This is a genomic window from Rhodococcus sp. NPDC059179 (genome assembly GCF_042754885.1).
Taxonomy (GTDB): Bacteria; Actinomycetota; Actinomycetes; order Mycobacteriales; family Mycobacteriaceae; genus Rhodococcus_G.
Genome location: NZ_JBHZBV010000001.1, coordinates 996,529 through 1,051,808, shown reverse-complemented (window position 1 = coordinate 1,051,808; position 55,280 = coordinate 996,529). Strand labels below are relative to the sequence as shown.

Sequence of the window (55,280 nt, the reverse complement as noted above, 5' to 3'; positions counted from 1 at the left end):
CCGCGGATCGACTGATCGAGGCGCTGTGGGGCGACGAACCGCCTCCGAGCGCGCAGAGCACCCTGCAGACCAAGATCTCGTTGCTGCGCCGGGCATTCGAGCAGGCCGAGCCGGGCGGCAGGGAGCTCGTCGCGTTCGAGGCGTCCGGCTACCTGCTCAGGGTCGACGACGATGCGGTGGATGCGGTCCGATTCGAACGCTTGGCTGCCCAGGCGCGGACCGAGCCCGATCCGAGGTCGCGGATCGCGCTGATCGGGCGCGCTCTCGAACTCTGGCGCGGTCCGGCGTTCGCCGAGTATGCCGAGGAACCGTTCGCCCGAGCCGCCGCCACCCGGCTCGAGGAAGGGCGACTCACCACCCTGGAGGAGCAGGCCGAAACCCGCCTCGCGCTCGGCGAGGATGCGGCACTCGTTGCCGAGTTGGCCGGCCTGGTCGACCGGCATCCCCACCGAAACAGGCTGCGCGGCGCCCACATGCGTGCGCTCTATCGCGCAGGGAGGCAGGCAGAGGCGCTCGCGAGCTATGCGCGGCTGCGCGAGATCCTGGCCGAGGATTTCGGCCTCGACCCCGATCCGGAACTCGTCGCGCTGCACGGCGCGATCCTGCGCCGCGACTCCGCACTGGGACCGAGGAACACGACCGGGCCCACGGTGCACGGCAACCTGCCGACACCGGTGACCGACCTCATCGGGCGAGCGGAGGCGGTGGCGGGCATCCGCGACGCACTCGAAAACTCCCGATTGGTGACGCTCATCGGCCCCGGCGGCGTCGGCAAGACCCGACTCGCCGTGGAAACCGCACGGCAGCTGGCGGATTCGACCCCAGACGGCGCGTGGCTGGTGGAACTGGCCGCGCTGACAACAGCGGGCGAACCGGACACCGCGGCGATCGCCGATGCGGTGTTGACGGTCCTCGCCATCCGCGAGCACACCCCGACCCGCGCCGTTCCCGCACCGGGACCCACCGCTCCGCTTGCGCGCCTGACCGAGATCCTGCGGACCAAGAGCATCCTGCTGGTCATCGACAACTGCGAGCACCTGTCGGCCGCGGCGGGTCTGGTCGCCGGGCACCTGTTGGCCGCAGCGCCGGGACTGCGGATTCTCGCCACCAGCCAGTCGCCGCTGGCGATCGGAGGCGAAACCCTCTGGGCCGTAGTACCGTTGAGCCTTCCGAGTGAACCTGATTCGGTCGCCGATTCGAGCGCGGTGGAGCTGTTCGTGTCCCGAGTTGCGGCATCCGCCCCCGACTTCGAGCTGACGGCGGACAACGCCTCGACCGTGGCGGCGATCTGCAGACGGCTCGACGGCATCCCGCTCGCCCTGGAACTGGCCGCGCCGCGCGTCCGGGTACTCGGCGTCGTTCGCCTGCTCGAGCGCCTCGAGGACCGATTCGGCCTGCTGACGACCGGCTACCGGGACGCTCCCCCACGACAGCAGACCCTGCGCGCGATGATCGACTGGAGCAGTTCACTGCTCACCGCCGCCGAGCGCACCCTGCTTCGTCGCCTCGCCGTCTACGCGGACGGCTGCACACTCGAGTCCGCGGAAGCGGTGTGCTCGGGTGACGGCATCGATTCGGCCGGTGTTCTCGACCTGATCTCCGGCCTCGTCGACCGGTCGCTGGTGGTCGTGTCCGACTCGCCGGACGGGCCAAGGTACCGGCTCCTGGAATCGATTCTCGCCTATGCGGCCGAACACCTCGGCGAGGCAGGCGAACTCGGCGAGCTGCGCGAGCGGTACTGCCGGTACTTCACCGCGCTGGCCGAGACCGCCCGGCCACATCTGCATCGGGAGTCACAGCGGACCTGGCTGGCACGGCTCGACGCGGAGGGCGCCAATCTGCGGGGCGCGCTGTCCGCCGCCGTCCGCGACCACCCGGATCTCGGTCTGCGCCTGGCCGACGCCTTGACCTGGTACTGGGTGTTGCGCGGCCGATTCACCGAAGCCGACCGCTGGCTCGACGCGACGCGGCAGAACGCGGGTCACCCCGACCATCCGATCGCGATTCGAGCGGCCGACTGGCACAGTGGCATTCGACTGCTCCGTCACGCACCCCGCGAGTCCAGCGGCATGGACCCCGACCCCCGGCCGACGCCGGCCGGGGTCGAGTTCCCCGGCCGCGGCCGCGCCACCTGGTTCCTTGCGTACGCGAGGTACGGGGCGGTCGACATGGACGGCAGCCGGGAGCTGGTGGACCTGGCACTCACCCAGCTGCAGACCGAGGACGACCCGTGGGCGGTGGCCGCCGCCCTGTGCACGCGCGCCCAGCTACGCGCCGGGCCCGACGGGCTCGCCTCGGCCGCCCGCGACGGCGAGCGGAGCATGGCGATCTTCCGTGAACTCGGCGACCGCTGGGGGCAGGCGCAGGTCGCCTACCCGCTCGCCACCCTCGCCGAGATCGCCGGCGACTACGGGCGCGCACGGGACCTGCACGCCCACGGGCTCCGCGTCGCGGAGGAACTCGGTCTGTGGCGCGAGGCGACCGATCGATTGTGCGGCCTCGCTCGGATCTCGCTTCTGACAGGCGATCTCGCGCGGTCCCGAGAGCTCCACGCACGGTCACTGCAGATGGCACTGGAACACGGTTACCGCAACGGAGAAGTCTCGGCCGAGATCGGGCTGGGCCTGACGGACCGCCGGGCCGGCCGCCTGGAGGACGCGGAGCCCCGCCTTCTGTCGATGCTCGACTGGGGCAGGCGCACCGATTTCGGGCCGATCACCACGCTCATGCTGGCCGAGCTCGGGTTCATCGCGGAATTGCGCGGCGACGCCGACCGCGCACATGCCCTGCACTCGGATGGCCACGCCGAGGCTCTGCGCCAGGGCGACCCGCGCGCCACAGCCCTGGCGATGGAAGGCCTTGCCGGGGCCGAGGTGTTGGCCGGGCGCCCTGCGACGGCCGCCCGACTGCTCGGCGCCGCGTCGGCCGCCCGCGCGTCGGTCGGGGCGCCCCTGCCGTCCGGCGAGCGCGGCGACCTCGACCGGATCACGACCGCGGCGATGCGGGTGCTCGGCGCCGACGATTTCGGGCACGAGTTCGCAGCAGGCGCGGCGCAGGGCCTACCCGGCCCGCCGAGGAGCGACGATCACCGACCGGATGCGTGAGCGGGCAACTCGTCGAGGAACGCCTCCACCGCCGCGCGATACTCGACCGGCCGGTCGTCGTGCACCAGGTGACCCGCGCCCTCGACCAGGGCGTAGCGCGTCACCGAATCCCGCGCCGTGTCGGCCATCGCACGCATCTGCCCGGCAGGAGTGATGGTGAACTCGCCCTCCAGCAGCAGCGCGGGCGCGCGGACCGCGGACCACTGAGTCCAGAAGTCCCGGGTCCCCCACTCCTCCGAGATGTCCCGCCAGACCGGCACCTCACCGTGCAGGTGGAAGCCGTCGGTCCGCTCCTCGAAGGAGTCCATGAAGTATTGCGCCGCAACGGGTCCGAAGAAGTCGATCATGTGCTCGCGGTCGCGGAACGGCTGTGGCCAGGACCCGATCATCTCGGCCCAGTCGCGCGCGGTGCGACCCTGGAAGTCAGGCGCCATGTCCTCCACCACCAGCGCGCTGACGCGATCAGGATGCGCGGCGGCGAAGCACCACGCGTGCAGCCCGCCCATCGAATGTCCGATCACCACCATCGGTTCGGTGATCGGCGCCAACGCCGCGGTGAGGTCCTCGACGAACGCCTCGGTGGTCAGTTCGGCCGGGGCCGGCCTGCCGTGCCCGGCCGCGTCGAAGGTGTAGACGTGCCCGTGCTCGCGCAACCACGGCACGTGCCTGCGCCACGTCCTGGCGCTGCCCATGAGTCCATGGAGCAACAGGATCGGCCGGCCGGTTCCACCCTCGTCATGCAGCACGGCACCGAGGTTATCCCGGTGCCGTGCTGCCTCGAGGTCGGTGCCCGCCCGTCAGGCCCGGCCCGCCCCCGGCACCGACGTGTATCGACGGCCGCGGATCAGCGGCGAGACCGTGACCGCAAGCCCGACCAGCGCCACCCCGGCGACCAGGACCAGTCCGGGCCGGAACTGGTCGAATCCCGCGGTGCCCGCACCCGTGACCGCGTGCGAACCGGCGGTGACCAACGCGGTCGTCAGGGCCAGGACCAACGCCCCGCCGACCTGGGCGGAGGTCTGCACCAACCCCGACGCGAGACCCTGCTCGGAGTCGTCGACGCCCGAGGTGGCCTGGGCCATGATCGAGGTGAAGCCGAGCGCGAAGCCGAGTCCGAGCAGCACCGTGCTGGGCAGGATGGCGACCACGTAGGTCGGCTGGTCACTGCCGACGAACAGGAACCACAGGTAACCCAGGCTCAGCGAGGTGAGCGCGGCGATGATCATCCGCGGCGTGCCAAAGCGGTCGATCAGACGGCCGACGAACGGCGAACCCACCGCCACGATCAGTCCAGTCGGGAGCAACGCCAGCGCCATCTTCAGCGGCGACCAGCCGAGCACCGACTGCAGGAAGATCGTCACCATGAACTGGAAGCTCAGGTAGGACCCGAACAGGGCCATGATGCTGAGATTGGCCCGAACGATGGTGCCCACCTTCAGGATGCCCAGCCGCACGAGGGGATGCGCGACCCGCCTCTCCACCAGGAAGAACGAGGCCAGCAGCACCGCGGCGAGGGCAAACGAGCCCAACGTCAACGGATCGGTCCAGCCCCGGGCGGGCGCCGAGACGACGGTGTAGACGGTGAGCAGCATGCCCGCGACGAGGGTGACCGCGCCCGCGAGATCGTGCCCGCCGGTGTCCGCCGGACGGTCCTTCGGGATGAGCACGGCGGCGGCCACGAGCGCGGCGACCGCGAACGGCACCGGCATCAGGAATGTCCACCGCCATCCGGCGCTGGTGAGCAGCCCGCCGAGGATCAGGCCGGAGGAGTAGCCGCTGGCACCGAACACCGAGAAGATGGACAGCGCCCGGTTGCGGGCAGGCCCCTCCTTGAAGGTGGTGGTCAGGATCGACATCGCGGTCGGCGCGGTGAAGGCCGCGGCGAGGCCCTTCACGAAGCGGGTCGCGATGAGCAGGGTGCCGTTGTCGACGAGCCCACCGACCAGCGAGGCGATGGCGAAGACCGCCAGCGCGACCAGGAAGACGTTGCGGCGACCGAGCAGGTCGGCGGTGCGCCCGCCCAGCAGCAGCAGGCCGCCGAAGCCGAGCACGTAACCGTTGATGATCCACTGCAGCGAGGTGGTGTCGAGGCCGAGTTCGGTGCCGATGGACGGCAGCGCGACACCCACCATCGAGACGTCGAGCCCGTCGAGGAACATCACGACGCACAGCACCGCGAGGATCCCCCAGAGGCGGGCCGTCCATGCCTGCCCGGCGGCAGGAGCGGTCGAACCCGGCGAGGCGGTGAGGTTCGGAGTGGTTTCGGTGATAGTCACGTCGAGGACTGTATGTGCATGTGCAATCAATGCGCAAGCACTAATTTCGTTAACATTTAATTCGCTTGCATCAATCAATCGGCCGCGACTAGGATGCGGCCTTAACACTTCTCCTTTCCTGTTGGCAGGAGATTCCCAGCTCAGACCGCAACCGAACCACCCACCGGAAGGCGGTGATCCGATTGTCTGACGTCGTCAACGCGAGTGTGGCCGCGTTCTGCCACAGCCAGAATCACTCTGGCAGCGTTCCGGTCCCTGTCGTCGGTGTGACCGCAGGCATGGCATCGGAAGGTTCGTTGCGCGAGTCCGAGTCGCTGCTTGGCTCTCGCGAAGCAACTCGAACACGTCATGCTCGTGTAGGCGGGCTGCACCAACACCACCGTTCGGCCAGCCCGCGTGCCGCGCTCGATCAGCTCCCGCTTCGCCCCGCCGATAGCCGCGTCCGCAGCTTTGCGCGCCATCGTCGACTTCGCCAGGAATCTGGGCTTGAAGTCCTCCACCGCGATCAGGCCATGCCGGTCGACCACCCGTTTGGCCCACACCCGGCTGTCGTGTTGGGTCTGACGGGCGGCTTTCTTGCGCAGCTTCGCCGCTTCCCGTTTCGCACGGTCGTAGCCACGGGACCGTGGGCCACGCTTCCCGCTGTGGCGGCGGGCCATCTTTCGTTGCGCCTTGGCGAGTTCGCCGGCGCACCGCTTGCGGTGCCCGAGATACGGCAGATCAAACTCGGCGTCGGTGGTCGTGGCCGTCGCGCTCACACCCCAGTCGACACCGATCCCACCCTCGGCCTCGGGAGCGGGCGGAACTGCGCGGCGGACGACGAACGATGCATACCAGTACCCGAGCGAATCCTGATAGATCCGCACGCTGGACGGATCGGACGGCAACTCCCGCGACCACACCACCGGAACACTGACACCCTTCGGCAGGACCAACCGACCGTCACGGAGACTGAACCCCCGCCGCGTGTACTCCAACGACGGCAACGTCTTCTTCCTGGGTTTGAACGCCGGCCGCCCACGCCCCTTCACCGTGAACGACTGGTCGAGGGCGCGGGCGTAGCCACGCAACATCTGCTGCTGCGCGACCTGCGACCCGCCCCGCAACCACCCACTGCGCGAGCGAGCCGCGGTGAGCAATCTGCTCAACTTGCCGAATGTCGGCTTGGCACCCGACTTCTGCTGGTGGACAGCCTCGTTCCACAGGAACCGGCACCGATGCCACTCGGCAGTCAAAGCACGCTGCGCTACCGCACCCGGCCGCAGCCGATAGGTGAAGCGCACTACCTCGTCCACAGCAGACAACGTAGCTACAGCCACCGACAAACTTTCCCGACAAAACTGAGATAGGAGGATGGCGCTGCCTCTCCCCCATGAACGAAGGAGCCGCGCCAAACACGTAATGACGACAGAATCGGAGCTCCGTGGCACCTGGCGAGCGCTGCTGGACCGGTACAACGGGATCGCGTGCGACCTCGATCGCCAGATGCAGAGCGCGCACGGCCTGAGCATGAGCGACTTCGAGACCCTCGACCGCCTGATGAGCGTCACCTGCAAGCACCCGCGGATGCAGGAGCTCGCCGCGGACATGTACCTGAGCCCGAGCGCCCTCTCGCGGAGCGTGGCGCGTCTGGAGAAGGCGGGCCTGGTCACGCGGTCCCTGTGCGAGTCCGACCGTCGCGGCGTGTTCGTCGACGTCACCGACGCCGGCCGTGATGTCCACGCCGACGCCGGCAAGATCCAATTGGCCGTGCTGGCCGAACATCTCGCCGAGCCCGACAGCGCCGGCGCCTGACCCCGAGCGGAGTACGCTCGCCCGCATGGCAGTCGTGAAGATCAATGCAATCGAGGTCCCCGAGGGCGCAGGCCCCGAGCTGGAGAAGCGCTTCGCGAACCGCGCGCACGCGGTCGAGAACTCCCCCGGCTTCCTCGGCTTCCAGTTGCTCCGCCCCGTCAAGGGCGACGAGCGCTACTTCGTCGTGACGCAGTGGGAATCCGAGGAGGCCTTCAAGGCGTGGGCCGACGGCCCGGCCCGGGCCGCGCATTCGGGCGAGCGCGCGAAGCCGGTGGCGTCCGGCTCCTCCCTGCTCGAGTTCGAGGTCGTGCTCGACGTGGTCGCCGCCGCCAAGGACGCCTGAGCTTCAAACCGCCACCCGGACCTCGGCCCGGCGGATAGATTTGCCTGCATGACATCGGCGATCGACTCGGTGAAACGGCGCACCCTGCAGGCACTGCTGTCGATGCCCGCGGGCATCCTCCGGCGCGCGGCGGGCCGACCCGTGGTGGTCGACGGCAACACCCTCGACGCCGAGATGCAGCTGATCCTCAAGCTGCAGAAGGTCGAGGGCACGCCCATCGAGGAGCGCCCGATCCCGGGCGGTCGTCGCGCCCTTGTGAGCGGCTCCAAGGCCGTCGGCGGGGACCTGCCGATCGGCGCGGTCACCGATCTGGACATCGACGGCCCCGGCGGCCCGCTCCGGCTGCGGTTCTACACCCCTCGCGGCCTGACCACGGCGTCGCCCGCCCTGTTCTACGTCCACGGCGGCGGCTGGATCTACGGCGACCTCGACAGCCACGACGCGGTGTGCCGATTTCTCGCGGAACGGGCGGGCGTCCGTGTCGTCGCCGTCGACTACCGACTCGCCCCCGAGGCACCCTTCCCCGCCGCGGTCGACGACGTCGAGGCCGCGTACTCGTTCGTGACAGCCAACGCGGCCGCCCTTGGCATCGACCCGGACCGCATCGCCGTCGGCGGCGACAGCGCGGGCGGAAACCTCTCCGCGGTGCTGGCCCAGCGCGCGGCGCGCGGGGAGGTCGGGGTCCCGCCTGCATTCCAGCTGCTGGTCTATCCCGCGGTGGATTTCGCCGTGAAGCGGCCAAGCCGGTCGACCTTCGCGACGGGATTCATCCTCACCAAACGCTTCATGGACCTCGCCGAGAACAGCTACGTGCCCGCCGGGGCGGATCGGACGGACCCGCTGCTATCCCCGATCTACGGCGATCTTGCCGGTCTGCCACCGGCCTACGTGGTGACCGCAGGGTTCGACCCGTTGCGCGACGAGGGCGACGCCTACGCCGCGAAGCTCCGCGAGGCCGGGGTCGACGTGCAACACGTCCGCGAGCCCGGGCTGATCCACTCCTTCGCGAACATGGTGGGGGTCGGCCGTTCGGGTCCCGAGGCGATGGGCCGGGTCGCGGCCGCGCTGCGACGGGCCCTGACCACCCCCGCGGTCAGTTCCCCGCCAGCACCGACAGCATCCCGTCAACCGACGCCGACCAGCTGAACTGCTCGGCCCGCAGCCGCGCCGATTCGCGGCGGGCACCGGCCGACCCCCTCGCCGTGTGCCGCAAGGCCTCTCGCCTGGGTCCGTCTCCCGCGATCACCAGCCGGATGTCCTGACCCTGCGCCACGAGAGAGCGGACCGCGTCGATGCTGCGATCGACCTGCTTCTCCACCGACAACCGTCCGCAGTGCAGCAACAGCCGTTGTGACGGCCGCGCGTAGCGGAAGCGCCGCCAGCGTGATCCGCAGGACCCCGCTCGCCATCACCTCCTCCGCGTCACGCTCGCCGGGGACGACCAGGACCACCTCGTGCCCGCGGTCGCAGTAGCCGGCGCCCCAGTTGTGCAGCGCGGTCCGCAGCCCGCCCGATCGGGGACCGTAGAAGTTGGCCAGCTGCACTATTCGCACCGACCCATCGATCACTGTCGGCGCAACGGTCACGTCAACTCTCGCCGCCCGCCCGATGAAGTGCGCGCGAACGTCTCGGCCGGCCGGGACGCGCCGACGCATTGACACCACCGTCGTGTCAGTGCGACAGTGCGCTGGTAATAGCGATGGTTGACGGGAATCCGGTGAGAGTCCGGAGCGGTCGCGCCACTGTGTTCGAGGCACACCCTCGACAGCCAGATACCGGGGCCATCGCATGGGCTTTTAGGGGACGCGGAATCCCAGGAGGAACCAATGGCACTCGTACACACCCCCAGCACGGCGACCGATTCGGTCGGCATCGCGATGATCATCGCGGGCGTGGTCCTGCTCGCGATGCTGACCCTCTACCTGGTCGGTTTCGATCAGGGTGCGGTCTCGCGCACCGGCATGTACATGCACGAACTGATGCATGACGGTCGCCACCTGCTGGGCCTGCCGTGCCACTGACCGGAACCTTCAAGAACCTCCTCATCCGCGGCCTGCTGGCCGGCTTCGTCGCCGGCCTGCTCGCAGGAGCCGTCGCGTTCGTGATCGGTGAACCGCACATCGACGCGGCCATCGCGATCGAGGAGTCGGCGGCGGCCCCGACGGAGGCGCACGGGCACGACGCAGGCACGACCGAGGCCGCGACCGGCGGGCATTCGCACGGAGACTCCGAGGAACCGCTGGTCAGTCGCGACGGGCAGCGGTTCGGCCTGTTCCTCGCGACCACCCTCGCGGGCCTGGCCCTCGGTGCCCTGTTTGCCGCGGTCGCGTACTACGCACGGCGCGTCAGCGGCCTGTCCGGCCCGATCCTCGCCCTCGCGCTCGCCGGCCTCGGCTGGCTTGCTGTCGAGGCGGTGCCGTTCTTCAAATACCCGGCGAATCCACCCGCGGTCGGCGATCCGGAGACCATCAACAACCGCACCCTGCTCTGGCTCGCCACGGTGGTGCTCGGTCTCGCGGCGGTGGCGATCGCCGCGTACGTGGCGAAGGTCCTGGCGGCGAACGAGTTCCTGACCGTCCGGATCGCGGCGCCACTGCTCGCCTTCCTGGCGGTCGTCGGCATCGGATACCTGGCGCTCCCGGACATCGACGAGGTCGGCCCGGACTTCCCGGCCAGCCTGCTGTGGGACTTCCGGATCTCGTCGCTGACGATCCAAGCCACGCTGTGGCTGGCGCTCGGCCTCGGGTTCGCGTTCCTCACGGAGCGGTCGAACCGGCTGACCTCGCAGGCGGATTCACTCACGGCGCGCTAGAGGCCACAGCGCCGCTCGACCTCCCGAATGTCACATTGGTTCGACTGAGTTGAACCAATGTGACATTCGGGAGTATCGGCGGCGGGCTAATACCGTGGGGGGAGCCCGGATTCACGCCACGGGGTGATGCGCGACTCGGCGCCGGGGCGGCAGGCTCGCAGCCATGACCGCCGCCGAAGTCCGCACCCGCCCTCCCCGTCAGGTGGAACTCTCGTTCACCCTGCTCTGCGTCGCCTTGCTCGCCGGGGTCGTCGAGGCGATCGCCCAGGCGGCCCGCGTGTTGGAGGGCGCCGACGCGAGTCCCGCGGCCGTCGGAGCACAGGGCGCGATCCGGCTGGCGGTCTACGGCGCGGTGCTCGCGCTCGCCGTCGCGATGCGGCGCGGATCGAATCCCGCCCGGCTGACCCTGCTGATCGGCCTCGGGACGGTGGGGATCGGGTCGCTGGTCGTCGAACCGGCGGCCTGGCTGTTGTCGGCGAACGGATTCGACGCCGCAGACGTCACGGTCGCGGCGATCGTCATCGCTGCGGCCCGGACCGTCCACCTGATCGCGGTGGTCGCCGGGCTCGCGCTGCTGCTGGGAGCCGACGCCCGACGGCACTTCGGTCGTTAGACCGCGCAGGAGTCGTCGGCGCAGCTCGCGTTGTCGTCGCCGCCGAGCGAGACGATCGCGCCGGACTGCGCGTAGGCCTGCTCGAGCAGCTGGGTGAACACCTCGACGGGCTGCGCGCCCGAGACGCCGATCGCCCGGTTGGCGGCGAAGAACGGCACGCCGGTCACGCCGAGCAGACGCGCCTCCTCGATGTCAGCCCGCACCCGCTCTGCCGCGGCGTCCCCGTCGAGCTCCGCGCGGATCGCGGACGCGTCCAGCCCGGTCTCGGCGGCGATCGCGACGAGTTCCTCGCGGTCGTCCACCACCCGGCCGTCGGTGAAGTGGGCACGGAACAGGGCCTCCATGACCTCCTCGCCGCGCTCGCCTGCCAGGTGGACCAGCCGGTGCGCGTCGAAGGTGTTCGCGGCGATCACGGTGTCGAAGTCCATCGCGAGTCCGTCGGCGGACGCGGTGGACGCCACGTGCGCGAACATCTGCCTGATCTGATCGGTGGGCAGGCCCTTGTGTTCGGCCAGCGCCTCGAGCTCGCTGGCCCTTGCGCCGACCGGCGTCTCGGGGGCCAGCTGGTAGGAACGCCACACCACCTGCACCCGGTCGCGGTGCTCGAACTGCTCGAGCGCCGCCGCGAAGCGTCGCTTTCCGATGTAGCACCACGGGCAGGCGATGTCCGACCACACCTCCATCACCACGGCGGGCTCGGTGACGGATTCGGGCTGGGTGTTCGTTTCGAGGCTCACAGATAGTTGAAACGTCCACCTTCCCGTTTCTGTTCCTGGGTCCTAGGTGATCAGCGCGGCGTCGAGGGTGATCGGGACCCCGGTCAGGGCCTTGCTCACCGGGCAGGTCTCCTTCGCGGCCTTGGCCACCTTCGCGAACCCGTCCGCGTCGAGCCCGTCGACCTCGCCTCGAACGGTGAGCGTGATCCCGGTCAGCTTGAATCCGGGATCGTCGGGGCCGAGCGTGACGTCCGCGGTGATCTCCAGGCTCTGCGGGGTACCGCCCGCCTCTCCGATCAGCGCAGAGAGTTGCATGGCGTAGCAGGACGAGTGCGCCGCGGCGATCAACTCCTCCGGGCTCGTGGTCCCGTCTGCGTCCTCGGCGGCGCGCTTGGGGAACGAGACCTCGAACGTGCCCGCACCGGAACTGCTGAGTTCGACCTGGCCCGATCCGTCCTGCAGGGTTCCGTTCCAGGCGGTGCGGGAAGTGCGTGTGGGCATGGGGGTTCCTTCCGTCGGGCATGAGTTCGGCCAGGGACCAGTGTTCCCCGCGATCGCGGCCGGGACCACCCGAATCCGGGAGACCGGTCGCGGGCGGCTACTGCTCCGCCACGTTGTCCGTTTCGTGATAGCGCGCCAACAGGATTCGTTCCTCGTCGCGCTTCGGGAAGGCGAAGAAGACCAGCGCGGCCCCGACCAGCACGATGAGGATCGCCGCCGCGTACGCCTTGGTGTCGCCGTCGAGGAACGCCGCGCGCGCCGCGCTCATGATCGGCTCGGCGTACTGCGGGTACCGCTCCGCGATGTTCGCGGCACCGGCGAACGACTTCTCCAGCGCGGACTGCACCTCCGCGCTCACCTGGCTCGCCTGCTGCGACGCCGCGATCGCCGCCGTGAACGACGCCGTGTATCCGGCGGTGAGCAGCGCCCCGAGAACCGACTGCACGATGGCGCCGCCGAGGTCGCGCTGCAGATCCGCCGTGCCCGACGCCATCCCGGCCCGGGACACCGGCACCGAGCCCGTCAGCGACCGGGACGCCGGAGTGCCCGCGAGGCCGACCCCGATGCCGAGGAAGATGTAGCCGAGCGCGATCTTCCAGTACTGCGCGTCCTCCTTCCACAACAGCAGCGCCACCAGCAGGCCCAGCACGATGGACGCGTACCCGAGCAGCAGGGTGAACCGGGCTCCGTGGGACTCGACCAGCTTCGCGGACTGCGGCGCCACCAGCACCATCACCGCCGCGGCAGGCAGCCCAGCCGATCCCGCCGCGAGCGTCGAATAGCCCAGCACGTTCTGCATGAACTGCTGACCGATGTACATCGTGCCCATCAGCGTGCCGAACACCACGATGCCCGCCACTGCGGCCACCCAGAAGATCCGTCGTGCGGCGATCCGAAGGTCGAAAAGCGGGGCGGGCGCACGCAGTTGGCGCCAGACGAACACCACCCCCGCCGCGACCGCGATCGACAGCAACCCCACCGCGGTGGCGCCCATACCGTCCACGGGCGCGAAGTTGATGCCAAGCACGAGGGCGGCGACCAGGACGACGGACACCATGCCGCCGAGGTGATCGACGGGATCGGTCGACTCGTTGACGTGAGCAGGCACGAACGCGACGGCCGAGCCGAGGGCCAGCAAGGCCAGCGGCAGCGTCACGAGGAAGACCGAACCCCACTCGAAGCGCTGCAACAGCGCGCCAGAGGCGAGCGGCCCTAGCGCCGAGATGCCGCCGCCGATCGCGGACCACAGCGCGATCGCCCTGGTGCGCGCTGCCCCTGACCACAGCGCGGTGATCAGCGCCAGCGTGGTCGGGAACGCCAGGCCTGCACTGACGCCGCCGAACAATCGGGCCAGGAACAGCACCTCGAAATTGGGTGCGAAGCCGGCGATCAGGCTGGCGGGCACCGAGAGCGTCATGCCGAGGACCAGCATCGTCTTGCGCCCGTACCGGTCGCCGAGCGCGCCCAGGTACAGCACCGACGCCGCGAGCCCCACCGAGTAGCCGACCGCGATCAGGTTGAGCTGCGTCTGACTGGCGTCGAATGCCTTCCCGATGTCGGGCAGCGCGACGTTGGCCACCGCCAGGTTCAGGTTCGCGACGGCCGCGACGAGGATCAGCGACAGCAGGACGAGCCGGGACCGAGCGGGCTGCTCTCCGAGGGCTGTGGTTGCCACTCTCCCAGTCCACACCAACCGAGGTCCCGCGGGCGGGATTTGCGTGCCGAGCGCGGCCGGCATTCCACGGAAACCCGAAATCGGCCTCTGCCCGCGGTGTAATCTCGGGATGCCGCGACACTGCGGTCGGGGGATCACTCCCCGACCGCGAGAACACGCCGACCTTCGCATGGAACCACGGGATGTCCCGTTAACCAGGAGGAACCATGGCAGTAGTCCATTCACCAAGCGGGACAGCGGAATCGCTGGGCGCGATAGCTCTCACCATCGGAGTGATCCTGCTCGCGCTGCTCTCCCTCTACCTGGTCGGATTCGACCAGGGTGCGGTCTCCCGCACCGGCATGTACATGCACGAACTGATGCACGACGGCCGCCACCTGCTCGGCCTGCCCTGCCACTAGTTCGGACAACCCGGCCATCGACCCTGACGATGGCCAACGGCTCGACGAACGACGGAGATCTCGATGAGTTCACCGAAGAGTTTCGACGCGCTGCAGACGCGCGTCGCAGATATCGCACCCGTCTACCGCAATCCGTTGGACTCGCCCTACGAGATCTCCAACGAGATGTTTGCGGCGTTGCGGCATGTCCTCCACGACGTCGGCGGCCAACCCGACCTGCCGATCGAGTACAAGGAGAAGGACGAAGAACCCTGGGAGATGCGCACCTACGTCACCTGTGAATGCCTGGGCTGGCGCGGGGTGTGGAACTCCGAGGAACGACGGCGGGCGGAGAACGACCTCGGGGCGACGCTCTACTTCGGGCTCCCCTACTACGCGCGCTGGGCCACCGTCGCCGCCAAGACCCTCATCAACAAGGGCCTGATCACCCCCGACGAACTGTCCGCCAAGCTGGACGAGGTGCGGGCGCGGTCGGAGGCGACGTCATGACGAAGTTCCAGATCGGAGACCGCGTCACCGTCCGGGACGCGACGTCGATGTTCCACACCCGCACGCAGGCCTTCACCCGGGGCCGGACCGGCGTGGTGGTCGAGCACCGGCCGGAGTGGGTGATCCCCGAGGACGAGGCGTGGGGACGCGACGACGGCCGGAAGGAACCCTTCTACGTCGTGCGGTTCAGGCAGCGCGACCTCTGGCCGCAGTACACCGGATTTGATGTCGACACCCTCGAGACCGAGTGCTCGGAGCGGTGGCTGGAACCCGCCCAGGAGGAGCCGAAGTGAGCCAGACACACGATCACCACGCACCGATCCAGGAATCCGGTGAGATCAGCGAGTTCGAGATCCTCGAGACGGCCGTCCGGGAACTGGCGATCGAGAAGGGCCTGTTCTCCGCGGAGGATCACCGCCGCTTCTCGGAGTGGGCCGAATCCGTCGGGCCGGCAGGAGGATCGCGGCTGGTCGCCAAGGCCTGGACCGACCCCGACTTCAAGGCACGACTGCTCGCCGACGGCACCGAGACCTGCAAGGAGGTCGGCATCGACTGGCGGGACCCGACCGGATCCGGAACCCCGAGTGACTACACGTACTTCTACGTCCTGGAGAACACCCCGACGGTGCACAACGTGATCGTCTGCACCCTGTGCTCCTGCTACCCGAGGCCGGTGCTCGGGATGTCGCCGGACTGGTACCGCACGCCCAACTACCGGCGACGCCTCGTCCGCTGGCCGCGGGAGGTCCTCGCCGAGTTCGGATTACACATCCCGCCCGATGTCGAGGTGCGAGTGCACGACTCGAACCAGAAGTCGCGGTTCATGGTGATGCCGATGCGGCCGGCGGGCACCGACGGGTGGACCGAGGAGCAGCTCGCCGCCATCGTCACCCGCGACACCATGATCGGGGTGGCGCTGCCCCAGGTCGACTGGACCGCGTCCGACGCCCCGTCGAAGGTGGGTGCGTGATGAGCGACGGCTACGAGGTGCTGCTCGAGACGCTCGACCCCGAATCGCGGCGCGAGTCGAGCCTGCCCGAGCTGGACGGGAAGCCGGCGCCGTGGGAATCGAGCATGCAGGCCACCTGCGAATGTCTCTCCTGGCGTGGGTCGCTCGACAACCTCGAACGGCGCGAGGCCGAGGACGAACTCGGCGAGACCATCTACCTCCAATTCCCGGTCCGCGCGCGGTCCGCGGTGGTGACCGCACACGCGCTGATCGACCTGGGCATCATCGATCAGGAGGAACTGCGCGCGAAGATGAAGGCGGTGCGGGACCGGTTCGAGCGCGAATGAGACCGGCGGATCAGCCGACCTGATAAGTCCCGAGTCCCTTGGCCACCAGTTTGCCTCCGCTGGTGGTCACGATGTCCACCGCGCAGCTGCTCAACCGGCGGCCCTGCCGGACGCGGGTCCCGACGATGTCGACGTCCTCGGCGAATGCGGGTTCGAGGAACTCGACCGACATGGAAATGGTGACGCCACGCAGCTTTTCGGGGACCCGCGGCCCCGCCCATGCCGCGGCCATGATCCCGATGTCGATGCAGCCGGCGAGCGCGCCGCCGTGGACCATGTCTCCGACGGTGACCAGGTTCTCGCGGAACGGCATGCGCAGGCGTGCGTGGTCGTCGCCGATGTCGATGAGCTCGATACCGAGGTGTTGAACGAAGGGCGAATGCGGCAGGAACAGCCGCATCGCCTCGGACCCCGTGGTGGGCGCCTGGATTGTTGCTTCGGACATGACATTCACTCCTTAATCAGAGTTTGACTACGTTTCCGAAACTGTACTACGGTTTCTACCATGAGCCTAGACCCGCCAGCCGATCGTCGGCGTCGTCGCACACACACCGCGGTCCTCGACGCCGCGGACCTGCTGTTCACCCGCGACGGCTACCGGGCGACGAGTGTCGACGCCCTGGCGAACGAGGCAGACGTCGCGCTCAGCTCGATCTACGCGAACTTTCCCGGCGGAAAGGCCGACGTGTACGCGGCGCTCGCGTACCGCACGGCGACCGAGCACGCGCAGGGCATGCGCGAGGCACTGGTCGGCCCCACCGCCGAGGCCCGCCTGCTGGCGGCGTTCGACGCGTACGTCGCGTTTCACCGCGGCCGTCCGCTGGCCTTCCGGATCCTGGGGCTGACAGACGTCGACGACCGAGAATCCGAGGTCGTGACGGAGGCCCGAGCGCGGATCGACGAGACGCTGATCGGGCTCACCCGGGAGCTGGTGACGGCCATCGGCTTGCCCCGGGGGTCGACCGAACAGCTCGTGCTGCTGGCGTGGGCGACCGTGAACGGCGTGCTCAGCCTCGAACATCGCCGCACGATCTCCCGTGACAGTGCAGACTCGCTCATCGACATGGCCCGGGCGGACGGCGCCCGACGACTGGAGGAGCTGGCCGATGCTCAGAGGTGAACTCGGTCGGGCGGACCGGCTTCGGGTTGCGCTGCAGGCCGCTGCGATTCAGACCCGCGCGCTACCAAGCCAATTGGCGGGAGTGCCGATCACGGACCACGGCGCCCCGACACTGTTCGACCCGCCGGACTCCGCCCTGGCCAGGGACGCGCTCGAGCACGCGCGAGAGGTGCTCAGTCCCGGCATCCTGGCCCACAGCCTGCGATGTTGGCAGTGGGCCATGCGATTTCGCGCGGTAGACGGATCCGAACCCGACCCCGAGGCGCTGTTCGTCGCGTGCGCCCTGCACGACACGGCGCTGGGCGCACCCGCCGAAGCGCACGTCGGCTGCTTCGCGCTACTGGGCGCCGAGAACGCGAAGCGGTTCGTCGCCGATCGCGGTGCTCCCGCCACCGCCGAGACGGTGGCCACCGCGATCGCCCGCCACATGGACCCGCGCACACCCGCCGGGCACGGTCCCGAGGCCGCCCTGCTGCACGACGCTGCCCACCTCGACGTCGCGGGCTACCGGATCCGGGACATGCCTGCGGACTTCGTGCGCGCGGTCGTCGCGGCGCTCCCGCGCGACGGGCTTGGCACGGAGTTCGCCGAACTCGCCCGGCGCGAGAGCCGGGTCCGCCCCCGTTCGACGGTCGCAACGCTGTGGCACGCCGGGATGCGAATCCCCCTACGCCTCAACCCCCTTGACCGACTCGGAGAGCGCTGACCGCACCGGCGGCGGCATACCGTGTGTTCATGACCACCGACGACGACCCGACCAGCCGTGCGCTGACCGGCGGCGCCGCCAGCACCGCGGCGCTGGCGCGTGCCGCCCATGGGCGGCGGCGACGCAATCGCGGGCCGACCCTGATCGGCATCGACGGCCCGTCGGGCGGCGGGAAGTCGGCTCTGGCCGAGCTCGTCGGCGCGGCACTGGACAACGCGCCGATCGTGCGGATGGACGACCTGTATCCCGGCTGGGACGGCCTGTCCGGATCCGTTCCGCGTCTCGTCCGATGGGTCCTGCGGCCCGCCGCGCACGGCCGGACCCCGCGCTATCAACGCTACGACTGGAGTCGGGGACGATACGCGGAATGGCGCGAGATGCGCCGACATCGCTACCTGATCGTCGAGGGTGCCGGGTCGACCACCGGGCGGGCCAGGGGGTACTTCGCGGTCCGGGTGTTCGTGGATGCGGACCCGGACGAACGGATGCGACGCGCACTGCGGCGCGACGGCGAGATGTTCCGGCCGCATTGGGCACGCTGGGCCCGGCAGGAGGCGGCGCTGTTCGGGCCAGACCGGACCCGGCAGGCCGCACACCTCGAGGTCATCACGTAGCCCGATCACCGGATCCGTCGGCCGCACCCGCTGTTCGCCCTGACGACGACAGTTGGACATCCGGCGACCCTAGGTTCTGTCGTCATGCGCACTCACACAACCATGTTGGCCGCGGCGGTCGCCGCGGCCGTTGCCGCCGTCGTCACCGCTCCCGCCTCCGCGGCGCCCCCGGCGGCCCCGATCGTGAAGTCATCGGCGACGCTGCCCGCCACCCCGCTGTCCGATATCCAGCGGCAGATCGCCGACGACCGGGGCGTCACCCTCGGCGGCATCGGCAGCGGGCTCTTCCACGTCGGAGGTGATGAGTACTGGACCGTCACCGACCGCGGACCCAACGGCGAGGTGAAGGTGGGCGGCTCGGACCGCCGCACCTTCGTCGTCCCCGAGTTCACCCCCGCGCTCGTCAAGATCCGGGTGCAGGGCGACCGGATCACCGTGCTCGAGACGCTGCCGTTGACCACGCCCGCAGGCGTGCCCGTCACCGGCCTGTCGAACCTCCCCCGCGACGAGAAGCCGTTCGCCGCCGACGCCGCCACGCAGCTCGCCCTGAATCCGAACGGCCTCGACACCGAGGGCGTGGTCCGGACGCCGGACGGACACTTCTGGCTGGTCGACGAGTACGGCCCGTCCATCGTCGAGGCCGACGCGCAGGGCCGCGTCGTCGCCAGGCACGTGCCCGCAGGCCTCGAGGACGACTACGCCGCAGCCGGTGTGGCGTACCCGGTGACCGGCAGCCTGCCGGCGGGCCTGGCCGACCGGCGCAGCAACCGCGGCTTCGAGGACATCGCGCTGCTGCCGGACGGCCGCACGGTCGCCGTCGCGTTGCAGAGTTCGGTCGTGGTCAGCGGCGAGCGGGACCGCACCGTCACCGAGTTGCTCACCTTCGACACCGCGACCCGCGCCACCGTGCACGAGTTCGGGTACCAGTTCGACGACCCGTCCACCTTCGCTGCCGGCACCCGGGGCCGCGACCTGAAGATCTCCGCGCTGATCCCGCTGTCGCAGACCCGGGTCCTCGTCGAGGAGCGCACCGACACCGAGGCCCGCTTCCACGCCGTCGACCTGGACCCGAGCCGGGCGCTGATCACGAGCGCCGACAAGACGCCGTTCGCGAACCTCGCCGGGGTGGCGGGCGTGCCCGGCAAGATCGAGGGCGCCGCGCTGCGCGGCAACCGGCTGGTGCTGATCTCCGACAACGACTTCGGCTTCGACGGCACCCGCGCCTACCCGGCCGGCCAGGACGTCGCGGGCAGCGGCATCGAGACGGTACTGGTGGAGGTCAAGATCGGCAACGGGCCGTTCGGATCCGTCGACCTGCCGGGCGTCGACCTCGGCTCCTGAGCCCTGGCACCGCAGCCCGACCAGACACGACAACGCCCCGCGAGCCTTCGCTCGCGGGGCGTTGTCGTGCGTGAAACTATTCGGCCGAGCCGCCCTCGACGGGGGCCTCGCCTGCACCCGCAAGCGCCTCCGCGGGCGAATCCGGAACCTTGACCGGCTTCGGGCTACCGGCGAACGTGAACTTCGCGTCCTCGCCGGAGCTCTCGCCGTCCCAGCCCTCGACGTCGACGAGCACAATCTGGCCCGCACCCAGCTCGTTGAAGAGGATCTTCTCCGAGAGCTGGTCCTCGATCTCGCGCTGGATGGTGCGACGCAGCGGCCGCGCGCCCAGGACCGGGTCGAACCCGCGCTTGGCGAGCAGCGACTTCGCCTGCTCGGTCAGCTCGATGTCCATGTCCTTGTTCTTCAGCTGCTTCTCGACGCGACCGATCATCAGGTCCACCATCTGGATGATCTGATCCTTGGTCAGCTGGTGGAAGACGATGATGTCGTCGATGCGGTTGAGGAACTCGGGCCGGAAGTGCTTCTTGAGCTCGTCGTTGACCTTGAGCTTCATCCGCTCGTAGTTCGACTCGTTGCCGGTACCGGAGGTGAAGCCAAGCCCGACCGCCTTCGAGATGTCCGCGGTGCCCAGGTTCGAGGTGAAGATCAGCACGGTGTTCTTGAAGTCGACCGTGCGGCCCTGGCCGTCGGTCAGACGGCCGTCCTCGAGCACCTGCAGGAGGGTGTTGTAGATCTCCTGGTGCGCCTTCTCGATCTCGTCGAACAGCACCACCGAGAACGGCTTGCGACGGACCTTCTCCGTCAGCTGGCCGCCCTCCTCGTAGCCGACGTACCCGGGAGGGGCACCGAACAGCCGCGAGGCGGTGAAGCGGTCATGGAACTCGCCCATGTCGATCTGGATGAGCGCGTCGTCGTCGCCGAACAGGAAGTTCGCCAGCGCCTTGGACAGCTCGGTCTTACCGACACCGGACGGGCCGGCGAAGATGAACGAGCCGGACGGACGCTTCGGATCCTTCAGGCCGGCGCGGGTGCGGCGGATCGCCTTGGAGACCGCCTTGACGGCGTCCTCCTGGCCGATGATCCGCTTGTGCAGCTCGTCCTCCATGCGGAGCAGACGGGTGGTCTCCTCCTCGGTGAGCTTGAACACCGGGATGCCGGTCCAGTTGCCAAGGACCTCGGCGATCTGCTCGTCGTCGACCTCGGCGATGACGTCCAGGTCACCGGAACGCCACTGCTTCTCCCGCTCGGAGCGCTGGGCGACCAGGGTCTTTTCCTTGTCGCGCAGGTTCGCGGCCTTCTCGAAGTCCTGCGCGTCGATCGCGGACTCCTTCTCCCGGCGCGCATCGGCGATCTTGTCGTCGAACTCGCGCAGGTCCGGCGGTGCGGTCATCCGGCGGATGCGCATTCGGGCGCCCGCCTCGTCGATGAGGTCGATCGCCTTGTCCGGCAGGAAGCGGTCGTTGATGTACCGGTCGGCCAGGGTGGCCGCGGCCACCAGTGCGCCGTCGGTGATCGAGACGCGGTGATGCGCCTCGTAGCGGTCGCGCAGACCCTTGAGGATCTCGATGGTGTGCTCGACCGTCGGCTCGCCGACCTGCACCGGCTGGAACCGGCGCTCAAGGGCGGCGTCCTTCTCGATGTACTTGCGGTACTCGTCGAGGGTGGTCGCACCGATGGTCTGCAGCTCGCCGCGGGCCAGCTTGGGCTTGAGGATCGAGGCCGCGTCGATGGCACCCTCGGCCGCGCCCGCACCGACCAGCGTGTGCAGCTCGTCGATGAACAGGATGATGTCGCCGCGGGTGTTGATCTCCTTGAGCACCTTCTTCAGGCGCTCCTCGAAGTCACCGCGGTAGCGGCTGCCCGCGACCAGGGAACCCAGGTCGAGGGTGTAGAGCTGCTTGTCCTTGAGCGTCTCGGGGACCTCGCCGTTGACGATGGCCTGGGCCAGGCCCTCGACGACGGCGGTCTTGCCGACGCCGGGCTCACCGATCAGGACCGGATTGTTCTTGGTCCGGCGGCTGAGCACCTGCATGACCCGCTCGATTTCCTTCGAGCGGCCGATGACGGGGTCGAGCTTGCCCTCGAGGGCGGCCTGGGTCAGGTTCCGGCCGAACTGGTCGAGGACCAGCGACGTCGACGGGGTGCCCGCCTCGCCGCGGGTGCCGCCCGACTCGGAAGGCTCCTTGCCCTGGTAGCCGGACAGCAGCTGAATGACCTGCTGACGGACCCTGTTCAGGTCGGCGCCCAGCTTCACCAGCACCTGGGCTGCCACGCCCTCGCCCTCACGAATGAGGCCGAGCAGGATGTGCTCGGTGCCGATGTAGTTGTGGCCGAGCTGCAGCGCCTCGCGCAGGCTCAGCTCCAGCACCTTCTTGGCGCGCGGGGTGAAGGGGATGTGACCGGACGGGGCCTGCTGACCCTGGCCGATGATCTCTTCCACCTGGCTGCGCACGCCCTCAAGGGAGATACCCAACGACTCCAGCGACTTCGCAGCCACGCCCTCACCCTCGTGGATGAGGCCGAGCAGGATGTGCTCTGTGCCGATGTAGTTGTGGTTGAGCATCCGGGCCTCTTCTTGGGCCAGGACAACAACGCGCCGCGCGCGGTCGGTGAACCTCTCGAACATCGCTCTCCCTCACGTTCTTCTTGGGGTAGATCCCTACACGGAATCCACGAGCCGCACCTCTACTCTAGTGGCCAGTGGTACGGCCTGCGCCGCCTCCATCCCATTCACTGCGGGACAGTGTGCCTGCTTACCCGTCCTAACGCAGCAGCCAGGGGTTTCGTTTCCCTTCCGCTGTACGCCAGCAGCGAACAGGGGCAAACCGGGCGGTTTGATAGCCTCCCTTCCGATATCCGGGGGGAGAATTTCGTGCGCTGGGGGAAACTCGCGCTGCGGCTGGCGGTCGCGGTCGGAGCGATCTATGCGGTCGTGCTCGTGTCGAAGTTGGGCAATCCGGCGGCAGACGACGTACCAGATCAGCAGACGCTGCGGTCGGCGATGTTCCCGACGACGAGCGCGCCCGCCACACCCACAACGCAGCCGCCCCCGCTGCCTCCCGGGTTCCCGTCGATGCAGTTTCCGCCGCCGAAGATCGAGGTCGCGGAGGGGCAGCCGCAGCCGATCGCGACGAAGTTCGGGCTGACGTACGACATTCCAGCGGATTGGACGAACAGCGCCCGTTCGGTGGCCGGGTGGTCCGACGACCAGGGCTCCGTTACTTACGGCGCCATCGGTTCGTTCGGTGACGAGTACTGCTCCACAAAGAGGGCCAACTCACTCGCGATGTCGGGCGCGACCGGTAGAAACGGTGTGGACATCGAGACGGTCGCACGCGAGGAAGTCCGCAAGGCCGAACGCATCTTCGCCGATCCCCAATGGAACCTGCCCCGTGTCGCGTACTCCGAACCTGTGCTCTTTGAAGTCGCCGGTCGACCCGCAATGCGCATGACGGCTTCGGTCACCGACATTCCACGAGACGACGAGTGCGACCCACCCTCTGCTCGTTTCGACATCGTTACGACGGCTGGATACGCGACCGCCGAGGTCATGATCCTGATGGTGGAGGTTCACCAGGGACTTTCGGGCGCACCCGATCCACAGGTAGCTGACCGGATCATTTCGACCTTACGTAGGTCCTGACAGCAAGACGGGGGAACCATGGGGGAACTATTCAGGGGTGATGCCAGCGAAATCGCCGGTGCCGCGGTGCTCGCCAACGAAGTCGCCGACAAGGCCAGTGACGCGGCCCGATTCACTCGGGACAACGCCACTCCGGGCGGAAACTTCGGCGAAGGACTCCTGCAGACGCTGTTCTCGCCGCTCGAGTTGGCCGCCGATGCGGCGTGGAGCAGATTCGACGGCCACACCGCAATGTGCCGGGGAATCGGGACCGAGCTCAATCGAGCGGCGTGGATGTACAGCGATCAGGAACGCAAGAACTACGAGGCACTGAACGCGAATCTCCTGGTCTGCCTCGTGGACGAGTCCGCCTACGGGCCCGACGTCGCCGCGCCCGGTGCGGCGGGCGACTACCCGGACCCCGCCCGGTACGTCGCCCACGAGGACGTCAACCTCGATCCGCCGGTAACCGCAGCCGAAGACATCCGCACTCTCATCGCCGATCGCGCGGGCTGGCTGGGTGACATCGACACGGCAATCAAGGCTGTGACGGGTTGGAGCGCCCTCGAGGAGACCATCAAGCCGATCGGCGGAAACTGGAACGAGCTCAAGCGAATCGGCGAATCCCACAAGGTCGCCGGTGAGGCAATGGAGAACTGCGGCAAGAACCTCGAGTCCGGGGCCAAGCAGATCAGCGACCACTGGGCGGGCAAGGCAGAGGAGGCCTTCCAGGACTACACCGGCCGACAGGTCGAGGCAATGACCTGGGAGGGACCGGTCGGGCGCGCCATCAAGACCTTGCTTGAGGCAGCCGCCGACGAGATCAAACGAGTGTGCCTGGAGGTGGTTTCCAATCTCGCGGACCTTTTGGAGAAGGAAGTACAGATCGAGGATGTCACCGATCTGCTCAAGTTCGCGGTGAAGAAGATCCCCTTCCTGGGCACAGCGGTCCAGGTGGAAGCGATTATCCGCATCATATTCTCAGTCAAGGATCAGGTGACGGCACTGGTCGACAGCATTCGCGGCGTCGTCGACACCGTATCCGGGTTTCTGTCTGCGGTGGTATCGCCGAGCGGAACGCTCAATGAGTTGTCCGCCGAGACGCTTGCACCGATCACCGATCGGTTCGACGACAAGAAGAAGAAGCTCAAGCTGATCGAAGACCTAGCAGGTGTGGCCGACGCAGATGGACCGCTACACAAACCAACCGAATCGTTCTCGGTCGGGACCGACCCATGGGCGGACGCAGCATGATCGACGACATTCCACCGCACCTGCGACCCTCGTACGACCGGGCGATTGAGGCAATCGCGGATGCTGCCACGGCGCGGATTCGATCCGAGAAAAGCCGCAATGGCGACTGGGACACGCGCATCGAGGTGACCGACGAGTTGTGGGACAAGATTGCAGCACTTCCTACGAGCTCAGCGGAACTCCGTGTCTACGCCGAGCGAGTTGCGGCGGGCGAATGCCGTTGGGACGAAGTCGAGTACCAGGCGAGGCCCGTGCCACAGGAAGTGGCAGAGATCAAGAACTCGGGGCTCTACAGGTGGTTTTCGCACCCGACACCGCTGCGGGAACCAGAGGACGAGGAAGCTGGCCCCTACGAGATCAAGTGGGAATGAACCCCACCCTCCGGCCGACGCCACCACCCGAAACGAGGATCATGCCCATCACCCGCACAGTGTCCGTTGCCTGCGCAGCGCTGGCGCTCACGCCCCTGGCCGCGTGCGCATCCGGCGAATCCGAACCCACCGTCGCAACCTATTCCGCGGCCACGACCACGGTCGAATCGGTACCCCAAGACGCAGCATTCGAGGGCGCCAACCCCTGCGACCTCCTCACCTCGGACGAGACGGAGGCCGCCACAGGCATCCCCGGGCTGACCGGCGAGTGGCAGCCCAACGAGGACTCAACGATCATCGGCTGCAATTGGGGTGATGGCCCCGGCTCGATCAGCGCCGCGATGTCGGTCGGCGTCGACACTCGCTTCCTCACCATCGGGCGAACACTCGACACAATGGACGGGCACGAGATCAAGATCGAGCAAGCCGACGAGACCAGCTGTGGACTCGCCGTCACCTTCGGTGGAGACCGCCTCCTGCTCCTCGGCTTCGTCCCGACCGCTCGGCAAATCAAGTCCGAGAAGAATCCGACGGAGGAAATGTGGTGCGACCGCACCCTGACACTCGTCAAGGCCGCGCTCCCCCGGCTGGGTTGGCAATAATGCACCTCCGTTCGACAGTCGCCGCGATGGTGACGCTCGCCCTGCCCATGCTGACGGCCTGTGGGGCCGACGAGGAGGTCACCTCCGTCGCGGAACCGACCACTCAAGCCACCACCCGCACAGCAGAACCCGAACCCACGGTGGCGCCGTCCCCGCCGCTTGCGGGTGTCGACCCGTGCGCTCTGCTGACCGACAACGAGGTGGCCGCCGCGACCGCAGTGGACGGGATCGTGGGCCGGTTTCATCCGGTCACCTCGGCCAATGTCATCGGTTGCGAATGGGGTGATGGCGGCCCTGGATCCGCCGGCGTAACCTTCCTCGTCGCGGACTCCGAATTCGGCGCGGACACGACGCGGACCTATGGCGAGGTTGGCGGGCGGCCGATCACGTTGGACCGAGGACGCCACGACAGCTGCGTGCTCACGGTCCGGTTCAGTGACGATCGGCGCATCTCCGTGAGCCTCGCTCCGACCACCGAGCACCTGTTGGCCCAGCCGGCACCGCTCGGTGAATTGGTCTGCCAGCGCACCCTCGAACTCACCAAATCCGCGGTAACTCGATTGGGCTGGACATGACACGACTGAAGCGGTGCATCGCGATCGGTGTCGGCGCCTGTGCGCTGGCAACTGGGTGCGCAACCGACTCCCCCTCGATCGACCCGGTGGCCAGTGTGCGCGAGGCCGACCCGTGCACCCTGCTCACAACCGATGAGGTCGCAATCCTCGCCGGTACCGAAGCACTGAAACCGATGCCCGACAGCGCATTCGAACGAATCTCGGACTGCGAATGGGGTGCCGACGCCGGGTCGGTAAAGGTTCGGCTCATCGCCAGTTCCCTGACGCCCGGGGTCTCAGCAGAGGAAGAGGCCGCTCAATACGACCACGAGGTGCTCGGCCGCCCGGCTCTCGTCATCGCGGATGACTGGAGCACCTGCTTGTACGAGGTCTCGTTCAGCGACCTCCGGATGCTTCAACTCACCGCGAAGCCGACCGTGGAGATGCAGCGGGCGAATCCGACGACCTTCGGCGACACCACGTGCGACCGCACCCGGCCCGTCCTCGAGAAGGCGATCGAGCGGCTCGACTGGAGCTGAGCACCCGATTCCGGCAGGCAAGCCGGTCAGCCGACGACGGGCGGCACGAACGCACATGGCACCTCGCGCTGATGCGTGGGATCGAGCGCGTTGAGCACCATCGTCCGCGCCCGCCGCGCGCCCGCGATCGAGAGGTGATCGGAGTAGTCCTGTTCGCAGCCGTCCTGCAGCACGATGTTTGTCGTCTGCGGGCCGGGCTCGATGCCGGAGGTGTACGGGACCACGATCTCGTCGTAGCGGGTGACGATGTTCGTGTACTCGATCCCCGGCACGTACAGACCGCCGGACCGCTGGCGGTCGACGAACGCCGAGCCGTGCATCATCTCGGGGCAGGCCTTGCACACCGGGAACCCGAGCTGGAATTCGTCGTCCACCCCCAGGCCGCGCAGCGCGGCGCCGAGGCTGAACTGGTCGACCCCGTAGGTCCCGTCCCACGGCGGGGCCAGCGACACGATCCTGCCGACCTTCGTCGCGCCGCCGTGGTACTTCGCGTAGTTGTTGGCCAGCACGGTGCCCTGTGAATGGCCGACCAGGTCGACCTTGGCGGCGCCGGTCGTGGCGAGCACCCGGTCCACGAACGCCGCGAGCTGCTGGGAACTCTCGTCCACTGGGAGCATGCCGCCGATCGCGCTCAGCGGCCACGGCAGGTCGGCGAAGTTGCCGTAGGTGAGGGAGAAGACGCAGAAGCCCTCGTTCGCCAGCATCGGCGCGTAGGCAGCCCAGTTGTCCTGCCGATTGCCGCCGGTGCCGTGCACCAGGACGACGGGTGACGGGTGTTCCGCGGTCGGCCGGCACGACCAGTCGTTACTACCGGGTGCCGATCCGCCCGGATTGGTCAATTCCGGCAGCACCCCGGAAAGAAAGGTATCGGGTTCCGGCAGGGGTGCCGCGCCCGCGGCGCCTGTGCCCCATAACAACGCGGCCGCCGAAATCAATGAACCGATCACAATTCGCCAGCGCATCGCGCTCCCCCTCATGTTGCTCCCTCGTCCGCCCGCCCGATCGCGAGGCTAACAGCCTGCGTGCGATGGGGCGGGCGAAACGAGAGGGCAAATTCAGGAGATCAGTTGGCTTTGTTGTACGCCTCGGTGATATCCGCCGAGATACGACCGCGGGCAGACACCTTATGGCCATTGCGCCGCGCCCACTCGCGAATCGCCGCACTTTGCTCGCGGTCGATCGCCACACGACTCTTGCCGCCGGCCGCTGCGGCCTTGGCCCGTCGACGCCCGGTCGACCGTCGTGCATGTGAAACCCAAACCTCAAGCTGTTCCCGCAGTTTTGCGGCATTCGCGGACGACAGGTCGATCTCGTAAGTGACCCCGTCGAGACCGAACTCGACCGTTTCGTCGGCGGCCGCCTCCTGATCCACATCATCGATCAGGGTGACGGTGACCTTTTTCGCCATGGATCGAGTTTCCTTTCAATGAACTGCAATTTTGCGCTTCCCCGCGCCGGCTTCGACGAGTCTACGCCCAGTCGGACGAACGCAATACCGGAGAAAAGCAAATTAGCAATTGAAAGAGGTCAGCGAGCCGCGGGGCGCACAATTGGGAAGAGGATTGTTTCGCGGATTCCCAATCCCGTCAATGCCATCAACAGGCGATCGATCCCCATGCCGGTGCCCGTCGTGGGCGGCATTCCCTGCTCCATCGCGGCGAGGAAGTCCTCGTCCAGCGCCATCGCCTCATCGTCGCCCGCCGACGCCAGCCGCGCCTGGTCGACGAAGCGCTCCCGCTGGATCACCGGGTCGACAAGCTCCGAGTATCCGGTGGCCAGCTCGAAGCCGCGCACGTACAGGTCCCACTTCTCCGTCACACCCGCCTCGCTGCGGTGCTGGCGGGTCAGCGGCGAGGTCTCCACCGGGAAGTTCCGCACGAAGGTGGGCGCGACGAGCTGGTCGCCGCACTGGTGCTCCCACAGCTCCTCGACGAGCTTGCCGTGTCCGTAGCCCTTGTCCTTGGGCACCTCGAGCCCGACCTTCTCCGCGAGCGCGAGCAACTCGTCGACGGTCGTCGCGGGGGTGACGGCCACACCGATCGCCTCGGACAGCGACGGATACATCTCGAGCGTCTTCCACTCGCCGCCGAGGTCGTATTCGGTGCCGTCCGCGAGCGTCACCAGCTGGGTTCCGAAGGCGGCCTGGGCGACCTCCTGGATCAATTCGCGGGTCATCGTCGCGGAATCGTCGTAGGTGCCGTACGCCTCGTACGTCTCGAGCATCGCGAACTCCGGCGAATGCGTCGAATCGCTGCCCTCGTTGCGGAAGTTCCGGTTGATCTCGAAGACCTTCTCGATCCCGCCGACGACGCAACGCTTGAGGAACAGTTCCGGAGCGATCCGCAGATACAAATCGATGTCGAGGGCATTCGAGTGGGTGATGAACGGGCGCGCCGCGGCCCCGCCAGCCAGGGTCTGCAGCATCGGGGTCTCCACCTCGAGGAACCCGCGCCGCTCGAGCGCGTTACGCAGCTCACGGACCACCGCGACGCGCTTTCGCGCGTTGTCGCGGGCCTCCGGGCGCACGATCAGGTCCGCGTAGCGCTGGCGGACCCGCGACTCCTCGCTCATCTCCTTGTGCGCGACCGGCAACGGGCGCAGCGACTTGGCGGCCATCTGCCAGGCGTCGGCCATCACGCTGAGCTCACCGCGGCGGGAGCTGATCACCTCACCGTGCACGAACACGAAGTCGCCCAGGTCGACGTCCGACTTCCACGCGGCCAGCGCCTCCTCACCGACGGAGGCCAGGCTGATCATGGCCTGCAGCTGGGTGCCGTCACCCTCCTGCAGCGTGGCGAAGCAGAGCTTGCCGGTGTTGCGGACAAAGATCACCCGGCCGACCACGCCGACCTGCGTGCCGGTGGCGGTGTCCGGCTCCAGGTCAGGGTGCTGCGCACGCACCTGCGCGAGCGTGTGGGTGCGCGGAACCGAGACCGGGTAGGCCTCCTGCCCCTGCGCCAGGATCCGGTCCCGCTTCTCTCGGCGGATCCGGAGCTGCTCGGGGGTGTCATCGGCCTGCTGGATTGCTGCATCACTCACGGGTGACCAGCATAATGCGCCCTCAGTGCGCGGCGACCGCCGCGGCCTCCCGAACGTAGTGCCGGGCCCTGGTCGCGACCCCGAGCAGGCCCGCCGAACGAAGCGCCTGGTACCCGCCGACGAGATCCGTCGCCCGGTGCAGACCCAGTTCCTGCAGCGCCGCGGCCGCCAGGCTGGACGTGTAGCCCTCCGAGCAGACCACGATCCACTCGACGTCGTGATCGACGGCCAGCGCGATGGCCGCGCTGCTCGCCGGGTCGAGCCGCCACTCGAGCACGTTCCGTTCGATCGCCAGCGCGCCGGGCAGCGCGCCCTCGACGGCGCGCTGCGCCTGCGGTCGGATGTCGACGATGATCGCGCCGCGGGCGACGGCCTCGTCGAGCTCGAACACGTACATGCGCCGGTAGCTGCCGCGGGCCTTCTCGAGCATCTCGTCGATGGTCATGCCGACTGTCCTTCCGGGAGATCGGTCAGCTCGGTGCGGGTACGCCGGAGAGCGCCGTGATCGGTCACCTCGTAGTACGACATCGCCGTGAGCGGCGGCGAGTAGGCGTGCACGCTCAGCGTCGGGGCTGCGGGATCCACAACGTGGTCGGGCGCCTGCATGACGTCGTGCACCCAGCCGAGCGGGAACGAGGCCTGATCGCCCGCGTCGAGCGTGCGGTACTTCAGTTCACCGCCGCTCCAACGGTATTCGGCCAGCACGCCGCTGAGAACGGTGAGCGCGCCGAGCGACCCGGCATGGTCGTGGAGTTCGGTCGAGAGACCGGGCGCCCAGCTGATCAGCCAGACGTCGACGTCATCGTCGGCATGCAGGCGGATCGACCAGCGCTGGTCCGTCGGCCACGACCCGGTCCCGGGCAGCAGATCGGCGAAGCGGCCGTCGAGCACGTCCCGCGCGCCCTGATCGGTGATGCGCAACAGGTCGGCCGGACGCAGACGGCTCGGCGAGGACAGCGCGGTGAGGGGTGATGGTGCCAAAGAAGAGACCACTGATGTGGAAAGCATGGGAGAGACTCCAGGAGGGTGAATTGGTCAAGGCGGTCAGACGTGCCTCAACGAATCGAGGCGGCGTTCAGCCTCGACAACACTCCTGGGCGACCATGCGGCGATTCACGCCCACCAGTGTGACATAGAACCCGGGACCTGCAAACCCTCCGGCCATCGGCCGCTCAGCCGACCGGCGGATGCTTCGCGGCCCGTCGGGCCTGGTTGCGTTCGTACACGATCCGCAGGCCCTCGAGAGCGAGGTCGCGTTCGATGTGCGCGATGGTCTCCGACTCCGGCATCACCAGCGGGGCGCTCTCACCCGTGGCGATCACGTTCACGTCGTCGCCCGCGAACGCGGGCAGCTCGGCGCGGACCCGGCGCACCAGTCCGTCCACCATGCCCGCGAACCCGAAGATCGCCCCGGACTGCATGCACTCGACGCTGTTCTTGCCGACCACCGCGCGCGGTCGCACCAGCTCGAACTTCCGCAGCGCCGCCGAGTGCGAGGCAAGCGCGTCGGTAGAGGTCTCCAGGCCCGGCGCGATCGCCCCGCCGAGGAACTCGCCCTTCGCCGAGACCACGTCGACGCAGGTCGCCACCCCGAAGTCGACGACGATGCACGGACCGCCGTAAAGGTGGTGTGCGGCCAGGCTGTTGACGATCCGGTCGGCACCCACCTCCTTGGGATTGTCGACCAGCAGCGGTACCCCGGTTCGCACGCCGGGCTCGACCACCACGTGCGGCACATGCTCCCAGTACCGGGTCAGCATCACCCGCAACTCCCGCAGCACCGACGGCACCGTGGACAGCGCCGACACCCCGACGATCTGGTCCACGCGACCCCCGAGCAGGCCCCGCAGCATCCAGGCCAACTCGTCCGCCGTCATCCGCGGATCCGTCCGCATCCGCCAGTCCCGCACCAACTTCGAGTGGTCACCGGTGCCGGTGAACAACCCGAGGGAGATGTTGGTGTTGCGGACGTCGACGGTGAGCAGCACGGTTACACCAGCGCCGAGGCGTCTTCGAGAGTGGACAGCATCCGCGGCGTGATCAGGCCCGACCCCTCGGGGGCGTGCGCCGGGTCGGCGCCGAGCTCGATGGCCTTGTTGTCGGCGTCGACGAAGACCACGCGCGGCTGGTAGTCGCGGACCTCCTGCTCGTTCATCACGCCGTAGGCGATGAGGATGACCAGGTCGCCGGGATGGACCAGATGCGCTGCCGCACCGTTGATCCCGATCACGCCGGAACCGCGCTCCCCCGCGATGACGTAGGTCTCGAGGCGGGCACCGTTGTTGATGTCCACGATGCACACCTGTTCGCCCTCGAGCAGGTCGGCGGCGTCCATCAGGTCCTGGTCGACGGTGACCGACCCGACGTAGTGCAGGTCGGCGTGAGTCACGGTGGCGCGGTGGATCTTCGACTTCATCATGGTGCGAAACATGTTGTGTCCTTAGGTCTGTCTGGAAATCGGTGGCGATGGAGGGGGCGCTCTTACCCCGCCGGCGTGGTCTGCGTGGTGCGGGAATCCTCTTCCCGTTCGAGGAATCCGGTGCCGACGGCGATGCCGACGTTGTCGATCAATCGGGTGCTGCCGACCCTGGCCGCGACGAGCAGTCGCCCGTCGCCGCGCTCGGGCGCTGGCCCCAGGTCGACGCCGCGGACCTCGAGGTAGTCGACCTCCACCTCCGGGGTCGTCGCCAGCACTCCGCGGGCGGTGGCCAGGATCGCCTCGGGCCCGCCCGCCGCCGCGTGCGCGCCCGCCACCAGCGCGGCGGAGATCGTCGCGGCCGCGGTGCGCTGGGCCTCGTCGAGGTAGCGGTTCCGCGAGGACAACGCGAGGCCGTCCTGCTCGCGGACCGTGGGGACGCCGTAGATCTCGACGTCGAGGTTCAGGTCGCGGACCATCTGACGGATCAGCGTGAGCTGTTGGTAGTCCTTCTCGCCGAAGTACGCGAGGTTGGGCGCCACGATCTGCAGCAGCTTGTTCACGACGGTCAGCATCCCGGCGAAGTGCGTCGGGCGGCTGGCCCCTTCCAGCTCGCTGCCGAGCGGACCCGGATGGATCATGGTGCGCTGACCGGCCGGGTACATCGCGGCCACCGACGGGGCGAACACCAATTCGACGCCCGCCTCGCGCAGCAGCTCGAGGTCGCGGTCCAGCGTCCGCGGGTACGCGTCCAGGTCCTCGCCCGCACCGAACTGCAGCGGGTTGACGAAGATGGACACCACCACGACGCTGCCGCGCAGTTTGGCCTGGCGGACGATCTCGAGGTGCCCGGCGTGCAGCGCGCCCATGGTCGGCACCAGCGCCACCTGGCGTCCGACGCCGCGCAGCGCCTTGGCGACCTTGGTCAGCTCGGCGGGTTCGTGGTGCACGGTCAGTTCACCGCGTGCGTAGCCGTTCACGAGTGACCCTCCAGGATCTCGATCAGTTCGGGCTTGGACCCGGTCCGCTGAGCGGACCGAAGCGAGAGGGCGCGGTAGGCGGCCGCGATCCGCGGGTCGACCTCCTGCAGGACCCGGAGGTGGGTGGCCACCGCTGCCGCGTCGCCGCGGGCCACCGGCCCGGTCAGTGCCGCGGGACCGCGCCGGAGCGCGTTGTCCAGGGCAGCGGACAGTAGGGGGCCCAGCACCCGCTCGGCCACCCCGTTCGGCTGGTCGTCGACGAGCTGCTGGCCGAGGAGTTCCTCACCGGAGAGGGCGACGCGGAGCGCGGCGACGGCGTCCACGACCAGGGTGACCAGGTGATTGCTGCCATGCGCGAGCGCCGCGTGGTACAGCGGGCGCGACTCTTCGCGGACCCGGACCGGCTCGCCGCCGATCTCCAGGACCAGGGACTGCGCGATCGCGTAGCCGATCTCGTCCGCCGCGGTGATTCCGAAACACGCGGAGGACAGCCGAGCGGTGTCCTCGTCGTGTCCGGTGAAGGTCATGGCGGGGTGGATCGCCATCGGTAGGGCACCGAGGGCGGCCAGCGGCTCGAGCACACCGATGCCGTTCGCACCCGAGGTGTGTGCGACGAGGGTGCCCGGCTTGACCGAATTGGTGGCGGCCAGGCCGCTCACCAGGCCGGCGAGCTCGGCGTCCGGCACCGTCAACAGCAGCAGTTCGCAGCGCGAGGCCACCTCTGCGGCCGGCAGGATCTCGGTCTCGGGGAGCCGGGTCTCGGCCCGGCGAATCGACGCGTCGGACACCGCGGAACAGGCGACGACGATGTGGCCGACACGCTCGAGCGCGGCGCCGATCGCGGTTCCTACGCGTCCCGCCGAGACAATTCCGATGGTCAATCGTGCGGGCGCGGGGTCCTGAGTGATCTCGAAGGAGGTCACCGTTTTCCTCTCGTTCGTTCCAGTCCCGCAGGGCGGGTACCAGACGTTCACAGTGAGGATAGCCGCCGCGCTGCGACGGCCGCCATGGCGGAAATGGTGATCTAGCGCACGCTCAGTCGCGTCGGCGGCGGCCGGACCTCGACCCGTCCGTCCCGGACTCCGTGGTGTTCATGTTCGCCATGATCTCCGCGACCGAGAGCCCCGTCGAGTGGGCACCCGCCGGGTCGGCCGCCTCGGATACGGCTGCGGGCGCAGGCTCTGCCTCCGCGGCACGGCGGCGAGACCTGCGAGAGGGCACCTCGACGGGCGTCGATGCGACGTCGGGGGTCGGCGCCGGAGTGGGTTCGGGCGACGGCGCGGGTTCGGGTTCGGGCAGTGGCGCGGGCGCCGGGATGGGCGGCACCGGCTCGGGCACCGGGATCGGCGGCGTCGGCTCCGGGGGCGGCTGCGTCGCGGCGGGCCGCGGTGCGGCTGGTGCCGCGCGCGGCGGGGGCACCTGCCTCGGAATCGGTGACGCCGCGACCGGGGTGGGCTCCGGCTCGGGTTCCGTCACCACGAGAACCTCGGCGGTAACCGGCTCGTCGAACGGCGTGGCGAAGGTCGGTCCGGCGCTCGGGGTGGCCGCGTACGCGGGATCCGGGGCGAAAGCCGCGGGCCGCGGGTGGCCGGCCCTTGGCGAGCTCGCCAGTTCCGGGATTCGGGTGGCGTCGGCCATCAACGCGACCCGGTCGACCGGCAGCCTGCCGTCGAACAGCACCTCGAGACTGCCGCGCAGCGCCGCCAGCTCCGCCCGCAGGGCAGCAATCTCGGAGACATCGAGGTTCGCCTCGCCACGGACCCTGGCCTCGACGCCCAACTCGTACTCACGCCTGGCGGTGATCTCCCGCTCGAGCTGCAGCTCGTACACGGTCTGCAGATCGCGCACCTTCGCCTTGTCGGCGGCCGATTCGCGCCGGTACTTGGTCATCCCGATGGCGGCGATGACGGTGGCCCACAGGGCGACGACCAGCCCCACCCGTAGCAACAAGACGCTGTTGCTGAAGATCATGAACAGGCTGGCGATCACCGCCAATGCCACCAGCGAGCCGACAATCATCTGGCTCGTGCTGCGCTTGTTCCGCCGAAGCGAGCTCGCGCGACCAGAAACCGTCATGCAGCCGAGGATAGCGGTCCGCACCGACCGGCCGCCGCGACGACAGGTCACACGCGCGGAGTGGAGCCTGCAGGAACGACCAGAAGATCCCGAGTGGAGCCTGCAGGAGCCGTCAGATCGCCGGCTCGTCCGGCGGCTCGTCCGGGGCCTTGCAGCAATGCTCGAGCCAGAGCGCCGCGGCCACCAACACCACGCCCGCGCCGAGGCCGACCACGGCGCCGGAGATGTCGTCCGCGGCGGCCTGAACGGTCGATCGCTGTGGCAGCAAGTACAGGAGCAACCCGAGCCAGACGCCCGCGCTGGCCGCCCCGACCAGTGCCGACGCCTTGGCCAGCGCCACCGCCCTTGCCGCGGTGATGGGATGGAGCTGGCGCGGCCCCTGGCCGAGTTGATGCCCCCGCACCCGCGCCCGGATCATGAAGGCGACACCCACCTCGATGGCGGCGACCGGATACAGCGAGGCGCCCGCGTACAGCGGGATCGGCGGCAGGTCGCCGTAGAACGTGCGAACCAGAAGCCAGGTCGCGATGGCCGCGAAGGCTGCGAGCCCCAGCAGGTCCCGGATCCGGGTCGGACTCATCATGGGCGTACCAGCCGGAGCTCGGTCCGTCGCACCCCGTCGCGCTCGTTCGCGTCGAGGTCGCCGAGCAACTCTCGAGCCGACGTTGTCGCTCCCCGCACGACCAGCGAGGCGTCCGGGTCGACCTCAAGCCATGGGATGAGCACGAACGCCCGCTCGTGGGCCCGCGGATGCGGCAACGTCAAGTCCGGGTCGTCGCTGACGACGCCGTCGCAGTCGATCACGTCGATATCGAGGCTGCGTGGGCCCCACCGCAATTCGCGCACCCGGTCGGCGGCGGCCTCCAGCTCCTGCCCGAGCCGCAGCCAGCCGCGGCAATCCAGCTCGGGGTCGGCCGCGATCAGCGTGGCGTTGAGGAAGTCCTGCTGCTCGACCCCGCCCCACGGTGCGGTCGCGTACACGCCGGACGCCGCGACCAGCCGATCGCCGAGCGCATCGACGACGGATCGGAGGTTCTCGAGCGGATCGCCGAGGTTCGATCCGATGGAGAGAACCGCGCGACTCATCCGCGCAGACCCTTGCGGGAGCGGCGTGCCACGACGGCGACGTCGACGAAGGTCAGCGGGATGGGCGCCGACGGCTTGTGCACGGTCACCTCCACGGCGTTCACCCGGTCATCGCCCAGCACCGCATCGGCGATCTCCCCGGCCACCGTCTCGATGAGGTCGCGGGAGGGGCCGGCCACGATCGCGGCTGCCGTCTCGGCGAGTTCGCCGTAGTGCATGGTGTCGGCGAGGTCATCCGAGGCCGCCGCCGGTGCCAGGTCCATCCACACGGTGATGTCGACGAGGAAGTCCTGACCGTCCCTCTTCTCATGCTCGAACACGCCGTGATTGCCGCGAACCCGCAAGCCGCGCAATTCGATTCGATCAGACATGACCCTCCCCCTCAGCCGCACTCCAGGCATTCGCCACCGCGATCGCGTCGAGAGAACCCCGCGCGTCGTGCACGCGGACACCCCACGCCCCGCCCCGCGCCGCGAGCGCGGAGACGACCGCCGTCGCGACCTCGCGGCCTTCGGGGGCGCGGTCGCCGTCCGCGTCGGCGAGCAGCTTGCCGAGGAACCGCTTCCTGGAGGCGCCGATGAGAACCGGGAAACCGAGCGCGTTGAGCCGGGGCAGCGCTCCGAGCAGTGCCCAATTGTGGTCGGCGGTCTTCGCGAATCCCAGCCCGGGATCGAGGATCAGCCGATCGGGATCGACGCCGGCCGCGACCGCGGCGTCGACCTGGGTGAGCAGTTCGGAGCTGACCTCCGCGACCACGTCGTCGTAGTGGTTCGCGCCGCCGGCCTGCACGTAGTCGCCAGCCGACCGCCAGTGCATGAGGATCCAGGGCAGGCAGGCGTCGGCCATCACCGCGGCCATCGCCGGGTCGGCGCGGCCACCGGAGACATCGTTGACGATGGCGACCCCGGCCTCGATCGCGGCCGCCGCCACCGACGCGTGCATGGTGTCGACGCTGACCGTGACGTTCTCCGCCGCCAGGGCCGCGATCACCGGACGGATCCGCTCGGCCTCGACCGCCGGATCTACTCGGGTGGCGCCCGGACGGGTCGATTCGCCGCCCACGTCCACGATGTCCACGCCCAGCCGGCTCAGCTCGAGGCCGTGCTCGATCGCGGCGTCCCGGTCCAGGTAGCGGCCGCCGTCCGAGAACGAGTCGCTGGTGACGTTGAGGACGCCCATCACCACGCAGCGGCCCGGCATCGGCGGCACCGTCACTTGCGCAGGATCAGGTCCAGAGCCTCGGAACGCGAGGCGGCACTGGACTGCAGCAGTCCACGCACGGCGGAGGTGGTGGTGCTGGCGCCCGGCTTCCGGATGCCGCGCATCGCCATGCACAGGTGCTCGGCCTCCACCACGACGATGACCCCGCGCGGATCGAGCTTGCGCACCATCGCGTCAGCGATCTGACTGGTCAATCGCTCCTGCACCTGCGGACGCTTCGCGTACAGGTCGACCAGTCGAGCGAGCTTCGAGAGCCCGGTGACCCGGCCCGTGGCGCCGGGGATGTAGCCGACGTGCGCGACACCGTGGAACGAGACCAGGTGATGCTCGCAGGTGGAGTACATCGGGATGTCGCGGACGAGCACCAACTCCTGGTGTCCCTCGTCAAAGGTGGTGTTGAGCACCGAATCCGGATCCGTGTACAGGCCGGCGAAGACCTCTCGGTATGCCCGCGCCACCCGGGCGGGGGTGTCGAGCAGGCCCGGCCGATCCGGGTTCTCGCCGACCGCGATCAGCAGCTCACGAATCGCGGCCTCGGCGCGCGGCTGGTCGAACACGCGACCGGTCTCCACGCACTCAAGTTCTGCACCACCGAGTTGATTGACCGACACCCGACCGAACCTCCACTCTCGTCGACCGTTACCCACCGACCGCGCCTGCGCGACGCGATCAGTGGGTAAGCCTAGTAACCACCGGACTACTGCTGGCCGTTCGGCCCTTCCCAGCGCTCGGTTGCCGCGTCGCCCTCCTCGGCGGACTTCTGCGGCGGATTCCACTGCGGATAGCCGCCGTACGGGTTCGGCGGGTTCTGTGCGTGCTGCGGGTGCTGCTGGTGCTGGCCCTCCCCGGTGTCCCGCGGCGGCCAACCGGGCGCCGACCAACCGGCTGGCGCGCCGTAGTCCGGCATCGACCCCTGCTGCGGCTGCTGCCGCGGATCCGGGTACGGCTGGTAGCCGCCGTTCGGGGCAGGCATCGGGTAGCCGTTCTGCGGACCCGGGCCCGCCGGTGTGGGCGGAACCGTCTCTCGGGGCTGGCTGAAGGTCGGCTGCCGGACGGACTCGTCGGGCAACGGCTCACCGCGCTCGATCGCCAGCTCGCGTGGCGTCTTCACCGGCGGCTTGTCCGACGGGGTCCGGCCACCGAAGTCGTTGAACGCGGTGATCCGGGGCCGCTTCTCCACGCTCGAGAAGATCTGCTCCAGATCCTTGCGGGTGAGGGTCTCGCGCTCGAGCAGTTCCGTGGCGACCACGTCGAGCAGGTCGCGGTACTCGTTGAGGATCGCCCACGCCTCCGTGTGCGCCGCCTCGATGAGGTTGCGCACCTCCTCGTCGATCTCCCGGGCCACCTCGTGCGAGTACTCGGAGCTCATGCCCATCGAGCGGCCGAGGAACGGGTCCCCCTGCTCCTGTCCGTACCGGACCGCGCCCAGCTTGGCGCTCATCCCGTACTCGGTGACCATCGCGCGGGCGATCTTGGTGGCCTGGTCGATGTCGGAGGAGGCGCCGGTGGTCGGCTCGTGGAAGACGAGCTCCTCGGCCGCGCGGCCACCCATCGCCATCACCAGGCGGGCGATCATCTCCGAGCGGGTCATCAGACCCTTGTCGTCCTCGGGCACCGTCATGGCATGGCCGCCGGTGCGCCCGCGGGCCAGGATGGTGACCTTGTAGATCGGCTCGATATCCGGCATCGCCCAGGCGGCCAGGGTGTGCCCGCCCTCGTGGTACGCGGTGATCTTCTTCTCGTGCTCGCTGATGATCCGGCTCTTGCGACGCGGGCCGCCGATGACGCGGTCAACCGATTCCTCGAGCGCCGCCTCGGTGATCAGGGCGCCGTTCTCGCGGGCGGTCAGCAGGGCAGCCTCGTTGATGACGTTCGCCAGGTCCGCGCCGGACATACCGACGGTCCGCTTGGCCAGGCCCTCGAGGTCGGCGTGCTGATCGAGCGGCTTGCCCTGCGAGTGCACCTTGAGGATCGCCCGACGGCCCGCCAGGTCGGGGTTGCTGACCGGGATCTGGCGGTCGAACCGGCCCGGACGCAGCAGGGCCGGGTCGAGGATGTCGGGGCGGTTGGTCGCGGCGATCAGGATGATGCCGGTGCGGTCACCGAAGCCGTCCATCTCGACCAGCAACTGGTTGAGGGTCTGCTCACGCTCGTCGTGGCCGCCGCCGAGGCCGGCGCCGCGCTGGCGGCCGACCGCGTCGATCTCGTCGACGAAGATGATGCAGGGACTGTTCTGCTTGGCCTGCTCGAACAGGTCGCGCACCCGGGAGGCGCCGACGCCGACGAACATCTCGACGAAGTCCGAACCGGAGATGGTGAAGAACGGCACCCCGGCCTCACCCGCGACCGCCCTCGCGAGCAGCGTCTTACCCGTTCCCGGCGGGCCGTAGAGCAGCACGCCCTTCGGAATCTTCGCGCCGAGCGCCTGGTAGCGGGCCGGGTTCTGCAGGAAGTCCTTGATCTCGTACAGCTCTTCGACGGCCTCGTCGGCGCCCGCCACGTCCGCGAACGTGGTCTTGGGCATGTCCTTGGACAGCTGCTTGGCCTTCGACTTGCCGAAGCCCATCACGCCACCACGGCCACCGCCCTGCATGCGACCCATCACGAACACGAACAGGCCGAGCAGGATCACCATCGGCAGCACGAACAGCAGGATCGAGGTCAGCCAGCTCTCCTGGCTCACCTTGGTGTTGTACTTCTCCAGGCCCGCGTTCTGGACGGCGGTGAAGATCTGCTCCGACGCGGCGCTCGGGTACTTCGTGAGGATCTGCTTCGAGTCCTCGGTCGCCTCGTTGCCCTGTTTCAGGGTGAGGCGGAGTTGCTGTTCGCGGTCGTCGATCTGCGCGTCGGTGACGTTCTTGGCGTCGAGCTGGGCAATGGCCACCGAGGTGTCGACGTTCGTGTACCCGCGGGTGTCGTTACCGAAATAGCTGAACGCGTAAATGATCAGCAGGATGCCGGCGACAATCGCCAGGTTGCGAAAGACAGTCTTGCGATTCATACAGGTTCAGCCTCTGCAGGCCAGTCCTTTCCAGTTCCGGTCGAGCACAGTGCGCCGGGTTCCGGCTGCTCACCGGAGGTTCAAGGTTACCGCGACCGCTGCGGGTGGTGTCCGTTAGCGCAGCCATCCGCGCGCAGCGGCTGCCACGGCGGCTTCTGCCCAGTAGAACGCGCGGGCACACCGGATGGTTCCGTGAGGCGCGCCACGGCGGGCCGCGGGCGCCGACTGTCGATACGCTGCCGCCATGACGCTGCCATACGCCGAGGTCCTGGCGGAGATCGAACGCTCGCAGGCGAGGCTGGAATCCGCGGTCGCCGACCTGTCGGACGAGCAGGCGCGCGGCGGCTCGCTGCTGCCCGGCTGGAGTCGCGGCCACGTCGTCACCCACCTCGCGCGCAACGCCGACGCACTGAACCGGTTCGCGATCGGCGTGCTGTCCGGAACCCAAGCGGAGATGTACCCGGGCGGCCGCGAGGCCCGGGGCGCCGCCATCGAGGAGGGCGCGGACCGACCCGTCGAGCTGCTGGCCGCCGACCTGCGCTTCGCCGGGCGCCGGGTGATCGAGTCGCTGCGGCGGATCGGACCGGATCAGCTCGACACGCCCGTGCTCTGGCGTAAGCCCGTCACCGCGCGGGACGTCCCGGTGCTGCGCTGGTGTGAGCTCGAGATCCACCACCTCGACCTCGGCACCGGATATGCCGCCCTGAACTGGCCCGGCGCGTTCGTCGAATCGATCCTGGACCGGGACCTGCCCGAACTCGCTGACGCGGCTCCCGACGTCGCGGTGCCCGACCTGCCCCGGGCCGAACTGCTGGCGTGGCTGGTCGGACGGCCGACGCGGGCCGGACTCCCGGAGCTCCCGGCCTGGCCGTTCTGACCCGCGGCCGCCGCGACCCGCGGCCGTCACACCACCGCGACCCGCGGCCAGGGCTGCAGAGCCTCGAGCTGCGCGGCCACGGCCAGGATCCGCGACTCGCCGCCGGGCGGCGCCGCGATCTGCATGCCGAGCGGGGTACCGGACTCCGGATGCATCCCCACCGGGACGGTCGCGGCCGGCCAACCGACCAGGTTCCAGATCGGGGTGAACGGCGCGAAACGCACGGCTGCCAGGACGTTCGACGACCAGGACCGCTCGCTCCAGCGGTGCGCCTGCATCGGCGGCCCGGCCAGCGTCGGGGTCAGCACCACGTCGAAATCCTTGAAGAACCCGCGCAGTGCGGCCTCCATCCTGTCCACTTGCCCGGGCTTGACGAGCCGGTGCATGGCGCGCCCGACCGCGACATGGGTGCGGGTGCGTGGCTCCAACAGGGAAGGATCGAGCCCCTCCGCGTATGCGGCCGTGCCTGCCGTCCAGCGCGCCACCATCGGCGTCGGGTTCAGGGAGTACGGCAGTTTCCCGGCCGTGACCGTGTGACCGGCACAGCCGAGCAACTGCGCGCTGCGTTCCACCCCGTCCCGCCAGTGCCGGTCCACCGGGACCATCGGCAGCGGTGAGCCCACCGCCACCCCGATTCGCAGCCGACGCGGGCGTTCGAATTCCGCCAACTCCGGGCGGCCCGCCATCACCGACAACAGCAGTGCGGCGTCCTGGACCGTCGTCGTCAGCGGACCGTTCTCCGCCATCCCGAACCAGGAGTTCGCACCAAGATCGCGCGGAACCACGCCGCTGCCGGGTTTGATGCCCACCAGCCCGCACGTCGCGGCCGGGATCCGGATCGAGCCGAGACAGTCGGACCCGTGTGCCACCGGCACCATCCCGGCTGCCACCGAGACGCCAGCCCCGCCGGAGGATCCCCCCGACGCCAGCTCGGGGTTCCACGGATTCCTGACGATCGAATCGGGCGAGTCGGTCGACGCCCACACGCACAGCTCGGACAGCCTGGTCAGTCCCACCGGCACGGCACCGGCCCGGCGCAGTCGGTCGAGCACCGGGTGGTCCTCGGTCGAGGACTCGGTGTCGGTGGCGGCGGAACCGTTCCCCAGGGGATGCCCCGTGATCGGAATGTTGTCCTTGATCGCGATCGGCACCCCGGCCAGCGGCAGCGTCGCCAGGCCCGGCCTCGCGGCGAGTGCCATGGCCTCGGCGCGCGCCTGGTCGCCGCGCACGGCCACGAACGCGTCCAGCCCGGGATCGCGGTCGGCGATCCGGGTGAGCGCACCCTCGACCGCCTCGATCGGCGACAACGCGCCGGAACGCACCCGAGCGGCGATCGCCGCGGCGGTGAACTGGGTACCGGCGAGCGGGGCGCTCACCGTATCGCTGGACATGTCTTGAACCGCCTCATCTGGTTGGTATTCCAATCGTCCGTCCTCGTGGCGCCCGCTGACAGACACCCTTGGGGTGCGGAAAGGCCACCCTGCGGTGGGCTGAGGACACCACGGGATGCGACGAATTTGCTTGCTGCCGCCCGATCGGAGTGCGATCGTTGCAGGGCACGCCCGAAACCGTCCACGTAAACGCGGAGGTAGGCATGGCTGACGCAATCGTGGCCGAGGGGCTGGTCAAGCGGTACGGAAAGGTCGTGGCCCTCGACGGACTCGACCTCGCCGTACCCGAGGCCACCGTCCTCGCGCTGCTCGGTCCCAACGGCGCAGGGAAGACGACGGCGGTGCGTGTGTTCACGACGCTTCTCGAACCCGACGCCGGGCATGCCACCGTCAACGGCCTCGACGTGGTCGCCGACGCCAAGGCGCTGCGCGCGCAGATCGGCGCGTCCGGACAGTACGCCGCGGTGGACGAGTACCTGACCGGCTTCGAGAACCTCGAGATGGTCGGCCGGCTCTATCACCTCGGCACCAAGTTCAGCAGGGACCGGGCCCGCGAGCTGCTGGAGCAGTTCGACCTCGTGGAGGCAGGCGACCGGCCGGTCAGGGGGTACTCCGGCGGCATGCGGCGCCGCCTCGACCTCGCAGGGGCGCTGGTCGCGAACCCGCCGGTGCTGTTCCTCGACGAGCCGACGACCGGCCTCGATCCCCGGGCACGGCTCGGGCTGTGGGATGTCATCGAGGAACTCGTCGCGGGGGGCACCACACTGCTGCTCACCAGCCAGTACATGGACGAGGCCGACCGGCTGGCCGACAACATCGCCGTCGTCGACCACGGCAGGGTGATCGCGCGAGGAACCTCGGATCAGCTCAAAGACCAGGTGGGCGGGGAACGGATCGAGCTGGCCCTCGACCCGGGTGCCAGCCTCGACGACGCCAGGGCGGCGCTGGCCCCGCTGTCCGACGGTGACCTCCTTGTCGACCAGCACGCCCGCCGGATCACCGTTCCGGTCGCCGACGGTTCCAGCGCCCTCGTCGAGGCGCTTGGCAGCCTGTCGCGACGGAACGTGACCGTCACCGACGTCGCGTTGCGCAGGCCATCGCTCGACGACGTGTTCCTCGCGCTGACCGGCCACGAGGCGGAGTCGACCGGGAACGGCGCCGAGGGTGCCGTCCGGGTCGGCGGCGCCCACCGGAAGGAGAGTGCGTCGTGAACGGGCTGGAGATGGTGGTCCGCGACGGCGCGACGATCGCCAAACGCAACGTCATCAAGATCAGGCGGGTGCCGGACCTGCTGATCTTCACGACCCTGTCGCCGATCATGTTCGTCCTACTGTTCGCCTATGTCTTCGGCAGCTCCATCGAGGTGCCGGGGATGTCGTACCGGGAGTTCCTGATCGCGGGCATTTTCGCCCAGTCGGTCATCTTCGGCGCCACCTGGACCGGGCTCGGGCTCGCCGAGGACATCCAGAAGGGGTTCATCGACCGGTTCCGGTCGCTGCCGATGGCCCAGTCCGCGGTGCTCGTCGGGCGCACCACCAGCGACGTGCTGATCAACGTCGTGAGCCTGGTGGTGATGACGCTGGCCGGCCTGGCGGTCGGCTGGCGGATCCACACCTCCCTGCTCGAGGCCGCGACCGCGTACCTGCTGCTGCTGCTGTTCGCCTACGCCCTGTCCTGGGTGATGGCCGTGGTGGGGCTGTGGATCCGCACGCCGGAGGTGTACAGCAACGCCAGCTTCATGGTGATCTTCCCGCTGTCGTTCATCGCGAACACCTTCGTACCCTCGGAGAATCTGCCCACGGTGCTCCGGGTCATCGCCGAGTGGAACCCCGTCTCCGCGGTGACCCAGGCGGTCCGGGAACTGTTCGGCAACACCAATCCCGCGCTCGAGGTACCGGACGTCTGGCCCCTGCAGAACCCGGTGGCGGCCTCCCTCGCCTGGATCGCCGGGATCCTGGTGGTGTTCGTACCGCTGGCGATCCACCGCTATCAGAAGGCGGTCAGCCGCTGATGGACCCGACCGTTCGGTCGACGCCCGAGGCGACGGTCGCGGCGGTCCCGGCGCGCGAGACCGTCGCGCGCACCCTGTCCCCGGAGCGAATGGACGACGAGCGCACGTCGCCACCCGGTTCGCGCGGGGCCATGGGCGACATCGATGTCGGCCAGCGCATCGACGACTTCGACCTGCTCATGGCGCTCGGCCGGGGCGCGTTCGCGCGGGTCTTCCTCGCCAGGCAACGCTCGATGCACCGACTGGTCGCGGTGAAGATCTCGCACGACCACGGCTCCGAACCGCAGACGATGGCGCAACTCGACCACGACTACATCGTCCGGGTCTTCGACCAGCGTCAGCTCGAGGGCCTCGGGGTGAGACTGCTGTACATGCAGTACGTCCCCGGCGGCACGCTGCTGGCGGTGTTGCGCCGAATCCGCGGGTCCCCGCGGGAGCCGCGCGGTGGACAGGTGCTGCTGGACGCGATCGACGAGGCGCTCGAGGCCAAGGGCGAGATCCGGCCAACCGACTCCAGCGTCCGGGCCGAGGTTGCCGCCCTCACCTGGCCGGAGACCATCGCCTGGCTGGGCCGACGCCTCGCGGAGGCGCTCGACCACGCCCGCAGGCACGGGGTGATCCACCGCGACATCAAGCCCGCGAACGTATTGCTCACCGCGGAGGGCGTCCCCAAGCTCACCGATTTCAACATCAGCTTCAGCGACCGCGTCGCAGGCGTCAGTCCGGTCTCGTACTTCGGCGGTTCGCTGGCGTACATGTCGCCGGAGCAATTGGCTGCCCGGCATCCGCAGATGGCGGCGACCGCCGCCGACCTCGACACCCGCAGCGACCTCTTCGCCCTCGGCGTCATGCTGTGGGAACTGCTGACCGGCAGGCGCCCGTTCCGCGACGCGATCGACGCCGACGAGTCGGACGCCTCGCTCGGCACCATGCTCGACCTGCGCAGGCACCGGGTCGACCCGCAGGTCGAGGCCGAACTGCCGCCCGACTGCCCGGCCACCCTGCGCCGCGCGCTGCTGACCTGCCTGGAACCCGACCCGCGAGACCGCTGGCCGACCGGCGCGGATCTGGCGCGGCAGTTCGAGCTGTGCCTGGATCCGCACGCCCGCGACCTGGTCGACCCGCCGCCGGGCAGCTGGCGGCTGCGGCTGCGGCGGTGGGCGGCACCGATCCTCGTGGCCGGGATCCTGGTACCGAACGCGCTGGGAGGCCTCTACAACTACACCCACAACCGCACGCTGATCGTCGGCAAGCTGTCCCCTGCGGCGCAACAGCATTTCGGGCAGATCCAGCTGATCATCACCGTGATCGCCTTCCCGCTGATGGCGGTGCTGCTCGCCCACCTGTGCCGCCGCCCGATCCTGGTGCCGCTGGCGCTGCTGCGCGGCCGCACCTTCGACGCGGTGACCCTGGCGCGGGCCCGCACCGACACCCTGCTGCTCGGCGACCGCGTCGTGGTCCTGTTCTTCGCCGGCTGGTGGATCGCGACCGCCGTGAACCTGATCGCGCTGCGCGTCGCCGCGGGGGCGATCCCGCGGGGGTCGTACGTGCACTTCCTCGCCTCGACGGTGGTGTGCGGCGCCATCGCGGTGGCCTACCCGTTCTTCCTGGTCACCTTCTACGCCGTGCGCTGTCTGTACCCGGTGCTGCTGCCGCGCGAGCTGATCAGCGCCGACGACGCCAGGCGGCTGCGCGGGCTGGAGCGGCGCAGCACCCGCTACCTGGCCGTCGCCGCCTCCGTGCCGTTGGTGGGGATCGCCGGGGCGACCTTCCTGCCCGCCGCCGAACTGGAGTCGGTGGTCGTGCCGATCCGGGTGCTCTGCCTGGGAGCGATCGTCGCGTTCATCGCGGCCTACTGGATGTTCCGGCAGCTCGAGCAGGACCTGCGCGCCCTCGAACGCGTGGTGTCGGACGGGTCCGGTCCCACCTTGACGATCCGCGACCCAACCCTCATGGCGCTAGGCTGAGAGGCGTCTCCTGCACCACATCGAGCGCTGCACAACGCACGAGACATTCCGAGGTTTTCGTTATGAAACGGACCATTCGACCCACACCGGACTCGACGGTCGCGGCGTCGTCGCCGGACTCCACGGTCGCGGCGGCGTCGTCGCCGGACTCCACGGTCGCGGCGCCGTCGTCGCCGGACTCCACGGTCGCGGCGCAGCCACCGGTCGCCCGTTTCGCGGCCCGATGGGAGGCGACCGGCACTCCCCCGAATCTCGCGGACTACCTCCCCGAGCCCGGGGACCAGCGCCGCGAGTCGTTGATCGAACTGATCGAGGTCGACCTGCGGTACCGGTGGCTGGAGTTCGACAAGCCCAAGCGGCTGGCCGCCTACCGCGAGGAGTTCCCGGAGCTCAAGTCCGCGCCGTTGCCGCCCAAGCTGATCCACGAGGAGTTCCGTCTGCGACGCGAGAGCGGCCTGACCGTCGAGGCGAGCGACTACTCTCGCGACTTCCCGGAAGAGTCCCAGGTGATCGAGCAACCGCCGAGCCCGCGCGACGACCAGGACACGCTGATCGCAAAGCCCGTCGCGCAGGAGTCGCTCGAGGACATCGACGTCGGGCAGCGGGTGGACGACTTCGATCTGCTGATGGGTCTCGGGCGGGGCGCGTTCGCGCGGGTCTTCCTCGCCCGGCAGCGCTCGATGGAGCGACTGGTCGCGGTGAAAATGTCGCACGATCACGGCACCGAACCGCAGACGCTCGCCCAGCTCGATCACGACTACATCGTCCGGGTGTTCGACCAGCGAGTGCTGGCAGATCGCCAGCTGAAACTGCTCTACATGCAATACGTCCCCGGCGGCACCCTGCTCGGGGTGCTGCGGCGAGTCCAGGCGACGGCGCCCGCGGACCGCAGCGGACAACTGCTCCTCGACGTGATCGACGAGTCGCTCGAAAGCAAAGGGGAGATCCGCCCGAGCGACTCAAGCGTGCGGGCCGAGATCGCGCCGCTGAGCTGGCCGGAGACCGTCGCCTGGCTGGGCCGTCGTCTGGCGGAGGCGCTCGACTACGCGGGCAAGCACGGCGTGCTGCACCGCGACATCAAGCCCGCGAACGTGCTGCTCACCGCCGAGGGGGTGCCGAAGCTGGCCGACTTCAACATCAGCTTCAGCGACCACGTGGCAGGCGCGAGTCCGGTGGCCTACTTCGGTGGGTCGCTGGCCTACATGTCGCCGGAACAGCTCGCGGCCTGCCATCCGGGCCTGCCTGGCACGGCGAGCGACCTCGACACCCGCAGCGACATCTTCGGGCTCGGGGTGATGTTGTGGGAGTTGCTCACCGGCTCGCGCCCCTTCGACGACGGGCCAACGGGAGGCCAGTCGCAGAGTTCGCTGGAACGGATGCTGGCGGTACGTGCGCGCGGCGTCGACCAGGAGAGCCAGGCCATGCTGCCACCCGACTGCCCGGCCGCACTGAAGCGGGTGTTGCTGACCTGCCTGGCACCCGAGCCGCCCAACCGGTGGTCGACAGGCGCCGAGCTGGCCCAGCAGTTCGAGTTGTGCCTGGACCCCCGTGCCCGCGACCTGGTCGATCCGGACCCCCGGAGCTGGCGGATGCGGCTACGGCGCTACGTGATACCGATCACCGTGCTCGCCATGCTTGTCCCGAACGTACTGGCTGGCATCTACAACTACCACCACAACAAGACGCTGATCATCAGCGCCTTGTCGGCGGAGGCACAGGAGAAGTTCGAGCAGGTCCAGACGGTGATGAACGGCATCTTGTACCCGATCGGCATTGTCGCGGTGGTCTACTTCTGCCGATATCCGATGCGGATGCCGCGCGGGCTGCGCAAGGGCCGGACTTACGACAAGCAGACCCTGACGAAAGCGCGCTCCGACACGCTGCTGCTGGCCGACCGGGCCGTCCTCATCATCTTCGGGATATGGCTGCTGGCCGCCGTCACCTATCCGATCTCCTTGCAGGTCGCCGTGGGCCATCTCCCGGCGGGCGCCATCATCCACTTCTTCGGCTCACTCATCGTGTGCGGGGCGATCGCGGTCGCGTACCCGTTCTTCCTGGTGACCTTCTTCCTGGTGCGCTGCATCTATCCGATGATGCTGCCGCAGGGAATCACGAGCAGCGACGACGCCCGCAAGCTGCGCGGACTGAGCAGGCGCAGCGTCCGCTACCTGGCGCTGGCCGCCTCGGTGCCGCTGATCGGCGTGGCCGGGGTGACCTTCCTGTCCGCCGACGAGATCACCTCCGTGATCGTGGCGGTCCGGGTGCTGTGCGTCGGGGCCATCGCCGCGTTCATCCTCGTGTACTGGCTGTTCCGGTTGCTGGAGAAGGACCTGCGCGCGCTCGAACGGGTCGTCTCGCACGAGCCTGCGACCAGGACGGCCTGAACCGTCACACCGACGCGACCCGCGTCCAGATCACACCGACGCGACCCGCGTCCACGGCCGCAATTGCTCAAGCTGCGCCGCCACCGACAGGATCAGCGCCTCACCGCCTGGCGGCGCCGCGATCTGCACGCCCAGCGGGGTGCCCGACTCCGGGTGGATCCCCACCGGCACGCTCGCCGCTGGCCAGCCGACCAGATTCCACAGCGACGGGAAGGGCGCGTAGCGGATGTTCGCCACGATGTTGGAGAGCCAGGACTTCTCGCTCCAGCGCAGCGCCTCGATCGGTGACCGGGCCAGCGTGGGGGTGATCACCACGTCGAAGCCGACGAAGAACCGGCGCAACGCCGCGTCCACCCGTTGCGCCTGCGCGGGGTCGACGAATCGGGCCATCGCGCGGCCGACGGCCGCATGCCTGCGGGTCCGCGGCTGCAGCAGCGCCGGATCGAGACCTGCCGCGTCGGTGGCGGCGCCCGCGGTCCAGCGCGCCAGTATCCCCAGCGGGTTCGCCGGATACGGCAGCCGCGCCGTCGCGAGGTGGTGACCAGCGCCGCCGAGCACCGCCGCCGAGCCCTCCGCGCCTGCCCGCCAGTGCGGATCGACCCGGACCAGGGGCAGCGGTGAGCCGGTTGCCACCGCGATCCGCAGCGGACCGGGATCGGCGACGACCGCCAACTCGGGTCGGTCCGCCATCACCGACAGCATCAGCGCCGCGTCCTCGACCGTCGTCGCGAGCGGGCCGTTCTCCGCCATGCCGAACCAGGAGTCCGACCCCAATTCGGCGGGCACCACACCGAGGCCCGGTTTGAGTCCGACGAGCCCGCAGCCGGCGGCCGGGATCCGGATCGAGCCCATCCCGTCCGCGCCGTGCGCCGCCGGGACCATGCCAGCCGCGACCGCGGCAGCCGAGCCGCCGGAGGACCCGCCGGTGGTCCGGCCGGGGTTCCATGGGTTGCGCGTGACGATGTCCGGGGTGTCGGTGGTTCCCCACAGACACAGCTCCGGCACCGAGGTGAGACCGACCACGACCGCCCCCGCCGCACGCAGCCGCGCGACCACGGGATGATCGGCGGTCGAGGGTTCGCGGGGGCTCGCCTTCGAGCCGTTGCCCAGTGGGTGGCCCGCCACCGGCACGTTGTCCTTGATCGCGATCGGCACGCCCGCGAGCGGCAGCGTCGCGAGGTCGGGCCGCGCGCCGACCGCGTCGGCCTCGGCCAGTGCCTGCTCGGCGCGGACCGTGACGAACGCGCCCAGCCGCGGATCCCGCTCGGCGATCCGGGTCAGGGCCGACTGGACGGCGTCACGGGGTGTCAGCGCGCCGGAGCGCACCTGCGCGGCGATTGCGGCGGCGGTCAGATCCGATGGCATGCCACGAGTATGGCTGGTCAGCCGCCGTACACCGTGGGTTCGAGGGTTCCGATGTAGGGCAGGTCGCGGTACCGCTCGGCGTAGTCGAGGCCGTACCCGACGACGAACTCGTCCGGGATGTCGAAGCCGACGTTCGCGACCTCCACGTCCACCTTGATGGCGTCCGGCTTGCGGAGCAGGGTGACCACCTCGAGCGAGGCCGGATTGCGGGTGCGGAGGTTACGCATCAGCCAGGACAGCGTGAGACCGGAGTCGATGATGTCCTCGACGATCAGCACGTGCCTGCCTGCGATGTCCTTGTCCAGGTCCTTGAGGATCCGCACGACACCGGACGAGGAGGTCGACGAGCCGTAGGAGCTCACCGCCATGAACTCCATCTGGGTGGGGATCGGCAGGGCCCGAGCGAGGTCGGTCATGAAGAAGACCGCTCCCTTGAGGACGCCGACCAGCAGCAGGTCGCCCTCTGGCGCGCCGACCGGGTAGCGCTCGGCGATGATCGCGGCCAACTCGGCGATCTTGTCCTGGATCTGTTCCTCGGAGATCAACACCGATGCGATGTCGCCTTCGTACACGGCGCGAATCCCTTCATTTCGACTGACCTGGTCATGGACGGAGCTGTTCATTCACCGGTCTGGGCCGATCGCTGTCAGCCCGAGCGTTAGCCTGCCATGCCGCCGCGACAGCACCAACCTGGCTCCCGGACCGCCGCCGCCGATCGCGACGCCACCCTGTCCGCGCCACCGCCCGATCAGGTCGTCCGCGGCCCGCAGCTGGCGGTCGGTCAGGTCCCTCGCGCCGTTCGCCAGCAGCCAGACACGCAGTGCCCGGCGCCGAACTGCCGGGTGGATGTCGACGAGCTCGCCCACGTCCAGCCCGCCCGCCGCGTCGGCGACGTCGGGCCCGCCCGCTGTGTCGGCGATTTCGGGCCCGCCCGCTGTGTCGGCGATTTCGGGCCCGCCCGACCTGGCGTCCGCCAGCACCCGGACAGCGATCGCGTCGAGCACCTCGCCGTCCTCGCGCAACTGGTCGGCGGTGCGGGCCAGCGCCTGCGCGACGCCGCCGCCGAGGATCTGTTCGAGCAGCGGCAGCGCCTCCGAGCGCAGTCGCACCCGGGTGAACTCGGGGCTGAGGTTGTGCGGGTCCCGGTACGGGTCGAGCTCCAGTTCCTCGCAGGCCCTGGCGGTGACGCCGCGGCGCACCGCGAGCAACGGCCTGCCCCAGGGCTCGTCGAAAACGCGCATCCCGGCGAGCGAGCGCGGGCCCGAACCCCGGGACAGCCCGAGCAGCACCGTCTCCGCCTGATCGTCGAGGGTGTGTCCGAGCAGCACCGGCCTGCCTGCCCTCGCGGCGCCGAGCGCGTCGTACCGGGCCCGGCGCGCCGCCGCCTCCAACCCGCCGTCGCGGTCGACGCGCACCGCCAGCACCCGCGCCGAGGCGCAGCCGAGGGCCAGGGCGCGGGCCGCGGCCTGCTCGGCGACCGCGGCCGAACCGTCCTGCAGCCGGTGGTCGACTACGAGCGCGTGCACCGGGCCGGCCTCCGCGACGGCGGCCGCGGTCAGCGCCAGCGAGTCTGCCCCGCCGGACAGCGCCACCGCGACGCCCGCGCCTGTGCCGTGCGCGGCGACCCAGCGCCGGACCGCGTGCCGCACCTCCAGCAACGCCTGCCCCTCGGGCAGCCGCGTCGGGCTCACGCCAGAACCCGGGCGATCCACTTCTCGGGGTCCTCGATCTCGCCGGGCAGGGGCAGGGCGTCGGGCCCGGCCCAGACCGCGTTGAACTCGGCCATCCCGACCCGGCCGACGACGGCGTCGACGAAGGCCTTGCCGCGGACGTACTGGGCCATCTTGGCGTCCATCCCGAGCAGCGCGCGGACCAGCCGTTGCAGCGGGTTCGTCTGCCGCGCCCGACGACGGTCGAAGGCCTGCCGGATCGCCACGACCGACGGGACGACCGCGGGCCCGACGGCGTCCATCACGTGGTCGGCGTGCCCTTCCAACAGGGTGCCGAGCATCAGCAGCCGGTCCAGGGCCGCCCGCTGGGATTCGGTCTGGGTGGCGCGCAGCAGGCCGAGCACCCCGCGGTCCTCCGGTGCGGCGTCGCCGTCGCGGCGTTGGCGAAGCACGCCTGCGAGCCTGCCGAGCAGATCGGTGACGGATTGATCGCCGCCCTCGCCGATCGTCGCGACGTTGTCCCGCATGTAGCCGGCCAGCCAGGGTGAGGAGGAGAACTGGACCCGGTGGGTGACCTCGTGCAGGCACACCCACATCCGGAAGTCGCTCGGCACCACCTTCAGCGCCCGCTCGACGCTCACCACGTTGGGCGCCACCAGCAACAGGGTGCCGTGCTCCCCGGTGAACGGGTCGTACTGGCCGAGGATCGCCGACGACAGGAACGCGAGCATCGCCCCCGCCTGCAGCCCGGCAGGCATGCCGCCGAGCAGGCCGCGGTCGGTGACCTCGTCGTCGCCGGTCAGGTTCGCCATCGAGCGGGCCGCCGCACGGACCCATCCGGCCCGGTCCACGACCTGTGCCTGCGGGACGGGCAGCCCGTCGGCCAGACCGGTGACGTCCCGGACCGGCCCCTCGGCCCGGATCGAGGCCGCGGACAGCTCGGCCACCGCCGCCTCCGCGGAGTACCTCGTGGTGCTCGGGCCGGGCTTGGTCAGCCGCACCCCGGTTCGGGAGGCCAGGTCCCAGTCGACGACCCCGGCGAATCCGCCGGATCGTGGTGAGTTCGCCGCGTCGCGGCTCACAGGCACCCGCAGGATCGCAGGGTGGACGCGATCGCGTCCAGCGCCGGGCGGCTGACCTCCGGCGGCCGGTCGTTGGACATCAGCGCGAAGGTCAGCACCCGGTTGTCGGTGTCGGTGACGTAGCCGACGAGCGCGCTCGCGTTGGACAGCGTCCCGGTCTTGGCCCGGACCCATCCGGCGCCACGCCGATCGCCCGAGGCGTAGCGGTCCGACAGCGTGCCGGTGGCGCCTGCCACGGGGAGGTAGTCCAGCATCGGCCGCAGCCGGGGCTCGGCATCGCCAGCGGCATCGGTGAGAGCCTGGTCCAGCAGCCGCGCCGGGATCCGGTTGTCCACGGACAGCCCGCTGGCGTCGTGCAGCGTCATCCCGGCGAGGTCGAAGCCCGCCGATCCGAGGGTCTGGCCGATCGCGGTGGTCGCGCCCGCGAACGAGGGTTCGGCCCCGGCCGCGATCGCGACCTCCCGGCTGATGGCCTCGGCCAGCACGTTGTCGGAGTGACCCATCATCTGACCGAGCCGGTCGCGCAGGGGGGCTGACTCGACCGAGGCAAGCGGTGCCGCGCCTGGCGGGGCGATGCCGGGGGTGACCTTGGCGGTGTCGACACCGAGCGCGACGGCCAGCGCGCGGCCCGTGTCCAGGGAGGCGGTGCCGGTGCGGGGGGACTCGTCCTCGAGCGGATTCAGCCGCCCGCCGTCGAGCATCAACGATTCGATGGGCGCGATGTAACCGGCGCCGATGTCCGCGGGGAACCAGCCCTGCGCCATGGTCGGTCCGGCGTACGCGCTGGTGTCCACCACGATGCTGTCGACCGGCGCGCCCGCACCCCGGATCTGGGTCGCCAGGTCCTCGAGTCGGGGTGCACCCGGATAGAAGCCCGGTTGACCTGCAGGCTGCGCGGTGAGGGTGGGATCGCCGCCACCGATCAACACGATCTGGCCGGGCACCGCGCCCTGCACCACCCGGGTGGCGACCCGATGCTCGGGGGGCAGGGCGAGCAGGGCCGCGGTCGCGGTGAGGACCTTGGTGGTCGAGGCCGGGGTCATCGGCACCTCGGGTCGCTGGCTCCACAGCACGGTGCCGGTCGCCGCGTCGGACACGGCGCCGGTGAAATTGCCGAGCCCGGGATCGGCCAGCGCGGGCCCGAGGGCGGCGGCGAGGGCGGCCGGATTCGGCATCGGGGCGTCCGCGGGCACCGGCGCGACCTGAGGGTCGGGCAGGGTCGGCGGCGGCTCCGGCATGGTGGTGGTGGCCGCCTCGGCGGAGGCGTCGCCGTCGAGGCGCTGGCCGACGAACAGCGCCGCGCCCGCGCCCAGCACGAGGACCAGCGCCGCGGACAGGAGGAGCCGGACCCGCTTGCGCCGTCGCGCCGCCAAGGACCCCAGCTTTCGGTCCTTGGATCCGAGCTTTGCCAACACCCCTCCGATTGCGTTTCCGGCCCACCGCTGCGCTGCAGGTCCGTCTATGTCCATCCACAATATCGCGGACCGGTTACCCTGACCCCGCACCATCCACCGAGACAAAGCGAGGAAGAGGCGTGGAGTTCGACGTCACCATCGAGATCCCCAAGGGTCAGCGCAACAAGTACGAGGTCGATCACGAGACCGGCCGGGTCAAGCTGGACCGCTACCTCTACACCTCCTTCGGCTACCCCGCCGACTACGGCTACATCGAGAACACCCTCGGCGAGGACGGCGATCCGCTGGACGCGATGGTGCTGCTGCCCGAGTCGGTGTTCCCCGGCGTGATCGTCGAGGCCCGCCCGGTCGGCATGTTCAAGATGGTCGACGAGGCCGGCGGCGACGACAAGGTGCTGTGCGTGGTCGCAGGCGACCCGCGCTGGGACCACATCCAGGACCTCGCGGACGTCTCGCAGTTCGAACTGGACGCGATCAAGCACTTCTTCGTGCACTACAAGGACCTCGAGCCGAACAAGCACGTCACCGGCGCCGACTGGGTCGGCCGCGCCGA

At 69.4% G+C, this 55,280-nt stretch carries 58 protein-coding genes, 1 pseudogene and 1 riboswitch (2 of these 60 only partly in view); of the genes and pseudogenes, 28 read left to right on the top strand and 31 right to left on the bottom strand.

The genetic code is table 11. The annotated features are described in order from the left end of the window. Positions 1–3,104: the 3' portion of a BTAD domain-containing putative transcriptional regulator gene (locus ACFXMV_RS04940; RefSeq protein WP_378503216.1), read on the top strand. It extends 124 nt beyond the left edge of the window; 3,104 of the gene's 3,228 nt are visible here — the last part of the coding sequence; the start codon falls outside the window, past its left edge; the stop codon is at positions 3,102–3,104. Here ACFXMV_RS04940 and ACFXMV_RS04935 read toward each other — a convergent pair. From ACFXMV_RS04935 to ACFXMV_RS04925, 3 genes are all read right to left on the bottom strand, one after another. Then, positions 3,086–3,850, bottom strand: a complete 765-nt coding sequence (locus ACFXMV_RS04935) for an alpha/beta fold hydrolase (protein ID WP_378503217.1) — start codon at positions 3,848–3,850, stop codon at positions 3,086–3,088. The two genes, ACFXMV_RS04940 and ACFXMV_RS04935, sit on opposite strands and share 19 nt — an antisense overlap. Positions 3,851–3,901: 51 nt before the next feature. After that, the gene (locus ACFXMV_RS04930) at positions 3,902–5,380 is read right to left on the bottom strand and encodes an MFS transporter (protein WP_378503218.1); all 1,479 of its coding nucleotides are present in this window, start codon (positions 5,378–5,380) and stop codon (positions 3,902–3,904) included. Positions 5,381–5,520: 140 nt separating this feature from the next. Further along, positions 5,521–6,675, bottom strand: a complete 1,155-nt coding sequence (locus tag ACFXMV_RS04925; protein ID WP_378501049.1) for an RNA-guided endonuclease InsQ/TnpB family protein — start codon at positions 6,673–6,675, stop codon at positions 5,521–5,523. A 106-nt stretch (positions 6,676–6,781) separates the two neighbouring features. Here ACFXMV_RS04925 and ACFXMV_RS04920 point away from each other — a divergent pair, with 106 nt between their 5' ends. The 3 genes from ACFXMV_RS04920 to ACFXMV_RS04910 are packed head-to-tail and all read left to right on the top strand — an operon-like array spanning position 6,782 to position 8,663. Continuing rightward, entirely contained in the window at positions 6,782–7,174 is a 393-nt protein-coding gene (locus ACFXMV_RS04920; protein ID WP_378501050.1) for a MarR family winged helix-turn-helix transcriptional regulator, read from the top strand. 25 nt (positions 7,175–7,199) lie between these two features. Further along, positions 7,200–7,517 (top strand): mycobilin-forming heme oxygenase MhuD, encoded by a 318-nt coding sequence (mhuD, locus tag ACFXMV_RS04915; RefSeq protein WP_378501051.1) that lies wholly within the window; start codon positions 7,200–7,202, stop codon positions 7,515–7,517. Positions 7,518–7,565: 48 nt separating this feature from the next. Continuing rightward, positions 7,566–8,663, top strand: a complete 1,098-nt coding sequence (locus ACFXMV_RS04910) for an alpha/beta hydrolase (RefSeq protein ID WP_378501052.1) — start codon at positions 7,566–7,568, stop codon at positions 8,661–8,663. Between the two features lie 46 nt (positions 8,664–8,709). Here ACFXMV_RS04910 and ACFXMV_RS04905 read toward each other — a convergent pair. After that, positions 8,710–9,070: pseudogene (locus ACFXMV_RS04905) on the bottom strand (glycosyltransferase); the annotation flags it as partial. A 118-nt stretch (positions 9,071–9,188) separates the two neighbouring features. Further along, positions 9,189–9,318: riboswitch (cobalamin riboswitch) on the top strand. A 25-nt stretch (positions 9,319–9,343) separates the two neighbouring features. On the opposite strand from ACFXMV_RS04905, the gene ACFXMV_RS04900 reads away from it, so the two are divergent. The 3 genes from ACFXMV_RS04900 to ACFXMV_RS04890 all read left to right on the top strand — a co-directional run bounded on the left by ACFXMV_RS04900 (position 9,344) and on the right by ACFXMV_RS04890 (position 10,942). Beyond that, positions 9,344–9,538 carry a CbtB domain-containing protein gene (locus tag ACFXMV_RS04900; protein WP_378501053.1) on the top strand — a complete coding sequence of 65 codons (195 nt, stop codon included), beginning with the start codon at positions 9,344–9,346 and terminating at the stop codon, positions 9,536–9,538. After that, positions 9,529–10,329 (top strand): CbtA family protein, encoded by an 801-nt coding sequence (locus ACFXMV_RS04895; protein WP_378501054.1) that lies wholly within the window; start codon positions 9,529–9,531, stop codon positions 10,327–10,329. The genes ACFXMV_RS04900 and ACFXMV_RS04895 overlap by 10 nt, the downstream gene beginning before the upstream one ends. Positions 10,330–10,492: 163 nt before the next feature. Then, the gene (locus ACFXMV_RS04890; protein WP_378501055.1) at positions 10,493–10,942 is read left to right on the top strand and encodes a hypothetical protein; all 450 of its coding nucleotides are present in this window, start codon (positions 10,493–10,495) and stop codon (positions 10,940–10,942) included. Here the strand turns inward: ACFXMV_RS04890 and ACFXMV_RS04885 are convergent. The 3 genes from ACFXMV_RS04885 to ACFXMV_RS04875 form a co-directional block, all read right to left on the bottom strand. Beyond that, positions 10,939–11,625, bottom strand: coding sequence for a DsbA family protein (locus ACFXMV_RS04885; RefSeq protein ID WP_378503256.1), 687 nt, complete (start codon positions 11,623–11,625; stop codon positions 10,939–10,941). The genes ACFXMV_RS04890 and ACFXMV_RS04885 overlap by 4 nt on opposite strands. 96 nt (positions 11,626–11,721) lie before the next feature. Further along, positions 11,722–12,159 (bottom strand): OsmC family protein, encoded by a 438-nt coding sequence (locus ACFXMV_RS04880; RefSeq protein ID WP_378502515.1) that lies wholly within the window; start codon positions 12,157–12,159, stop codon positions 11,722–11,724. A gap of 97 nt (positions 12,160–12,256) precedes the next feature. Then, a complete protein-coding gene (locus tag ACFXMV_RS04875; protein WP_378502394.1) occupies positions 12,257–13,834 on the bottom strand; it encodes an MFS transporter in 1,578 nt (525 codons plus the stop codon). Between the two features lie 206 nt (positions 13,835–14,040). Between ACFXMV_RS04875 and ACFXMV_RS04870 the strand changes: the two genes are divergently transcribed. From ACFXMV_RS04870 to ACFXMV_RS04850, 5 genes are all read left to right on the top strand, one after another. Continuing rightward, positions 14,041–14,235: a CbtB-domain containing protein gene (locus ACFXMV_RS04870; protein ID WP_378501785.1), complete on the top strand. Its 195-nt coding sequence runs from the start codon at positions 14,041–14,043 to the stop codon at positions 14,233–14,235. 63 nt (positions 14,236–14,298) lie between these two features. Then, positions 14,299–14,724 (top strand): hypothetical protein, encoded by a 426-nt coding sequence (locus ACFXMV_RS04865; RefSeq protein ID WP_378501786.1) that lies wholly within the window; start codon positions 14,299–14,301, stop codon positions 14,722–14,724. Continuing rightward, entirely contained in the window at positions 14,721–15,017 is a 297-nt protein-coding gene (locus tag ACFXMV_RS04860) for an SH3-like domain-containing protein (protein ID WP_378501787.1), read from the top strand. Before ACFXMV_RS04865 ends, ACFXMV_RS04860 begins: the two co-directional genes overlap by 4 nt. Next, positions 15,014–15,694 (top strand): thiocyanate hydrolase subunit gamma, encoded by a 681-nt coding sequence (gene scnC / locus ACFXMV_RS04855; RefSeq protein WP_378501788.1) that lies wholly within the window; start codon positions 15,014–15,016, stop codon positions 15,692–15,694. Before ACFXMV_RS04860 ends, scnC begins: the two co-directional genes overlap by 4 nt. Then, a complete protein-coding gene (locus ACFXMV_RS04850; protein ID WP_378501789.1) occupies positions 15,691–16,020 on the top strand; it encodes a ScnB in 330 nt (109 codons plus the stop codon). Before scnC ends, ACFXMV_RS04850 begins: the two co-directional genes overlap by 4 nt. A gap of 10 nt (positions 16,021–16,030) precedes the next feature. Here ACFXMV_RS04850 and ACFXMV_RS04845 read toward each other — a convergent pair whose 3' ends face one another. Continuing rightward, positions 16,031–16,465: a PaaI family thioesterase gene (locus ACFXMV_RS04845; protein WP_378501790.1), complete on the bottom strand. Its 435-nt coding sequence runs from the start codon at positions 16,463–16,465 to the stop codon at positions 16,031–16,033. A 60-nt stretch (positions 16,466–16,525) separates the two neighbouring features. On the opposite strand from ACFXMV_RS04845, the gene ACFXMV_RS04840 reads away from it, so the two are divergent. The 4 genes from ACFXMV_RS04840 (at position 16,526) to ACFXMV_RS04825 (ending at position 19,801) form a co-directional block, all read left to right on the top strand. After that, positions 16,526–17,140, top strand: coding sequence for a TetR/AcrR family transcriptional regulator (locus ACFXMV_RS04840; RefSeq protein ID WP_378501791.1), 615 nt, complete (start codon positions 16,526–16,528; stop codon positions 17,138–17,140). Continuing rightward, complete coding sequence (locus tag ACFXMV_RS04835) at positions 17,127–17,846, top strand: HD domain-containing protein (protein WP_378503219.1); 720 nt, start codon at positions 17,127–17,129, stop codon at positions 17,844–17,846. Before ACFXMV_RS04840 ends, ACFXMV_RS04835 begins: the two co-directional genes overlap by 14 nt. A gap of 29 nt (positions 17,847–17,875) precedes the next feature. Beyond that, a complete protein-coding gene (locus ACFXMV_RS04830) occupies positions 17,876–18,460 on the top strand; it encodes a hypothetical protein (RefSeq protein ID WP_378503220.1) in 585 nt (194 codons plus the stop codon). Positions 18,461–18,544: 84 nt separating this feature from the next. Then, positions 18,545–19,801 carry an esterase-like activity of phytase family protein gene (locus ACFXMV_RS04825; protein WP_378503221.1) on the top strand — a complete coding sequence of 419 codons (1,257 nt, stop codon included), beginning with the start codon at positions 18,545–18,547 and terminating at the stop codon, positions 19,799–19,801. A 76-nt stretch (positions 19,802–19,877) separates the two neighbouring features. Here the strand turns inward: ACFXMV_RS04825 and ACFXMV_RS04820 are convergent, their stop codons facing one another. Beyond that, entirely contained in the window at positions 19,878–22,430 is a 2,553-nt protein-coding gene (locus ACFXMV_RS04820) for an ATP-dependent Clp protease ATP-binding subunit (protein WP_378503222.1), read from the bottom strand. A 246-nt stretch (positions 22,431–22,676) separates the two neighbouring features. Here ACFXMV_RS04820 and ACFXMV_RS04815 point away from each other — a divergent pair, with 246 nt between their 5' ends. The 6 genes from ACFXMV_RS04815 to ACFXMV_RS04790 are packed head-to-tail and all read left to right on the top strand — an operon-like array spanning position 22,677 to position 26,746. Next, a complete protein-coding gene (locus tag ACFXMV_RS04815; RefSeq protein WP_378611951.1) occupies positions 22,677–23,447 on the top strand; it encodes a hypothetical protein in 771 nt (256 codons plus the stop codon). An 18-nt stretch (positions 23,448–23,465) separates the two neighbouring features. After that, the gene (locus ACFXMV_RS04810) at positions 23,466–24,680 is read left to right on the top strand and encodes a hypothetical protein (RefSeq protein ID WP_378503224.1); all 1,215 of its coding nucleotides are present in this window, start codon (positions 23,466–23,468) and stop codon (positions 24,678–24,680) included. After that, positions 24,677–25,051 (top strand): hypothetical protein, encoded by a 375-nt coding sequence (locus ACFXMV_RS04805; protein ID WP_378499699.1) that lies wholly within the window; start codon positions 24,677–24,679, stop codon positions 25,049–25,051. Before ACFXMV_RS04810 ends, ACFXMV_RS04805 begins: the two co-directional genes overlap by 4 nt. A 41-nt stretch (positions 25,052–25,092) precedes the next feature. Beyond that, positions 25,093–25,653, top strand: coding sequence for a DUF3558 family protein (locus ACFXMV_RS04800; protein ID WP_378499698.1), 561 nt, complete (start codon positions 25,093–25,095; stop codon positions 25,651–25,653). Between the two features lie 26 nt (positions 25,654–25,679). Next, on the top strand, positions 25,680–26,228 hold the full coding sequence (locus tag ACFXMV_RS04795) for a DUF3558 domain-containing protein (RefSeq protein WP_378503225.1): 549 nt from the start codon (positions 25,680–25,682) through the stop codon (positions 26,226–26,228). Continuing rightward, positions 26,225–26,746 carry a DUF3558 family protein gene (locus ACFXMV_RS04790; protein ID WP_378499696.1) on the top strand — a complete coding sequence of 174 codons (522 nt, stop codon included), beginning with the start codon at positions 26,225–26,227 and terminating at the stop codon, positions 26,744–26,746. The genes ACFXMV_RS04795 and ACFXMV_RS04790 overlap by 4 nt, the downstream gene beginning before the upstream one ends. Before the next feature lie 26 nt (positions 26,747–26,772). Here the strand turns inward: ACFXMV_RS04790 and ACFXMV_RS04785 are convergent, their stop codons facing one another. The 16 genes from ACFXMV_RS04785 to ftsH form a co-directional block, all read right to left on the bottom strand. Continuing rightward, entirely contained in the window at positions 26,773–27,708 is a 936-nt protein-coding gene (locus tag ACFXMV_RS04785) for an esterase/lipase family protein (RefSeq protein WP_378499695.1), read from the bottom strand. A 101-nt stretch (positions 27,709–27,809) separates the two neighbouring features. After that, positions 27,810–28,154, bottom strand: coding sequence for an Lsr2 family protein (locus ACFXMV_RS04780; protein WP_378499694.1), 345 nt, complete (start codon positions 28,152–28,154; stop codon positions 27,810–27,812). A gap of 119 nt (positions 28,155–28,273) precedes the next feature. Continuing rightward, the gene (lysS, locus tag ACFXMV_RS04775) at positions 28,274–29,785 is read right to left on the bottom strand and encodes a lysine--tRNA ligase (protein WP_378503226.1); all 1,512 of its coding nucleotides are present in this window, start codon (positions 29,783–29,785) and stop codon (positions 28,274–28,276) included. A 22-nt stretch (positions 29,786–29,807) separates the two neighbouring features. Continuing rightward, complete coding sequence (locus ACFXMV_RS04770; protein WP_378499692.1) at positions 29,808–30,230, bottom strand: rhodanese-like domain-containing protein; 423 nt, start codon at positions 30,228–30,230, stop codon at positions 29,808–29,810. Further along, positions 30,227–30,793: a cysteine dioxygenase gene (locus ACFXMV_RS04765; RefSeq protein WP_378499691.1), complete on the bottom strand. Its 567-nt coding sequence runs from the start codon at positions 30,791–30,793 to the stop codon at positions 30,227–30,229. The genes ACFXMV_RS04770 and ACFXMV_RS04765 overlap by 4 nt, the downstream gene beginning before the upstream one ends. A 164-nt stretch (positions 30,794–30,957) precedes the next feature. Next, a complete protein-coding gene (locus ACFXMV_RS04760) occupies positions 30,958–31,773 on the bottom strand; it encodes a type III pantothenate kinase (protein WP_378499690.1) in 816 nt (271 codons plus the stop codon). 2 nt (positions 31,774–31,775) lie between these two features. Then, a complete protein-coding gene (gene panD, locus ACFXMV_RS04755) occupies positions 31,776–32,216 on the bottom strand; it encodes an aspartate 1-decarboxylase (protein ID WP_027500490.1) in 441 nt (146 codons plus the stop codon). A 50-nt stretch (positions 32,217–32,266) separates the two neighbouring features. Beyond that, positions 32,267–33,181: a pantoate--beta-alanine ligase gene (gene panC / locus ACFXMV_RS04750; RefSeq protein WP_378499689.1), complete on the bottom strand. Its 915-nt coding sequence runs from the start codon at positions 33,179–33,181 to the stop codon at positions 32,267–32,269. Continuing rightward, positions 33,178–34,104, bottom strand: a complete 927-nt coding sequence (locus ACFXMV_RS04745) for a Rossmann-like and DUF2520 domain-containing protein (RefSeq protein WP_378499688.1) — start codon at positions 34,102–34,104, stop codon at positions 33,178–33,180. Before ACFXMV_RS04745 ends, panC begins: the two co-directional genes overlap by 4 nt. A gap of 112 nt (positions 34,105–34,216) precedes the next feature. After that, entirely contained in the window at positions 34,217–35,257 is a 1,041-nt protein-coding gene (locus ACFXMV_RS04740) for a DUF6779 domain-containing protein (protein ID WP_378503227.1), read from the bottom strand. A gap of 112 nt (positions 35,258–35,369) precedes the next feature. Beyond that, positions 35,370–35,840, bottom strand: coding sequence for a DUF3180 domain-containing protein (locus ACFXMV_RS04735; protein WP_378499205.1), 471 nt, complete (start codon positions 35,838–35,840; stop codon positions 35,370–35,372). Next, positions 35,837–36,343: a 2-amino-4-hydroxy-6-hydroxymethyldihydropteridine diphosphokinase gene (gene folK, locus ACFXMV_RS04730; protein ID WP_378499206.1), complete on the bottom strand. Its 507-nt coding sequence runs from the start codon at positions 36,341–36,343 to the stop codon at positions 35,837–35,839. Before folK ends, ACFXMV_RS04735 begins: the two co-directional genes overlap by 4 nt. Next, positions 36,340–36,714, bottom strand: coding sequence for a dihydroneopterin aldolase (gene folB / locus ACFXMV_RS04725; RefSeq protein ID WP_378499207.1), 375 nt, complete (start codon positions 36,712–36,714; stop codon positions 36,340–36,342). The genes folK and folB overlap by 4 nt, the downstream gene beginning before the upstream one ends. Continuing rightward, on the bottom strand, positions 36,707–37,543 hold the full coding sequence (folP, locus tag ACFXMV_RS04720) for a dihydropteroate synthase (protein ID WP_378499215.1): 837 nt from the start codon (positions 37,541–37,543) through the stop codon (positions 36,707–36,709). Before folP ends, folB begins: the two co-directional genes overlap by 8 nt. A gap of 11 nt (positions 37,544–37,554) precedes the next feature. Beyond that, on the bottom strand, positions 37,555–38,175 hold the full coding sequence (folE, locus tag ACFXMV_RS04715) for a GTP cyclohydrolase I FolE (protein ID WP_378499208.1): 621 nt from the start codon (positions 38,173–38,175) through the stop codon (positions 37,555–37,557). An 86-nt stretch (positions 38,176–38,261) separates the two neighbouring features. Next, positions 38,262–40,565, bottom strand: a complete 2,304-nt coding sequence (ftsH, locus tag ACFXMV_RS04710; protein ID WP_378499209.1) for an ATP-dependent zinc metalloprotease FtsH — start codon at positions 40,563–40,565, stop codon at positions 38,262–38,264. Positions 40,566–40,809: 244 nt separating this feature from the next. Between ftsH and ACFXMV_RS04705 the strand changes: the two genes are divergently transcribed. Then, complete coding sequence (locus ACFXMV_RS04705; protein ID WP_378499210.1) at positions 40,810–41,442, top strand: maleylpyruvate isomerase family mycothiol-dependent enzyme; 633 nt, start codon at positions 40,810–40,812, stop codon at positions 41,440–41,442. Between the two features lie 26 nt (positions 41,443–41,468). On the opposite strand, the gene ACFXMV_RS04700 is transcribed toward ACFXMV_RS04705, so the two are convergent. After that, positions 41,469–42,833 (bottom strand): amidase, encoded by a 1,365-nt coding sequence (locus ACFXMV_RS04700; protein WP_378499211.1) that lies wholly within the window; start codon positions 42,831–42,833, stop codon positions 41,469–41,471. A gap of 203 nt (positions 42,834–43,036) precedes the next feature. On the opposite strand from ACFXMV_RS04700, the gene ACFXMV_RS04695 reads away from it, so the two are divergent. From ACFXMV_RS04695 to ACFXMV_RS04680, 4 genes are all read left to right on the top strand, one after another. Next, entirely contained in the window at positions 43,037–44,044 is a 1,008-nt protein-coding gene (locus ACFXMV_RS04695; protein ID WP_378499212.1) for an ATP-binding cassette domain-containing protein, read from the top strand. A gap of 11 nt (positions 44,045–44,055) precedes the next feature. Further along, positions 44,056–44,844 carry an ABC transporter permease gene (locus ACFXMV_RS04690; protein WP_378499216.1) on the top strand — a complete coding sequence of 263 codons (789 nt, stop codon included), beginning with the start codon at positions 44,056–44,058 and terminating at the stop codon, positions 44,842–44,844. Then, positions 44,844–46,811 carry a serine/threonine-protein kinase gene (locus ACFXMV_RS04685; protein ID WP_378499213.1) on the top strand — a complete coding sequence of 656 codons (1,968 nt, stop codon included), beginning with the start codon at positions 44,844–44,846 and terminating at the stop codon, positions 46,809–46,811. The genes ACFXMV_RS04690 and ACFXMV_RS04685 overlap by 1 nt, the downstream gene beginning before the upstream one ends. 62 nt (positions 46,812–46,873) lie before the next feature. Then, positions 46,874–49,195 (top strand): serine/threonine-protein kinase, encoded by a 2,322-nt coding sequence (locus tag ACFXMV_RS04680; protein ID WP_378503228.1) that lies wholly within the window; start codon positions 46,874–46,876, stop codon positions 49,193–49,195. Between the two features lie 30 nt (positions 49,196–49,225). Here the strand turns inward: ACFXMV_RS04680 and ACFXMV_RS04675 are convergent, their stop codons facing one another. From ACFXMV_RS04675 to dacB, 5 genes are read right to left on the bottom strand one after another with little or no spacing between them, the layout of a single operon-like run. Then, complete coding sequence (locus ACFXMV_RS04675) at positions 49,226–50,560, bottom strand: amidase (RefSeq protein ID WP_378500494.1); 1,335 nt, start codon at positions 50,558–50,560, stop codon at positions 49,226–49,228. A 17-nt stretch (positions 50,561–50,577) separates the two neighbouring features. Then, complete coding sequence (gene hpt / locus ACFXMV_RS04670; protein ID WP_378409413.1) at positions 50,578–51,132, bottom strand: hypoxanthine phosphoribosyltransferase; 555 nt, start codon at positions 51,130–51,132, stop codon at positions 50,578–50,580. Between the two features lie 51 nt (positions 51,133–51,183). Continuing rightward, entirely contained in the window at positions 51,184–52,251 is a 1,068-nt protein-coding gene (gene tilS, locus ACFXMV_RS04665) for a tRNA lysidine(34) synthetase TilS (RefSeq protein ID WP_378500493.1), read from the bottom strand. Next, positions 52,248–53,324, bottom strand: coding sequence for a zinc-dependent metalloprotease (locus tag ACFXMV_RS04660; RefSeq protein WP_378500496.1), 1,077 nt, complete (start codon positions 53,322–53,324; stop codon positions 52,248–52,250). The genes tilS and ACFXMV_RS04660 overlap by 4 nt, the downstream gene beginning before the upstream one ends. Next, positions 53,309–54,694: a D-alanyl-D-alanine carboxypeptidase/D-alanyl-D-alanine-endopeptidase gene (gene dacB, locus ACFXMV_RS04655; RefSeq protein ID WP_378503257.1), complete on the bottom strand. Its 1,386-nt coding sequence runs from the start codon at positions 54,692–54,694 to the stop codon at positions 53,309–53,311. The genes ACFXMV_RS04660 and dacB overlap by 16 nt, the downstream gene beginning before the upstream one ends. A gap of 152 nt (positions 54,695–54,846) precedes the next feature. On the opposite strand from dacB, the gene ACFXMV_RS04650 reads away from it, so the two are divergent. Next, positions 54,847–55,280: the 5' portion of an inorganic diphosphatase gene (locus tag ACFXMV_RS04650; RefSeq protein WP_378500492.1), read on the top strand. 58 nt of this gene lie beyond the right edge of the window; the window shows 434 of its 492 coding nt (coding positions 1–434); the start codon lies at positions 54,847–54,849; the stop codon falls past the right edge of the window.

Coding starts and splice junctions, on each gene's coding strand:
- ACFXMV_RS04920 (WP_378501050.1), top strand. CDS start 6,782: ATGACGACAGAATCGGAGCTCCGTGGCACCTGGCGAGCGCTGCTGGAC.
- mhuD (WP_378501051.1), top strand. CDS start 7,200: ATGGCAGTCGTGAAGATCAATGCAATCGAGGTCCCCGAGGGCGCAGGC.
- ACFXMV_RS04910 (WP_378501052.1), top strand. CDS start 7,566: ATGACATCGGCGATCGACTCGGTGAAACGGCGCACCCTGCAGGCACTG.
- ACFXMV_RS04900 (WP_378501053.1), top strand. CDS start 9,344: ATGGCACTCGTACACACCCCCAGCACGGCGACCGATTCGGTCGGCATC.
- ACFXMV_RS04890 (WP_378501055.1), top strand. CDS start 10,493: ATGACCGCCGCCGAAGTCCGCACCCGCCCTCCCCGTCAGGTGGAACTC.
- ACFXMV_RS04885 (WP_378503256.1), bottom strand. CDS start 11,625: ATGGAGGTGTGGTCGGACATCGCCTGCCCGTGGTGCTACATCGGAAAG.
- ACFXMV_RS04880 (WP_378502515.1), bottom strand. CDS start 12,159: ATGCCCACACGCACTTCCCGCACCGCCTGGAACGGAACCCTGCAGGAC.
- ACFXMV_RS04870 (WP_378501785.1), top strand. CDS start 14,041: ATGGCAGTAGTCCATTCACCAAGCGGGACAGCGGAATCGCTGGGCGCG.
- ACFXMV_RS04865 (WP_378501786.1), top strand. CDS start 14,299: ATGAGTTCACCGAAGAGTTTCGACGCGCTGCAGACGCGCGTCGCAGAT.
- ACFXMV_RS04860 (WP_378501787.1), top strand. CDS start 14,721: ATGACGAAGTTCCAGATCGGAGACCGCGTCACCGTCCGGGACGCGACG.
- ACFXMV_RS04845 (WP_378501790.1), bottom strand. CDS start 16,465: ATGTCCGAAGCAACAATCCAGGCGCCCACCACGGGGTCCGAGGCGATG.
- ACFXMV_RS04840 (WP_378501791.1), top strand. CDS start 16,526: ATGAGCCTAGACCCGCCAGCCGATCGTCGGCGTCGTCGCACACACACC.
- ACFXMV_RS04835 (WP_378503219.1), top strand. CDS start 17,127: ATGCTCAGAGGTGAACTCGGTCGGGCGGACCGGCTTCGGGTTGCGCTG.
- ACFXMV_RS04830 (WP_378503220.1), top strand. CDS start 17,876: ATGACCACCGACGACGACCCGACCAGCCGTGCGCTGACCGGCGGCGCC.
- ACFXMV_RS04825 (WP_378503221.1), top strand. CDS start 18,545: ATGCGCACTCACACAACCATGTTGGCCGCGGCGGTCGCCGCGGCCGTT.
- ACFXMV_RS04820 (WP_378503222.1), bottom strand. CDS start 22,430: ATGTTCGAGAGGTTCACCGACCGCGCGCGGCGCGTTGTTGTCCTGGCC.
- ACFXMV_RS04810 (WP_378503224.1), top strand. CDS start 23,466: ATGGGGGAACTATTCAGGGGTGATGCCAGCGAAATCGCCGGTGCCGCG.
- ACFXMV_RS04805 (WP_378499699.1), top strand. CDS start 24,677: ATGATCGACGACATTCCACCGCACCTGCGACCCTCGTACGACCGGGCG.
- ACFXMV_RS04800 (WP_378499698.1), top strand. CDS start 25,093: ATGCCCATCACCCGCACAGTGTCCGTTGCCTGCGCAGCGCTGGCGCTC.
- ACFXMV_RS04795 (WP_378503225.1), top strand. CDS start 25,680: ATGGTGACGCTCGCCCTGCCCATGCTGACGGCCTGTGGGGCCGACGAG.
- ACFXMV_RS04790 (WP_378499696.1), top strand. CDS start 26,225: ATGACACGACTGAAGCGGTGCATCGCGATCGGTGTCGGCGCCTGTGCG.
- ACFXMV_RS04785 (WP_378499695.1), bottom strand. CDS start 27,708: ATGCGCTGGCGAATTGTGATCGGTTCATTGATTTCGGCGGCCGCGTTG.
- ACFXMV_RS04780 (WP_378499694.1), bottom strand. CDS start 28,154: ATGGCGAAAAAGGTCACCGTCACCCTGATCGATGATGTGGATCAGGAG.
- ACFXMV_RS04770 (WP_378499692.1), bottom strand. CDS start 30,230: ATGACCATCGACGAGATGCTCGAGAAGGCCCGCGGCAGCTACCGGCGC.
- ACFXMV_RS04765 (WP_378499691.1), bottom strand. CDS start 30,793: ATGCTTTCCACATCAGTGGTCTCTTCTTTGGCACCATCACCCCTCACC.
- panD (WP_027500490.1), bottom strand. CDS start 32,216: ATGTTTCGCACCATGATGAAGTCGAAGATCCACCGCGCCACCGTGACT.
- ACFXMV_RS04740 (WP_378503227.1), bottom strand. CDS start 35,257: ATGACGGTTTCTGGTCGCGCGAGCTCGCTTCGGCGGAACAAGCGCAGC.
- ACFXMV_RS04735 (WP_378499205.1), bottom strand. CDS start 35,840: ATGATGAGTCCGACCCGGATCCGGGACCTGCTGGGGCTCGCAGCCTTC.
- folK (WP_378499206.1), bottom strand. CDS start 36,343: ATGAGTCGCGCGGTTCTCTCCATCGGATCGAACCTCGGCGATCCGCTC.
- folB (WP_378499207.1), bottom strand. CDS start 36,714: ATGTCTGATCGAATCGAATTGCGCGGCTTGCGGGTTCGCGGCAATCAC.
- folP (WP_378499215.1), bottom strand. CDS start 37,543: ATGCCGGGCCGCTGCGTGGTGATGGGCGTCCTCAACGTCACCAGCGAC.
- ftsH (WP_378499209.1), bottom strand. CDS start 40,565: ATGAATCGCAAGACTGTCTTTCGCAACCTGGCGATTGTCGCCGGCATC.
- ACFXMV_RS04705 (WP_378499210.1), top strand. CDS start 40,810: ATGACGCTGCCATACGCCGAGGTCCTGGCGGAGATCGAACGCTCGCAG.
- ACFXMV_RS04700 (WP_378499211.1), bottom strand. CDS start 42,833: ATGTCCAGCGATACGGTGAGCGCCCCGCTCGCCGGTACCCAGTTCACC.
- ACFXMV_RS04695 (WP_378499212.1), top strand. CDS start 43,037: ATGGCTGACGCAATCGTGGCCGAGGGGCTGGTCAAGCGGTACGGAAAG.
- ACFXMV_RS04690 (WP_378499216.1), top strand. CDS start 44,056: ATGGTGGTCCGCGACGGCGCGACGATCGCCAAACGCAACGTCATCAAG.
- ACFXMV_RS04685 (WP_378499213.1), top strand. CDS start 44,844: ATGGACCCGACCGTTCGGTCGACGCCCGAGGCGACGGTCGCGGCGGTC.
- ACFXMV_RS04680 (WP_378503228.1), top strand. CDS start 46,874: ATGAAACGGACCATTCGACCCACACCGGACTCGACGGTCGCGGCGTCG.
- ACFXMV_RS04675 (WP_378500494.1), bottom strand. CDS start 50,560: ATGCCATCGGATCTGACCGCCGCCGCAATCGCCGCGCAGGTGCGCTCC.